The 56,986-nt window shown below is 62.9% G+C and carries 46 protein-coding genes and 2 tRNA genes (1 of these 48 cut by a window edge); 27 read left to right on the forward strand and 21 right to left on the reverse strand.

Features of this window, described 5'->3' with window-relative positions:
- The first annotated feature begins 177 nt into the window (after window positions 1–177).
- The 3 genes from ACW4TB_RS22295 (at window position 178) to ACW4TB_RS22305 (ending at window position 1,533) form a co-directional block, all read left to right on the forward strand.
- Window positions 178–254: transfer RNA gene (locus tag ACW4TB_RS22295), tRNA-Asp, on the forward strand.
- A gap of 138 nt (window positions 255–392) precedes the next feature.
- Window positions 393–469 (forward strand) — tRNA-Asp (locus ACW4TB_RS22300).
- A gap of 188 nt (window positions 470–657) precedes the next feature.
- Entirely contained in the window at window positions 658–1,533 is an 876-nt protein-coding gene (locus ACW4TB_RS22305; protein WP_279930397.1) for a DUF2242 domain-containing protein, read from the forward strand.
- Between the two features lie 220 nt (window positions 1,534–1,753).
- Here the strand turns inward: ACW4TB_RS22305 and ACW4TB_RS22310 are convergent, their stop codons facing one another.
- The 3 genes from ACW4TB_RS22310 to ACW4TB_RS22320 form a co-directional block, all read right to left on the reverse strand.
- On the reverse strand, window positions 1,754–2,839 hold the full coding sequence (locus ACW4TB_RS22310) for an AraC family transcriptional regulator (RefSeq protein ID WP_279930399.1): 1,086 nt from the start codon (window positions 2,837–2,839) through the stop codon (window positions 1,754–1,756).
- Between the two features lie 4 nt (window positions 2,840–2,843).
- The gene (locus tag ACW4TB_RS22315; RefSeq protein WP_279930401.1) at window positions 2,844–3,962 is read right to left on the reverse strand and encodes a nitrilase-related carbon-nitrogen hydrolase; all 1,119 of its coding nucleotides are present in this window, start codon (window positions 3,960–3,962) and stop codon (window positions 2,844–2,846) included.
- A 313-nt stretch (window positions 3,963–4,275) separates the two neighbouring features.
- Window positions 4,276–5,730 (reverse strand): TrkH family potassium uptake protein, encoded by a 1,455-nt coding sequence (locus ACW4TB_RS22320; protein WP_012313475.1) that lies wholly within the window; start codon window positions 5,728–5,730, stop codon window positions 4,276–4,278.
- A 247-nt stretch (window positions 5,731–5,977) separates the two neighbouring features.
- On the opposite strand from ACW4TB_RS22320, the gene ACW4TB_RS22325 reads away from it, so the two are divergent.
- Together ACW4TB_RS22325 and ACW4TB_RS22330 are read left to right on the forward strand one after the other, a co-directional pair.
- Window positions 5,978–8,014: an NADPH-dependent 2,4-dienoyl-CoA reductase gene (locus tag ACW4TB_RS22325; RefSeq protein ID WP_279930406.1), complete on the forward strand. Its 2,037-nt coding sequence runs from the start codon at window positions 5,978–5,980 to the stop codon at window positions 8,012–8,014.
- A 71-nt stretch (window positions 8,015–8,085) separates the two neighbouring features.
- The gene (locus ACW4TB_RS22330) at window positions 8,086–8,985 is read left to right on the forward strand and encodes a 1-aminocyclopropane-1-carboxylate deaminase/D-cysteine desulfhydrase (RefSeq protein ID WP_279930407.1); all 900 of its coding nucleotides are present in this window, start codon (window positions 8,086–8,088) and stop codon (window positions 8,983–8,985) included.
- Here the strand turns inward: ACW4TB_RS22330 and ACW4TB_RS22335 are convergent.
- Entirely contained in the window at window positions 8,976–9,521 is a 546-nt protein-coding gene (locus tag ACW4TB_RS22335; RefSeq protein ID WP_012313478.1) for a cytochrome b, read from the reverse strand. The genes ACW4TB_RS22330 and ACW4TB_RS22335 overlap by 10 nt on opposite strands.
- Before the next feature lie 138 nt (window positions 9,522–9,659).
- Window positions 9,660–10,688, reverse strand: a complete 1,029-nt coding sequence (locus tag ACW4TB_RS22340; RefSeq protein ID WP_279930410.1) for a DUF1853 family protein — start codon at window positions 10,686–10,688, stop codon at window positions 9,660–9,662.
- Between ACW4TB_RS22340 and ACW4TB_RS22345 the strand changes: the two genes are divergently transcribed.
- From ACW4TB_RS22345 to ACW4TB_RS22395, 11 genes are all read left to right on the forward strand, one after another.
- The gene (locus ACW4TB_RS22345) at window positions 10,687–11,577 is read left to right on the forward strand and encodes an NAD(+) kinase (RefSeq protein WP_012313480.1); all 891 of its coding nucleotides are present in this window, start codon (window positions 10,687–10,689) and stop codon (window positions 11,575–11,577) included. The two genes, ACW4TB_RS22340 and ACW4TB_RS22345, sit on opposite strands and share 2 nt — an antisense overlap.
- Entirely contained in the window at window positions 11,577–12,548 is a 972-nt protein-coding gene (locus ACW4TB_RS22350) for a metallophosphoesterase (RefSeq protein ID WP_012313481.1), read from the forward strand. Before ACW4TB_RS22345 ends, ACW4TB_RS22350 begins: the two co-directional genes overlap by 1 nt.
- A complete protein-coding gene (locus ACW4TB_RS22355) occupies window positions 12,545–13,423 on the forward strand; it encodes a rhomboid family intramembrane serine protease (protein ID WP_279930413.1) in 879 nt (292 codons plus the stop codon). Before ACW4TB_RS22350 ends, ACW4TB_RS22355 begins: the two co-directional genes overlap by 4 nt.
- Window positions 13,424–13,436: 13 nt before the next feature.
- Window positions 13,437–13,697 carry a YeaC family protein gene (locus ACW4TB_RS22360; RefSeq protein WP_012313483.1) on the forward strand — a complete coding sequence of 87 codons (261 nt, stop codon included), beginning with the start codon at window positions 13,437–13,439 and terminating at the stop codon, window positions 13,695–13,697.
- A complete protein-coding gene (locus tag ACW4TB_RS22365; protein WP_042111277.1) occupies window positions 13,694–14,524 on the forward strand; it encodes a DUF2797 domain-containing protein in 831 nt (276 codons plus the stop codon). The genes ACW4TB_RS22360 and ACW4TB_RS22365 overlap by 4 nt, the downstream gene beginning before the upstream one ends.
- Before the next feature lie 13 nt (window positions 14,525–14,537).
- Window positions 14,538–17,195, forward strand: coding sequence for an aminopeptidase N (gene pepN, locus ACW4TB_RS22370; RefSeq protein ID WP_279930415.1), 2,658 nt, complete (start codon window positions 14,538–14,540; stop codon window positions 17,193–17,195).
- 264 nt (window positions 17,196–17,459) lie between these two features.
- On the forward strand, window positions 17,460–18,485 hold the full coding sequence (locus ACW4TB_RS22375) for a WD40/YVTN/BNR-like repeat-containing protein (protein WP_455843081.1): 1,026 nt from the start codon (window positions 17,460–17,462) through the stop codon (window positions 18,483–18,485).
- Entirely contained in the window at window positions 18,482–20,878 is a 2,397-nt protein-coding gene (locus ACW4TB_RS22380) for an MMPL family transporter (protein ID WP_437440757.1), read from the forward strand. The genes ACW4TB_RS22375 and ACW4TB_RS22380 overlap by 4 nt, the downstream gene beginning before the upstream one ends.
- A gap of 157 nt (window positions 20,879–21,035) precedes the next feature.
- Complete coding sequence (locus ACW4TB_RS22385) at window positions 21,036–21,326, forward strand: DUF5629 family protein (protein WP_012313488.1); 291 nt, start codon at window positions 21,036–21,038, stop codon at window positions 21,324–21,326.
- Window positions 21,327–21,330: 4 nt separating this feature from the next.
- A complete protein-coding gene (locus tag ACW4TB_RS22390; RefSeq protein WP_455843082.1) occupies window positions 21,331–22,422 on the forward strand; it encodes a lactonase family protein in 1,092 nt (363 codons plus the stop codon).
- Window positions 22,423–22,545: 123 nt separating this feature from the next.
- Window positions 22,546–22,725, forward strand: a complete 180-nt coding sequence (locus tag ACW4TB_RS22395) for a hypothetical protein (RefSeq protein ID WP_012313490.1) — start codon at window positions 22,546–22,548, stop codon at window positions 22,723–22,725.
- 15 nt (window positions 22,726–22,740) lie between these two features.
- Here ACW4TB_RS22395 and ACW4TB_RS22400 read toward each other — a convergent pair whose 3' ends face one another.
- The 3 genes from ACW4TB_RS22400 to ACW4TB_RS22410 are packed head-to-tail and all read right to left on the reverse strand — an operon-like array spanning window position 22,741 to window position 28,228.
- Window positions 22,741–23,352 (reverse strand): glutathione S-transferase, encoded by a 612-nt coding sequence (locus tag ACW4TB_RS22400; protein WP_279930422.1) that lies wholly within the window; start codon window positions 23,350–23,352, stop codon window positions 22,741–22,743.
- Entirely contained in the window at window positions 23,349–26,993 is a 3,645-nt protein-coding gene (locus ACW4TB_RS22405) for an AAA family ATPase (protein WP_279930424.1), read from the reverse strand. Before ACW4TB_RS22405 ends, ACW4TB_RS22400 begins: the two co-directional genes overlap by 4 nt.
- Window positions 26,990–28,228: an exonuclease SbcCD subunit D C-terminal domain-containing protein gene (locus tag ACW4TB_RS22410; RefSeq protein WP_279930426.1), complete on the reverse strand. Its 1,239-nt coding sequence runs from the start codon at window positions 28,226–28,228 to the stop codon at window positions 26,990–26,992. The genes ACW4TB_RS22405 and ACW4TB_RS22410 overlap by 4 nt, the downstream gene beginning before the upstream one ends.
- A 306-nt stretch (window positions 28,229–28,534) precedes the next feature.
- Between ACW4TB_RS22410 and ACW4TB_RS22415 the strand changes: the two genes are divergently transcribed.
- Window positions 28,535–28,966: a DUF2628 domain-containing protein gene (locus ACW4TB_RS22415; protein WP_012313494.1), complete on the forward strand. Its 432-nt coding sequence runs from the start codon at window positions 28,535–28,537 to the stop codon at window positions 28,964–28,966.
- An 85-nt stretch (window positions 28,967–29,051) separates the two neighbouring features.
- On the opposite strand, the gene ACW4TB_RS22420 is transcribed toward ACW4TB_RS22415, so the two are convergent.
- Genes ACW4TB_RS22420 through ACW4TB_RS22445 form a run of 6 tightly spaced genes read right to left on the reverse strand, consistent with a single transcriptional unit; the run spans window position 29,052 to window position 35,874 of the window.
- Window positions 29,052–30,677, reverse strand: coding sequence for a BatD family protein (locus ACW4TB_RS22420; RefSeq protein WP_279930428.1), 1,626 nt, complete (start codon window positions 30,675–30,677; stop codon window positions 29,052–29,054).
- Window positions 30,674–32,392, reverse strand: coding sequence for a tetratricopeptide repeat protein (locus ACW4TB_RS22425; protein ID WP_012313496.1), 1,719 nt, complete (start codon window positions 32,390–32,392; stop codon window positions 30,674–30,676). The genes ACW4TB_RS22420 and ACW4TB_RS22425 overlap by 4 nt, the downstream gene beginning before the upstream one ends.
- Entirely contained in the window at window positions 32,389–33,465 is a 1,077-nt protein-coding gene (locus ACW4TB_RS22430; protein ID WP_012313497.1) for a vWA domain-containing protein, read from the reverse strand. Before ACW4TB_RS22430 ends, ACW4TB_RS22425 begins: the two co-directional genes overlap by 4 nt.
- A complete protein-coding gene (locus ACW4TB_RS22435; RefSeq protein ID WP_012313498.1) occupies window positions 33,458–33,952 on the reverse strand; it encodes a DUF4381 domain-containing protein in 495 nt (164 codons plus the stop codon). The genes ACW4TB_RS22430 and ACW4TB_RS22435 overlap by 8 nt, the downstream gene beginning before the upstream one ends.
- A gap of 13 nt (window positions 33,953–33,965) precedes the next feature.
- Window positions 33,966–34,910, reverse strand: coding sequence for a DUF58 domain-containing protein (locus ACW4TB_RS22440; RefSeq protein WP_012313499.1), 945 nt, complete (start codon window positions 34,908–34,910; stop codon window positions 33,966–33,968).
- Between the two features lie 4 nt (window positions 34,911–34,914).
- Entirely contained in the window at window positions 34,915–35,874 is a 960-nt protein-coding gene (locus ACW4TB_RS22445) for an AAA family ATPase (RefSeq protein ID WP_012313500.1), read from the reverse strand.
- A gap of 222 nt (window positions 35,875–36,096) precedes the next feature.
- Here ACW4TB_RS22445 and ACW4TB_RS22450 point away from each other — a divergent pair, with 222 nt between their 5' ends.
- Complete coding sequence (locus tag ACW4TB_RS22450) at window positions 36,097–37,401, forward strand: hypothetical protein (protein ID WP_455843083.1); 1,305 nt, start codon at window positions 36,097–36,099, stop codon at window positions 37,399–37,401.
- A gap of 48 nt (window positions 37,402–37,449) precedes the next feature.
- Here ACW4TB_RS22450 and ACW4TB_RS22455 read toward each other — a convergent pair whose 3' ends face one another.
- The 4 genes from ACW4TB_RS22455 to ACW4TB_RS22470 form a co-directional block, all read right to left on the reverse strand.
- Window positions 37,450–38,778: an MFS transporter gene (locus ACW4TB_RS22455; RefSeq protein WP_012313502.1), complete on the reverse strand. Its 1,329-nt coding sequence runs from the start codon at window positions 38,776–38,778 to the stop codon at window positions 37,450–37,452.
- 44 nt (window positions 38,779–38,822) lie between these two features.
- A complete protein-coding gene (gene lhgO / locus ACW4TB_RS22460; protein ID WP_279930436.1) occupies window positions 38,823–40,016 on the reverse strand; it encodes an L-2-hydroxyglutarate oxidase in 1,194 nt (397 codons plus the stop codon).
- A 102-nt stretch (window positions 40,017–40,118) separates the two neighbouring features.
- Window positions 40,119–40,829 carry a FadR/GntR family transcriptional regulator gene (locus ACW4TB_RS22465; RefSeq protein WP_279930438.1) on the reverse strand — a complete coding sequence of 237 codons (711 nt, stop codon included), beginning with the start codon at window positions 40,827–40,829 and terminating at the stop codon, window positions 40,119–40,121.
- 167 nt (window positions 40,830–40,996) lie between these two features.
- Complete coding sequence (locus ACW4TB_RS22470; RefSeq protein WP_279930440.1) at window positions 40,997–41,350, reverse strand: hypothetical protein; 354 nt, start codon at window positions 41,348–41,350, stop codon at window positions 40,997–40,999.
- A gap of 249 nt (window positions 41,351–41,599) precedes the next feature.
- Here ACW4TB_RS22470 and ACW4TB_RS22475 point away from each other — a divergent pair, with 249 nt between their 5' ends.
- Window positions 41,600–46,465 (forward strand): NAD-glutamate dehydrogenase, encoded by a 4,866-nt coding sequence (locus ACW4TB_RS22475; protein ID WP_279930442.1) that lies wholly within the window; start codon window positions 41,600–41,602, stop codon window positions 46,463–46,465.
- A gap of 214 nt (window positions 46,466–46,679) precedes the next feature.
- Here ACW4TB_RS22475 and ppsR read toward each other — a convergent pair whose 3' ends face one another.
- On the reverse strand, window positions 46,680–47,498 hold the full coding sequence (ppsR, locus tag ACW4TB_RS22480) for a posphoenolpyruvate synthetase regulatory kinase/phosphorylase PpsR (protein WP_012313507.1): 819 nt from the start codon (window positions 47,496–47,498) through the stop codon (window positions 46,680–46,682).
- A 175-nt stretch (window positions 47,499–47,673) separates the two neighbouring features.
- On the opposite strand from ppsR, the gene ppsA reads away from it, so the two are divergent.
- The 8 genes from ppsA (at window position 47,674) to ACW4TB_RS22520 (ending at window position 55,828) form a co-directional block, all read left to right on the forward strand.
- A complete protein-coding gene (gene ppsA / locus ACW4TB_RS22485; protein ID WP_012313508.1) occupies window positions 47,674–50,049 on the forward strand; it encodes a phosphoenolpyruvate synthase in 2,376 nt (791 codons plus the stop codon).
- Between the two features lie 101 nt (window positions 50,050–50,150).
- Window positions 50,151–51,143 carry an alpha/beta fold hydrolase gene (locus tag ACW4TB_RS22490; protein WP_279930445.1) on the forward strand — a complete coding sequence of 331 codons (993 nt, stop codon included), beginning with the start codon at window positions 50,151–50,153 and terminating at the stop codon, window positions 51,141–51,143.
- A 139-nt stretch (window positions 51,144–51,282) separates the two neighbouring features.
- Entirely contained in the window at window positions 51,283–51,774 is a 492-nt protein-coding gene (rraA, locus tag ACW4TB_RS22495; protein ID WP_012313510.1) for a ribonuclease E activity regulator RraA, read from the forward strand.
- Window positions 51,775–51,801: 27 nt separating this feature from the next.
- Window positions 51,802–52,797: a zinc transporter ZntB gene (locus tag ACW4TB_RS22500; RefSeq protein ID WP_012313511.1), complete on the forward strand. Its 996-nt coding sequence runs from the start codon at window positions 51,802–51,804 to the stop codon at window positions 52,795–52,797.
- Window positions 52,798–52,909: 112 nt separating this feature from the next.
- Complete coding sequence (locus ACW4TB_RS22505) at window positions 52,910–53,173, forward strand: hypothetical protein (RefSeq protein ID WP_012313512.1); 264 nt, start codon at window positions 52,910–52,912, stop codon at window positions 53,171–53,173.
- A gap of 2 nt (window positions 53,174–53,175) precedes the next feature.
- Window positions 53,176–54,000, forward strand: a complete 825-nt coding sequence (locus tag ACW4TB_RS22510) for a mechanosensitive ion channel family protein (protein WP_012313513.1) — start codon at window positions 53,176–53,178, stop codon at window positions 53,998–54,000.
- Window positions 54,001–54,113: 113 nt separating this feature from the next.
- Window positions 54,114–54,680, forward strand: coding sequence for an RNA polymerase sigma factor SigX (gene sigX / locus ACW4TB_RS22515; RefSeq protein ID WP_039603739.1), 567 nt, complete (start codon window positions 54,114–54,116; stop codon window positions 54,678–54,680).
- A 110-nt stretch (window positions 54,681–54,790) separates the two neighbouring features.
- Entirely contained in the window at window positions 54,791–55,828 is a 1,038-nt protein-coding gene (locus tag ACW4TB_RS22520; protein WP_279930450.1) for an OmpA family protein, read from the forward strand.
- Between the two features lie 98 nt (window positions 55,829–55,926).
- Here the strand turns inward: ACW4TB_RS22520 and cobA are convergent, their stop codons facing one another.
- Window positions 55,927–56,667 carry a uroporphyrinogen-III C-methyltransferase gene (gene cobA, locus ACW4TB_RS22525; protein ID WP_012313516.1) on the reverse strand — a complete coding sequence of 247 codons (741 nt, stop codon included), beginning with the start codon at window positions 56,665–56,667 and terminating at the stop codon, window positions 55,927–55,929.
- A gap of 27 nt (window positions 56,668–56,694) precedes the next feature.
- A protein-coding gene (locus ACW4TB_RS22530; protein WP_012313517.1) for a bifunctional protein-serine/threonine kinase/phosphatase crosses the window boundary here: on the reverse strand, window positions 56,695–56,986 show its end. Its footprint extends 1,376 nt past the window's final position; the window shows 292 of its 1,668 coding nt (coding positions 1,377–1,668); its start codon lies off the right edge, out of view; its stop codon occupies window positions 56,695–56,697.

Consider the following 56,986-nt stretch of genomic DNA (forward strand, 5'->3'; position numbering starts at 1 on the left):
CAGCGGTAGTTCAGTCGGTTAGAATACCGGCCTGTCACGCCGGGGGTCGCGGGTTCGAGTCCCGTCCGCTGCGCCATTTTTCAGTAACAGATGGGTGCCTGGCACCGGTCTGAAGCCTAAAGGCAAAATTGCCTAAGGCTGATCCCAGTTTCAATCAGGCGCAAGCCTGAACGATACGCAGCGGTAGTTCAGTCGGTTAGAATACCGGCCTGTCACGCCGGGGGTCGCGGGTTCGAGTCCCGTCCGCTGCGCCATCTTCGTTTCGAAGCCCCTTGAACGCTTCGAAGCAGCAAAAAGAGCGATCTTAATGTCGCTTTTTTTGTGCCTGCCCTGAGGCTTTTTGGCCGCATGGGTGGATCACAGTTTCAACCGGGCGAAAGCCCGAGCGATACGCAGCGGTAGTTCAGTCGGTTAGAATACCGGCCTGTCACGCCGGGGGTCGCGGGTTCGAGTCCCGTCCGCTGCGCCATCTTCGCCTCGAAGCCCCTTGAACGCTTCGAAGCAAACGAGAAAGCGACCTTAGGGTCGCTTTTTTCATTTGCGCGCCTGCAAAGTCAACATTTACACGATGCTGACAGACTCTTCACCGTCGAACGGTTTCAGTGCAAGGGTGCTGTGATGCACAATAGGCACCTCTCGACTTACCCGGAATTCGCAATGACCAGATCATCCGTCTTTGGTGCGCTCGGGCTGGCCCTTGTGCTGGCGGGCGTGACCGGTTGCTCCTCGAAAAAAACCGCTATCTATGAGCATGAGAACTTCGATGACTCGGGCACCTTCTCGCGCAGCTTCCCGGTCAGTGAAGCCGGCTCGTGCGAGGCTGCCCGGCGTGCGCTGCTGAGCCAGGGTTACATCATCACCAGCAGCGGCGCCAACCAGATTGCCGGTAACAAAAGCTTCCAGCAGAACAGCGAGAACCACCTGCAGATCAGCTTCAGCGTGACCTGTGCGCCCGACAGCAGTGACGAGCAGTGCTCGACCATGTTCGCCAACGCTTTGCAGGACCGCTACGCCCTCAAGAAGTCCAATACGTCCGCCAGCCTCGGCGTGGGTGTACTGGGTTCTGTTTCGATGCCCATCGGCTCCAGTGACGATTCGATGGTCAAGGTCGCCAGCGAGACCGTGACCGCGCCGCAGTTCTACGAGCGTTACTTTGCTCTGGTCGAAAGCTACTTGCCCAAGCCCAAGCCGAAGAAGGTCAGCAAGGCCAAGGTTGAAGCGCCTGTGCCCAAGGCCGAGAACACAGCGCCTGCCTTGGGGTTGCCTGAGCAAGTTTCGCCAGCACCTGTGAGCGCTCCTTTGGCAGAGGCGGCACCTGCTCCTGCTCCTGAACCAGCAGCACCGGCACCGGCACCGGCGCCAGCAGAACCAGCACCAGCATCTGAGGTGGTAGCCCCGGCAAGCGAGGCCCCAGCTTCGCCGGTAGTTGATGACAGCCAGGGTTCGCAACCGGTCGCACCGCCGGCGGCGCCTGCGCCAATTCAGGTGCAGCAAGATGCACAGCCTGCCGAGGCTGAAGCGCCCTCACTCTGAATTATCTTCCCTGAACAGGCGTCGACACGGCCAATCATTCGCTGTTACAGATCACCGGACGATAACTTTCTGAACACCTGCTACGTTTACCACTCATAGGCTTGTCATCATTTCTTCATCCAGCCTGCTTAGGTTGGAAGGCATGACCAACGAAGATAAAAGAGTGAAGAGGGCGCAGGGTAATGGATGAATATCAGGAAGAGCTGCTCGAGTACCAAGCCTACGAGCTGGACACCCCGGAACCGGCCGACGACGCCACCGAGCTTTGACCGACCTGCCGCTGACTGCGGCGGACCCCCCCCGGTGTGAGGCCCGTCCAGCGCTTGAATGCGCGCTGGAAGGCCTCAGCCGATGCAAAACCCAGCAGATAGGCAATCTCTCCGAAGCTCAATTCCGTATCGCGGATATAGGCCTCGGCAAGGTCGCGCCGGGTATCGTTGAGCAAGTCTCGAAAGCGCGTGCCTTCCTCTGCCAGTTTGCGCCGCAAGGTCCAGGCGGGCAGTTGCAGGCGCAGTGCCACTTCTTCCAGGCCGGGCTCACGGCCACCGTTGAGCAGGGGGCCGAGCAGGTGGGTGATGCGCTCGCCCAGGCTGCGTACGCGGGTGCGCTGCAGCATGTGTGTTTCACACAGTTGCAGCAGGTGCTGCCAAGTGCTCGGACAATGCTGGGGGTTGGCCAGCTCCAGCGTGGCCCGGCCCAGGCGCAGTCGGTTGCCACTGGCGCCAAACTGCACGGCGGTGCTGCACAATGGCTGGTACTGGGCGGCGTAGCCAGGTGCTTCGAATTCGATCTCCAGGCGCTCGGCCTGTATGGGCGTGTCGGTCAGGGCCGCAAGCTGGGCCAGCCAGCCGGTCAGCAGCGAGTCAACCACGAAACGGTTGTAGGCGTTGTAGGGGCTGATTGAATAAAAGCGCAGCCATGCCCCCTGGGCATCTTCCTGAAAACTCGAATGCCCACGGTAGTTGGCGGCATACAGCGGCTCGAAACGCAGCAGTGTACGGGCGGCTTCGCCCAACGTAGGCGCCTGCGCGGCTGTGACGCCCGCCAGGCCGGCCTGGGCCAGCCGGCTCAGGCGTCCCATGTGCAGGCCCAAGGCAGGCTCCCCGCACAGCGCGATCGCAGCATGCCCCAGGTGCATGTAACGGGGGATCGACAGCCGTGCGCCGGCTTCGGCCAGGCGTGTCTCATCCAGCCCGTAACGGCGCAGCAGCGGCAGAGGATCGTGACCGAGGCCCTGAATGGCCTCAGCAAGTGGCTGGACGAACCCTACCGAGAGGTCGCCCAGGCGAACGCGGGGACGGGACATACCCCTACAGCCACACGTTCAGCAGGCGTGCGCCCTGGCTGGGAGGGCCTGTAAGCAATTCGCCACTCTGGTGGGCGAAGCCTTGACCGTCGCTGCCCTGGTCCCAGAACTGCCCACGCATGAATACACTCATGCTGTTGACCCCTTCGCCGGCAGCCTCGGTCAGGCGTTGCCAGGCGGTCTTCTCGCTCACTTCACCGCGCTGCAGGGCAAGCTCGGCCGCCGCATCCTGGTGCCGGTTGCCACGCCATGGCGCTTGCCAGCTGTCTTTGCCGCTCAGGAAAACCGGGTTGGCGATCAGTTGTACCTGCTGGTTGTCCAACTGCTGGTGGTTCTCCGGGTACCAGCTATCGCTGCCGATCAGCACGCCAAGACGCCCGGCTGGGGTTTGCACGACTTGTAGGGGTTGCTTGCGGCCATCATGGATGTAACGGCGTACCTGGCTGTCGGGGAATTGCTGGCGTTGTGGCTGGCCCAGCGGTGAACCATCGCTGGCGAACACCAGGCTGCTGTTGAATAGCGGGCCGCCGCCGGCATGCAGCACGCCCTGTTCCACATAGGGGTCAGGCAGCACGATCGAGCCGGCCACCAAGGTTACGCCAAACTCCTTGGCCAGGCTGCCGAACAGCTGCTGGTAGTCGCGGGCCATCTGCTGAGCCTTCATGCGCAAGTGCGCGTCGGCCCGGCGGTCATCACCGCTGGCCCGCAAGATCGCCAGGCCATAGCGCAGCGGGTTGCTCAACTCCAGCCATTGCTCTGCCTCGCGGCTGCGGGTGACCTGGTACAGCTCGTTCTTTTCGCCGCGGGCCCACAGCCAGGTGCCAATGTGCTCCGGCAGCACCACCACTGTGCGCGGGTTTATCAGGCCCTGGGCACGGGCTTGTTGCAGGTAGGCCGAGAGCTTGCGGTGCAGGCGTTGCAGGTTTTGATAGTCGCTTGGGTAAAGCAGGGGCTCGACGCCCAGCAGGTTGCCCTGCTCGCCGGGCACGCCGTGGTTCAGCGCCAGTTCGATGCGCAGGTCGGAGAGGTAGTGGCCTTCCGGGCGCTGTTGGGTCCAGAAGCCATAGCCGCACAGGGCGGCGATCATTACCAGCGCCAAGGCGCTTGCCAGTAGTTTTCGCATGCCTTTGATTTCGCTGATACTCGCAATGACGAGGCGGTGAACCAAGAAGTCGCTGAGCATTGTGTCACAGTCGTCTTGAACGTGCCTCGCGCAGCCGTTGATTTCAACTGGATTTGACCGGCAGTGTCCCGACAATGTTTCTCCGGTAATCAGGCGGAAAATGTCGCGGTGCCCGGGAGCGCTGTGCTCATCGGGGATCAGCCTCATGTTCTTTGGCGTGGCCGAACCGGTGAAGCATTTCACCACGCCGCCTGTGGGCGACCCTGGCACAGTGGCATGGGCAGCGTCCTGGATACCCATGCCGGCGCCGTGATCAGAACCTCCAGAAGGCAGGCGCTATGAGCACCAGCACGGTGAGGATCTCAAGCCGGCCTAGCAGCATACCGATGGTCAGTAGCCACTTCGCAGCGTCGGGCAGTGAGCTGAAGTTGCCAGCAGGTCCGATCACACTGCCCAATCCTGGCCCGACGTTGCACACGGCGGTCGCCGCGCCACTGAGGGCAGTGGTCCAGTCAAGCCCTATCAGGGTCAGCGCCAATGCGATCACTGCAATGGTGACGGAGAAGAAGAAGGAGAACGTCAGCAATGAGCGCACAATTTCTTCATCAATGGGGTGGCCATTATACTTTTTCGAGATCATCGCCCGCGGATGAATCAATTGTTTCAAGCTGCTGACCAGCAGCGACGCGGCGACTTGAAAACGGAAAATTTTAAGGCCGCCGGCCGTAGACCCTGAGCATCCACCGACAAAGGTCAGGTAGAAGAACAACAGAACAGCGAAGCTGCCCCACAGTGTGTAATCCCCTACTGCAATGCCTGTGGTGGTAACCACTGAGGTCACATTCACCGCCACGATACGAAAGGCATCCCACCAGGCCAGGTCACTATGCCAGCACAACCAGCTGCCTACTGTGACCCAGACGAATACGAGAAAGCCGAGAAAGCCACGCACCTGATGGTCCTTGAACAGGATGCGCCGGTGGCCACGCAAGGTCGCTACATACAGGGCGAAGGGCAGGCTTCCCAGGATCATGATCACTACCGCCACCCAATGCACAGCGGGCTGAGTCCAGTGGCCAAGCGATGCATCGGACGTCGAAAACCCACCCGTGGAGATCAGCGACATCGAATGATTGATGGCGTCGAACGGGGTCATGCCGGCGGCCCACAGGGCCAATGTACCGAGTGCTGTCAGCCCCAGGTATATCACCAGGATCATTTTTGCCGCGACGTGTGAACGGGGCGTCACTTTGTCCGACCAGTCCGAGGACTCGGTCTGGAACAGGCGCATGCCACCGACGCGCAGCAGCGGCAAGATTGCGACGGCCATGCCGATGAAGCCTATGCCCCCCAGCCAGTGCAACAGCGATCGCCAGATCAGCAGGCCGGGCGATGCGCTGTCCAATCCGGTAAGTACCGTCGAGCCCGTGGTGGTGATGCCCGACATGGTCTCAAAGAATGCATCCGTGTAGCTGATATGCCGGATGAACACCATGGGCAGGGCTGCGAACGCGCAGACGATGACCCAGCTGGCTGTGGTCAGGAAGTACATGTCTCGCGCCCTTAACTGCGGCGCATCGGGTATGCCACGAGCCACCAGAACCAGGCCTGCGCACAGGGCTATGAGGCTGGACCAGAGGAAGGCACCGAGGTCATCGCTAAGGCCATACAGCAGCAGCGTGGCCATGGGGATGACCATGCTGACCGCCAGGGTAATCAGGAATACGCCGATGATGAACGCGATGAAGCGCAAAGCGGGGAGAGGCATCGAGCAGGCTCACAGGGGCAATGACCGGCAGTATCGACTGCCATTGCAGGATGTCGAGTAAAAAAGGCGTAAAAGTGTGGGTCATCTCAGCGCGGTTACTGCAGTTCGCCTGTGCAGAATGATCAATAAGTTGTCAGTTTTGATCATTGAGCGCATTCAAACGGCTGTTTAATGTCGTTGGCAGATAAACGACGGGGCCCGCCGAGGCACCCGCATTCCGTGATCACGCCACATGGGGAACCGTTCCATGGCTGCCGACCGCTATCCGCACTTGCTGGCCCCGCTTGACCTGGGCTTCACCACCTTGGCTAACCGCACCCTGATGGGGTCGATGCACACAGGTCTTGAGGAGCGTCCCGGTGGCTTCGAACGCATGGCTGCGTATTTTGCAGAGCGTGCCCGTGGCGGCGTTGGGCTGATGGTCACTGGCGGTATCGCGCCCAACGATGAAGGGGGCGTGTATTCCGGCGCAGCCAAGTTGAGCACCGAGGAGGAGGCTGACAAGCACCGCATCGTCACCGAGGCCGTGCATGCCGCTGGCGGCAAGATTTGCCTGCAGATCCTGCATGCCGGGCGCTATGCCTACAGCCCCCGGCAGGTGGCGCCGAGTGCGATCCAGGCGCCGATCAACCCGTTCAAGCCTAAAGAGCTGGACGAGGCCGGGATCGAGAAGCAGATCGCCGACTTCGTCAATTGTGCCGTCCTGGCCCAGCGCGCCGGCTACGATGGCGTCGAAATCATGGGTTCGGAAGGCTACTTCATCAATCAGTTCCTGGTTGCCCATACCAACCACCGTACTGACCGCTGGGGCGGCAGCTATGAAAACCGCATGCGCCTGGCGGTCGAGATCGTCAGCCGGGTGCGCGACGCCGTGGGTCCGAATTTCATCATCATCTTCCGCCTGTCGATGCTCGACCTGGTCGAGGGCGGCAGCACCTGGGACGAGATCGAGTTGCTGGCCAAAGCCGTCGAACGGGCTGGCGCGACCCTCATCAACACGGGTATCGGCTGGCACGAGGCGCGCATCCCGACCATCGCCACCAAGGTCCCGCGCGCGGCGTTCAGCAAAGTCACCGCCAAGCTGCGCGGGGCGGTGAAGATTCCGTTGATCACCACCAACCGCATCAATACCCCCGAAGTGGCTGAAGCCGTGCTGGCCGAGGGCGATGCCGACATGGTCTCGATGGCCAGGCCGTTCCTGGCCGACCCGGAGTTCGTCAACAAGGCTGCGCAGGGGCGCGGCGATGAAATCAATACCTGCATCGGCTGTAACCAGGCGTGCCTGGATCATACGTTCGGCGGCAAGCTGACCAGTTGCCTGGTCAACCCGCGGGCCTGCCACGAAACCGAACTCAATTACCTGCCGGTGCACACGGTCAAACGCATTGCCGTGGTGGGTGCCGGCCCGGCTGGCCTGGCGGCTGCCACCGTGGCCGCAGAGCGTGGTCACCAGGTGACGCTGTTCGATGCAGCCAGCGAAATTGGCGGGCAGTTCAACGTGGCCAAACGGGTGCCGGGCAAGGAGGAGTTCTTCGAGACCCTGCGCTATTTCGGCAACAAGTTGAAAAGCACGGGTGTCGACCTGCGGTTGAACACTCGGGTCGATGTGCCGGCCCTGCTGGAAGGCGCTTTCGACGAGATCATCCTGGCCACTGGCATTGCGCCGCGTACGCCGGCCATTCCCGGTGTCGAGCACGCCAAAGTGCTCAGCTACCTGGACGTACTGCTCCAGCGCAAGCCGGTGGGTGAGTCGGTTGCGGTGATCGGTGCTGGCGGCATCGGTTTTGACGTCAGCGAGTACCTGGTGCACCAGGGCGTGGCCAGCAGTCAGGATCGGGAAGTGTTCTGGAAGGAGTGGGGCATCGATCGCGACCTGCAGGCGCGAGGCGGCGTGGCAGGCATCAAGCCCGAACCGCATGCACCGGCGCGACAGGTTTATCTGCTGCAGCGCAAGAAGTCCAAGGTGGGTGACGGTCTGGGCAAGACCACCGGCTGGATCCACCGCACGGGCCTGAAAAACAAGCAGGTACAGATGCTCAACGGCGTCGAGTACCTGAGGATCGACGATGCGGGCCTGCACATCCGCGTAGCTGAAGGTGAGCCGCAGGTACTGGCGGTGGACAACGTGGTCATCTGCGCCGGGCAGGAGCCGCTGCGGGAGCTGCACGAAGGGCTGCTGGCTGCGGGGCAGTCGGTGCACTTGATCGGCGGCGCGGATGTGGCGGCCGAGTTGGATGCCAAACGGGCGATCAACCAGGGCTCGCGTCTGGCTGCGGAGCTTTGAGATGGCCGGGGCCGCAAAGCGGCCCCAGGTTTTCACTGGTAGACTGACGGCCTCGCATCAGGCGCTGAAACATGTTTACCCGCTTTCATGACCTTCCCCAGGCACCTTTACAGCCCCTCGAGCTTGCTTGGCTGAAAAGTGCCAACGTTGAAGCCGCCATCCTGCGCCTGGACCTGATCGACCCCCTGATCAGCGGCAACAAATGGTTCAAGCTGCGCCACCACCTGCTGCACGGCCACGCCTCGGGCGCCGCCGGGCTGATCAGCCTCGGCGGCAATCACTCCAACCACCTCCATGCCCTGGCCGCCGCCGGCAAGCGCTTCGGCTTCGCCACCGTTGGTCTGTTGCGCGGCCATGCCCAGGACACCCCCACGGTGCGTGATCTGCAGGCGCTGGGGATGCAATTGCACTGGCTTGGTTACGCAGGCTACCGTGCCCGTCATGACCCCGGCTTCTGGGCACCTTGGCAAGCGCTGTATCCCGGCTGGCACTGCATCCCCGAAGGCGGTGGCGGGCAGGCTGGTGCCCAGGGGTGTGCATTGATCGTCGAGCAGGCCAAGGCCCAGTTGGGCACATTGGGTTGGCCGGACTATGACGCCTGGTGGCTGGCCGCTGGCACCGGGACCACGCTGGCTGGCCTGGTGCTGGCCGAGGCCGGCGCGCACAGGGTGCATGGCGCCCTGGCAGTGCCGCTGGACCATGGTGTACCCGAGACCATAACGGCGCTGGCCGGTACGGCCGGGTACCAGTTGCACGAGGCCTGCCGAGAGGGTTTTGCCAGGCTCGATGATGAGCTGCAGGCTTTCATCGAACAGGCTGAGGCCAGCACGGGTGTCCCTTTAGAGGCGCTTTACACCGGCAAGGCACTGATGGCCCTGCGTGGGCAGGTCGAGGCCGGGCTGTTCAAGCCTGGCACTCGCCTGATCTTTTTGCACACCGGTGGCCTGCAGGGCCGACGCGGCTACTTGTAAGGCAGCATGCGCAGCAGCGTGTTGTCGCGCACTACGTAGTGGTGATAAAGCCCGGCCAGCGCGTGCAGGCCGATCAGCCAGTACCCCCAACTGCCCACGCGTTCATGCCAGCCTTTGATGAACTTGGCCAAGTCCGGATCCGCAGCGATCAGGTGCGGCAACTCCAGGCCATAGAAGGGCACCGGTTTGTCGGCGGCACTGAGGATCAGCCAGCCGGCCAGCGGCAAGCCGATCATCAACAGGTACAGCGCCAGGTGCATCACGTGGGCAAGCCCGGTCTGCCAGGCGGGAGGCTTGGGCACAATGGGCGGCGCAGGGCGGACCAGGCGCACGGCCAGGCGCAGCCAAACCAGCACGAACACCGTCAGGCCGAGCATGAAGTGCAGGTCCTTCATCAGGTTGCGCTCGGCGCTGTCCTTGGGGAACAGGCCACGCAACTCGATGCAGGCGTAGACAGCGGCCAGCAGCACCAGCATCAGCCAATGCAGGGCGATGGACAGGCGTGCGTAGTGGGGCGCGGGGCTGGATGAAACCATGGGTGGTCCTCGTCATCAGGTCTAAAGTGGCGCTCTTGGCGGCGCTCAGAGGTAACTGTAACCGCTGCTGGGTTTAAATCTTTGCGCTGGATCGGTGAAATGGTGTTTGCGGCCTGCTGCTCTCAATGCCGGGGTGGTTTACCCGCTAAGGTGCAAGTGCGGCCAGCTGTCAGCCACCAGAAACACGCGGCCCACCTCATGCCATTCGCCTTCCGGGCCTGGTTCAAGCCTGACCAGCATCTGCGCCGGTGCTTGCGGGTCAAGCCCCTCAAGCCATTGAGCGAACTGCCGCGCGGTCCACCCTTGATCGGCCTCGAACCTTGCCGGTGCCAGCCAGGCATGGCGGGGCAGGGGCTGCCAGCGTCCCACCTCGGCCATTGCCCAATCCCGCCGCCGCAACCACCGCCCGCGCAGGTGCAGCGGGTTGGCCCCTGCGGGCGATTCGGCGTGCCCAAACCACGGATAGAACAGATACCCCGCCAGCCACAGGTGTGCCTGTACCTGGCCGATGCCAAGCCCGGCGAGCGCCTCACGGCTCTGCGTGCCACCCGACATGGGCAATTGGTGCCCGGCCAGGTGCGCCAGTTTGGTACCCAGCCGGTCATGGCAACCCGGCCCTAGCCACTGCGCCGGGTCATGGCCTTGGCCGTCCGTTGGCCCCAGGTAAAGCTTTATGGCCAGCTCCAGATGGTGGGTACCGTCGGCGTCGCGCAGCACAATGTCCAACTCGCCCAGCGTGCGCCCACCGGTGCGGATCGCCAGGTTGGCCGCCAGCAGCTCGACACCGGGCGCCTGGGCCAGGGCGAACTGCCACAGGCCTTCGTAGTACAGGCCCAGGCGCCGGCTGGTGCTGTTTGCCAGCCATTCACGCAGGGGCTGATCGTCGGCGTCCAGCGCCTGTAACCAGTCTTTCAGCCGCTGGGGATCCGCCGCCCAGGTGCTGCCTGCCAGCGGATGGCGCTGGGGGCAGGGCGGTGTGCTCAGCAGCGGTGGCGACAGCAGCGTCCAGGCCAGGTCGCGCACGGCGGCGCGGCGCAATTGGCGAGGCAGGTCGTGGAGTTCGGCGAAAGGCATCATGCTGCGAGCATAGCCGGTTTGCCGCTGCCCGGTCGTTTCGCCCATAATCGCGGCATAGTCACCCGCCGCAGAGCCTTGCAGGAGCCCCATGGAGCAATTTCGCAATATCGGTATCATCGGCCGCCTTGGCAGCTCGCAGGTGCTCGACACCATTCGCCGACTGAAAAAATTCCTCCTCGAGCGCCACCTGCACGTGATCCTCGAGGACACCATTGCCGAAGTGCTGCCTGGCCACGGCCTGCAGACCTCCACGCGCAAGTTGCTGGGCGAAGTATGCGACCTGGTCATCGTCGTCGGCGGTGACGGCAGCCTGCTTGGCGCCGCGCGTGCTTTGGCACGGCACAACATCCCTGTCCTGGGGATCAACCGCGGCAACCTGGGCTTCCTCACCGATATTCGCCCGGACGAGCTGGAAGAAAAGGTCGCCGCAGTGCTTGACGGCCACTACCTGGTGGAAAACCGCTTCCTGCTGCAGGCCGAGGTGCGCCGCCACCACGAGGCCATCGGCCAGGGCGATGCGCTCAACGATGTGGTCCTGCACCCGGGCAAGTCGACGCGGATGATCGAGTTCGAGATCTACATCGACGGCCAGTTCGTCTGCAGCCAAAAGGCCGACGGCCTGATCGTCGCCACCCCCACCGGCTCGACCGCCTACGCGCTGTCGGCCGGCGGCCCGATCATGCACCCCAAGCTCGACGCCATTGTCATCGTGCCCATGTACCCGCACACCCTGTCGGGCCGCCCGATCGTGGTCGACGGCAACAGCGAGCTGAAGATCGTGGTGTCCAAGGACCTGCAGATCTACCCGCAGGTATCCTGTGACGGTCAGAACCACTTCACCTGCGCCCCCGGCGATACCATCACCGTGAGCAAGAAGCCGCAGAAACTGCGCCTGATCCACCCGCTGGGCCACAATTACTACGAGGTTTGCCGCACCAAGCTCGGTTGGGGCAGCCGCCTGGGGGGCAGGGACGACTGATGTTCGATCCGGCGCGAAGTTTCGACATCATCGGTGACGTGCATGGCTGTGCGCTGACCCTCGAACGCCTGCTCGACACCCTCGGCTACAAGCGTGTCGGTGGTGTCTGGTGCCACCCGCGGCGTCAGGCGCTGTTCCTCGGCGACATTGTCGACCGCGGCCCGCGTATCCGTGAGGCGCTGCACATCGTCCACGACATGGTCGAGGCCGGCCAGGCCTTCTGTATCATGGGCAACCACGAATACAACGCCCTGGGCTGGGTAACCCCGGCGCTGCCCGGCAGCGGTAAGGCCTACGTGCGCGAGCACACGCCGCGCCATGCCCGCCTGATCGACGAGACCCTGACCCAGTTCGCCCACCACCCCGGTGACTGGCACGATTTTCTGCAGTGGTTCTACGACATGCCGCTGTTCGTCGACGCCGGGCGGTTCCGCCTGGTGCATGCCTGCTGGGACCCGCGGCTGATCGAGCCGCTGCGCCAGCAATACCCCGACGGGCGCATTGACGAGCACTTCATCCAGGCATCGGCGGTGCCCGGCAGCTTCGCTTCCACGGTCTGCAACCGTCTGTTGCGCGGCACCGACATGCGCCTGCCGGACGGCCTGACGCTGACCGGCGGCGATGGCCTGACCCGCGCCTTCTTCCGTACCAAGTTCTGGGAAGAAGACCCGAAGACCTATGGCGACATCGTCTTCCAGCCTGACGCGCTGCCCGATGATGTGGCCCGCACGCCGCTCAGCCACACCGAGAAAAATGCCTTGCTACGCTATGCCGAAGAGGAGCCGCTGCTGTTCGTCGGCCATTACTGGCGCAGCGGCCGCCCGGCGCCGATCCGCCCCAACCTTGCCTGCCTGGACTACAGTGCAGTGCTGTACGGCAAGCTGGCGGCCTATCGGCTGGATGATGAAACCCGGATCGACCCGCACAAGTTCGTCTGGGTCGACGTCGATCGACCGCAGGCCAATCAATGAATATCGTCGAAGTGATGCGCCTGCCGCTGTCGGTCGACCTCAGCGGCTTCGTGCACCTGCTGCAACGCCTGCAGGTGCCGCACCGGGTCAGCGAAGAGGGCGAAGCCCAGGTGCTCTGGGCGCCGGAAACCATGGCCGCCGATGTCCTTCAACTCTACCAGCGCTACCCAGACGGCAACGCTGATGTCGAGCTTGCGCAGGCCCCTGCGCAAGGCGACTTGCCGGCGAAAGGGCTGACACTGGCCGAGCAGGCAAAAGCCTGCAAGGTCACCGCCGCCGTCCTCTTCCTGTGCCTGATCGTCGCCGGCCTTACCCGCCTGGGCGACAACCTCACCACCATCAGCTGGTTCACCTTCCTCGACTACCGCGTCCAGGGTGAATACCTGCATTTCACGCCGCTGGCTCAGGGCCTCGCCGAAGGCCAATGGTGGCGCCTGGTGTCGCCGATGCTGCTGCACTTTGGCGTACTGCACCTGGCCATGAACGGCATGTGGTACTGGGAACTGGGCAAGCGCATCGAACTGCGCCAGGGCCCTTGGTTGCTGGCTGGCCTGACCTTGCTGTTCAGCCTGGTGTCCAACCTGGCCCAGCACTACACCAGTGGCCCGAGCCTGTTCGGCGGCCTGTCGGGGGTGCTGTACGGCTTGCTCGGCCATGTCTGGCTGTACCAGTGGCTGGCGCCCAACCCACACTTCAGCCTGCCCAAGGGTGTGCTGGTGATGATGCTCATCTGGCTGGTCATCTGCCTGACCGGTGTGGTCGGCCAACTCGGTTTTGGCCAGATCGCCAACGCCGCGCACGTCGGCGGGCTGCTCATCGGATGCCTGACGGGCCTCTTGGGTGGTGCGCTGGCGCGGCGTAAACTGTCCGCTTGATTTAGGAGACGCTATGTCCACGTTCGCGCAAATGATCGAAAACATCACGCCGCAGATCTACGAAAGCCTGAAAACGGCCGTGGAAATCGGCAAATGGTCCGATGGCCGCAAGCTCACCCCCGAGCAGAAGGAGCTGTCGCTGCAGGCGGTGATCGCCTGGGAGATGAAGAACCTGCCAGAAGACCAGCGTACCGGCTACATGGGGCCCCAAGAGTGCGCATCGAAGTCTGCGCCGATCCCTAACATTCTGTTCAAGTCGGACTCGGTACATTGATCGAACTCGCTCGTGGCTCTTTGAGCAAGATGGCGGTAAGCCTGGAAGCACCCGTGGTGCAGTACAGCTTTCGCCTGGATGACACGCAGGTGCCGGTCAACCCGCTGATCGGCCAGACCCTGCGCCTGCAATACCTCGGCGCCATTCACTGCAGCCATTGCGGCAAACGCACCAAGACCAGTTTCAGCCAGGGTTACTGCTACCCGTGCATGACCAAGCTGGCCCAGTGCGACGTGTGCATCATGGCGCCGGAACGCTGCCACTACGACGCCGGCACCTGCCGCGAGCCGTCCTGGGGCGAGCAGTTCTGCATGACCGACCACGTGGTCTACCTGGCCAACTCGTCCGGGGTCAAGGTTGGCATCACCCGCGCTACGCAGTTGCCCACCCGCTGGCTTGACCAGGGTGCGAGCCAGGCGTTGCCGATCATGCGCGTGGCGACCCGCCAGCAATCGGGCCTGGTCGAAGACGTATTGCGCAGTCAGGTGCCGGACCGTACCAACTGGCGCGCGCTGCTCAAGGGCGACGCCGAGGTACTCGACCTGGTGGCCATTCGCGAGCAGATCTTCGATGCATGCGCCGATGGCCTGCGCGATCTGCAGGCGCGCTTCGGCCTGCAGGCGATCCAGCCGCTGCCCGATGCCGAAGTGGTGCAGATGAAATACCCGGTCCAGGCCTACCCGAAGAAGATCGTCAGCTTCAACCTCGACAAGGACCCGGTGGTGGAAGGCACGCTGCTGGGTATCAAGGGCCAGTACCTGATCTTCGACACCGGCGTGATCAATATTCGCAAGTACACGGCCTACCAGTTGGCCGTGCTCCAGTAAAAAGGACCTGCACATGCGTACCGAACAACCGCAAGTGATCTACCTCAAGGACTACCAGGCGCCCGAGTACCTGATCGACGAGACGCACCTGACCTTCGAGCTGTTCGAGGACCACACGCTGGTCCATGCGCAACTGGTCATGCGCCGCAATCCGGCACGCGGTGCCGGCCTGCCGCCACTGGTGCTCGACGGCCAGCAGCTTGAGCTGCTGCGCGCCTCGCTGGACGATCAGCAACTGCAGGCGAGCGACTACCAGCTCGAAGCCGACAGCCTAACGCTGCACCCCAAAGCCGAGCGTTTCACCCTCGACACCAGCGTGAAGATCCACCCCGAGAGCAACACTGCGCTGGAAGGCCTGTACAAGTCCGGCAAGATGTTCTGCACCCAGTGCGAGGCCGAGGGTTTTCGCAAGATCACTTACTACCTCGACCGCCCGGACGTGATGAGCACATTCACCACCACGGTGATCGCCGAACAGCATCGTTACCCGGTGCTGCTGTCCAACGGCAACCCGGTCGGCAGCGGGCCGGCTGAAGATGGCCGCCATTGGGCGACCTGGGAAGACCCGTTCATGAAACCGGCCTACCTGTTCGCGCTGGTGGCCGGTGACCTGTGGTGCGTCGAGGACACGTTCGTGCGCCAGTCCGGCCGCGACGTGACCCTGCGCATCTATGTCGAACCCGAGAACATCGACAAGTGCGACCACGCCATGGTCAGCCTGAAGAAGTCCATGCGCTGGGATGAGGAAGTCTATGGCCGTGAGTACGACCTGGACATCTTCATGATCGTCGCGGTCAACGATTTCAACATGGGCGCCATGGAAAACAAGGGCCTGAACATCTTCAACTCCAGCTGCGTGCTGGCCCGCGCCGAAACCGCCACCGATGCTGCCCACCAGCGTGTCGAAGGCGTGGTCGCCCACGAGTATTTCCACAACTGGTCGGGCAACCGCGTGACCTGCCGCGACTGGTTCCAGCTGTCGCTCAAGGAAGGTTTCACGGTGTTCCGCGACGCCGAATTCAGCGCCGACATGAACTCGCGCACGGTCAAGCGCATCGAGGACGTCGCCTACCTGCGGACCCACCAGTTCGCCGAAGATGCAGGGCCCATGGCTCACCCTGTGCGCCCGGACAGTTTCATCGAGATTTCCAACTTCTACACCCTGACCGTGTACGAGAAGGGCGCCGAAGTGGTGCGCATGGTCCGTACCCTGCTGGGCGCCGAGGGTTTCCGCAAGGGCAGCGACCTGTACTTCGAACGCCATGATGGCCAGGCGGTGACCACCGATGACTTCATCAAGGCCATGGAAGACGCCAACGGCGTCGACCTCACCCAGTTCAAGCGCTGGTACAGCCAGGCGGGCACGCCGCGCCTGGATGTCAGCGAGGTCTACGACGCCACAGCACAAACCTACAGCCTGACCTTCCGCCAGAGCTGCCCGCAGACGCCGGACAAGGCCGAGAAACTGCCGTTCGTGATCCCGGTGGAGCTGGGCCTGCTGGATGCCGAGGGCAACGACCTGCCACTGCGCCTGGCCGGTGAGGCCTCCGCTGTTGGTACTGGCCGCGTGCTGTCGGTGACCGAGGCCGAGCAGACGTTCACTTTCGAAGGTATCCAGGCCAAGCCGCTGCCATCGCTACTGCGCGGCTTCAGCGCGCCGGTGAAGCTGAGCTTCCCGTATGACCGGGACCAGCTTATGTTCCTGATGCAGCACGACAGCGATGGCTTCAACCGCTGGGAGGCGGGCCAGCAGTTATCGGTACAGGTACTGCAGGAACTGATCGGCCAGCATCAGCGTGGTGAAGCACTGAAACTCGATCAGCGCCTGATCACTGCCCTGGGCACTGTTCTGGCCAACGAGTCGCTGGACGCCGCGATGGTTGCCGAGATGCTGTCACTGCCGGGCGAAGCCTACCTGACCGAGATCAGCCAGGTGGCTGATGTCGACGCCATCCACGCGGCACGCGAGTTTGCACGCCGGCAGATTGCCGAGCAGTTGTTCGATGGCCTGTGGGCGCGCTACCAGGCGCACCGCGAGGTTTCGCGCAACACCGCCTATGTCGCCGCAGCCGAGCACTTCGCCCGTCGCAGCCTGCAGAACATTGCCCTGTCGTACCTGATGCTCAGCGCTAAACCGCAGGTGCTGGAAGCGACCCTTGAGCAGTTCGACAACTGCGACAACATGACTGAACGGCTGACGGCGCTGGCCGTGCTGGTCAATTCGCCGTTCGAGGCCGAGCGTGGCAAGGCCCTGGAGACGTTCGCCGAGCACTTCAAGGATAACCCGCTGGTCATGGATCAGTGGTTCAGCGTGCAGGCAGCCAGTGCCTTGCCGGGCGGGCTGGCGCGGGTCAAGGCGCTGATGCAGCACCCGGCGTTCACCCTGAAAAACCCGAACAAGGTGCGTGCGCTGGTCGGTGCGTTTGCCGGACAGAACCTGGTCAACTTCCATGCGGCCGATGGCTCCGGCTATCGCTTCCTTGCGGACCTGGTGATCGAGCTGAATGCGCTGAACCCGCAAATCGCTTCGCGTCAACTGGCACCGCTGACCCGCTGGCGCAAGTATGACGAAGCGCGCCAGGCGCTGATGAAGGGCGAGCTGGAGCGGATTCTCGCTTCCGGGGCGCTGTCCAGCGATGTCTATGAAGTGGTGAGCAAAAGCCTGGCATAAAGCCTGGGATCTCCCACAGGTAATGCACAAGCCTTCAGGGCGGTGCAGTACCTGTGGGAGTCGGCTTGCCGGCGATTGGGCTGTGCAACAGCCCCTTGTTTCTGGTTAACAAAACATAACGTCCCGCTCGTTGTGTTCCCGCAAACATCCCCGCTACGATGGCCCGAAGCTATTGCAGGCCTCTATCACAAGGTTTTCGCAGTACCTGCAAGGCACAGACCCACCAAGAACAACAAACAGGGGACGGTCATGAGGGAGCGGGTAATGACGCGCGCCAGGCGTGGTGCCTGGCCGCTGGCAGCCGGCGCAATGCTGGCGCTGGCACTGGGGATGTGGGCGGGCAGCGCGCAAGCCGCCGCCGCACAGGAGTACTCCACCGAATCGGCAAAGGCCAGCCAGAGCCTGCTGATCGATGCCGCCCATGCCGGCAAGCGCCTGGTAGTGGTGGGCGATCGCGGCCACATTCTGTTCTCCGATGACCAAGGCAATACCTGGACCCAGGCCCGGGTGCCTACCCGGCAATTGCTCACCGCAGTGTTCTTCGTCGACGACAAGCGTGGCTGGGCAGTCGGGCACGACGCGCAGATTCTCGCCAGCAACGATGGCGGTGCGACCTGGAGCAAGCAGTTCGAAGACCTTGCCCGTGAAGCCCCGTTGCTCGATGTCACTTTCCTCGATGCCCAGCACGGCTTTGCCGTGGGCGCTTACGGCGCACTGCTGGAAACCCGCGACGGCGGCCAGCACTGGCAGGACGCCGCCGAGCGCCTGGACAACCCCGACCAGATGCACCTCAACGGTATTGCCCAGATCAAGGATGCCGGCCTGTTCATCGTCGGCGAGCAGGGCAGCATGTTTCGCTCAAGCGACAGCGGCCAGAGCTGGAGCAAGCTCAACGGCCCCTACGAGGGCTCGCTGTTCGGCGTGATCGGCACCGCCCAGCCGCAGACGCTGTTGGCCTATGGCCTGCGCGGCAATCTGTTCCGCTCCACGGACTTTGGCGACAGCTGGCAGCCGATCGAACTCAAGGCCGCGCGCGGCAACCTCGAATTCGGCTTGGCAAGCGCTACGCTTCTGGATGATGGCAGCCTGGTATTGGTCGGCAATGGCGGCAGCGTGCTGCGCAGCATTGATGACGGGCAGAGCTTCACTGTCTATAACCGCGCCGACCGTATTGCCCTGGCTGGCGTCAGTGGCCTGGCCAATGGCGGCTTGCTGCTGGTAGGGCAGGGTGGTTTACATCTGGCCACCGGCGAAGGTGCCGACCAGGCAACCGAGGAGCCTCGCCCATGACCAGCCGAGAGAGCATCATGCACCCCCACCACCAGGACAAACCCACGCTGCTGGAACGCCTGATCTTCAACAACCGCCCGGTGGTCATCGCCCTGTGCGTGCTGGTGAGCATCTTCCTGTTCTGGCAGGCCGCGCAGATCCGCCCCTCGACCAGTTTCGAGAAGATGATTCCGCTCGAGCATCCGTTCATCGAGCAGATGATGGAGCACCGCAACGACCTGGCCAACCTCGGCAACACCGTGCGCATTTCGGTCGAGGCGGTCAATGGCGACATTTTCGACAAGGATTACATGGAGACCCTGCGCCAGATCCATGACGAGGTGTTCTACATCCCCGGCGTCGACCGCGCGGGCCTGAAGTCGTTGTGGAGCCCCAGCGTGCGCTGGAGTGAAGTCACCGAGGAGGGGTTCTCCGGCGGCGAGGTAATCCCCAATACGTACAACGGTTCGCAAGACAGCCTCGACTCACTGCGCGACAACGTGCTCAAGTCCGGCCAGGTAGGACGCCTGGTGGGCAACAACTTCAAGTCCAGCATCGTCGATGTACCCTTGCTGGAAAGCTACCCCGATCCGCAGGACCCCGGGAAACAGGTCAAGCTGGACTACCAGCAGTTTTCGCACTTGCTCGAGGAGAAAATTCGCGACAAGTTCCAGGCGCAGAACCCCAATGTGAAGGTGCACATCGTCGGCTTCGCCAAAAAGGTCGGTGACCTGATCGACGGCCTGGTGATGGTAGCGATGTTCTTTGGGGTCGCGCTGGTCATCACCTGGGTGCTGCTCTACTGGTTCACCTGGTGCATCCGCAGCACCATCGCCGTGCTGATCACCACCCTGGTGGCAGTGGTCTGGCAATTGGGCCTGATGCATGTGGTGGGCTTTGGCCTGGACCCTTACTCGATGCTGGTGCCGTTCCTGATCTTTGCTATCGGCATTTCCCATGGGGTGCAGAAGATCAACGGCATCGCCTTGCAGTCCAGTGACGCCGAGAATGCCCTGACCGCTGCCCGGCGCACCTTCCGTCAGCTGTTCCTGCCCGGGATGATCGCGATTCTCGCCGACGCGGTGGGCTTCATTACCCTGCTGATCATCGACATCGGCGTGATCCGCGAACTGGCCATCGGTGCGTCGATCGGCGTGGCGGTGATCGTCTTCACCAACCTTATCCTGCTGCCGGTAGCGATCTCCTACATCGGCATCAGCAAAAAGGCCATCGAGCGCAGCAAGAAGGACGCCACCCGTGAGCATCCGTTCTGGCGCCTGCTGTCGAATTTCGCCAGCGCCAAGGTGGCGCCGGTGTCCATTGCACTGGCCCTGGTCGCCTTCGCTGGTGGCCTGTGGTACAGCCAGAACCTGAAAATCGGCGACCTCGACCAGGGCGCGCCGGAGCTGCGCCCGGACTCGCGCTACAACCAGGACAACAACTTCATCATCAGCAACTACTCGACCAGCTCCGATGTGCTGGTGGTGATGGTGAAGACGCCGGCGGAGAGCTGCTCGATCCACTCGACCATGGCACCGATCGACGAGCTGATGTGGACCATGGAGAACACCCCCGGCGTGCAGTCGGCGATCTCCCTGGTGACGGTATCCAAGCAGGTGATCAAGGGCATGAACGAGGGCAGCCTGAAATGGGAAACCCTGTCGCGCAACCCGGACATCCTCAACAACTCCATCGCTCGCGCCGACGGCCTGTACAACGCCGACTGCTCGCTGGCACCGGTGCTGGTGTTCCTCAACGACCACAAGGCCGAAACCCTGGAGCGTGTCACCAGCGCTGCCAAGGCGTTTGCTGAAAGTCATGACAAGGACGGCTTGCAGTTCCTGCTGGCGGCGGGCAACGCCGGGATCGAGGCTGCGACCAACGAGGTGATCAAGTCGGCCGAGCTGACCATCCTGATCCTGGTGTACATCTGCGTGGCGGTGATGTGCCTGATCACCTTCCGCTCCTTTGCTGCCACCCTGTGCATCGTGCTGCCGCTGGTGCTGACCTCGGTACTGGGCAATGCGCTGATGGCATTCATGGGGATCGGCGTGAAGGTCGCCACCTTGCCGGTGGTGGCGTTGGGCGTGGGTATCGGTGTTGACTACGGCATCTACATCTACAGCCGTCTGGAAAGCTTCCTGCGTGCCGGCCTACCGCTGCAGGAAGCCTATTACCAGACCCTGCGTTCGACCGGCAAGGCGGTGCTGTTCACCGGTCTTTGCCTGGCTATCGGCGTGTGCACCTGGATCTTCTCGGCCATCAAGTTCCAGGCCGACATGGGCCTGATGCTGACCTTCATGCTGCTGTGGAACATGTTCGGTGCGCTGTGGCTGCTGCCGGCGCTGGCGCGGTTCCTGATCAAGCCCGAGAAGATGGCAGGCAAGCAGGGCGGTTCGATCTTCGCCCATTGATTGCAAGGGGCCGCTTTGCGGCCCATCGCCGGCAAGCCAGCTTCCACAAGGCCTGTGGGAGTCGGCTTGCCGGCGATCACCGGTGAAGCCGGTGCCATGCATCGCTGCAACGCAGCGCCAAGGCTATAATGCCGGCTCCTTTCCAATTGGTACCCCCATGTCCCCCCTCGCCACCGCCCTCGCATCCTGCGACATGCTACTGATCGATGGCCTGCACGCCTTCGACTTCAATCTCGATGAAACAGGCCTGACGGTCGAATGCATGGACGGCCGCCAACATCGGCGCTGGACCTTCACTGCCGAACAGGTCGCCGCCGCCATCGGTGCCGGTGACGAGTGGCAACTGCACGATGCCCAGGGCGAGCATCGTCTAGTCTGTATGAGTGCCTTTCGCGCCCCGGATGAAGACGACGATGAACCCGACCTGGACGAGCCTGCTGACCGCTAGTCTCATGAGCCTGACTTTGAATGCCCAGGCCGTCACGCTGCTGGTGGGCAGTTATACCGATGGTGCGAGCCAAGGTATCTACCGTTACCAGTTCGACAGCAAAACTGGCCTCATCGGCCCTACGCCGCAGCAGGTGGTCAAGAGCGTCAGCCCTTCCTGGCTGGTGCTTTCGGCGGATCAGCGGCAACTGTTCGCGGTTAATGAGGCGCCAAAGGGACACGCCAGCAGTTTCAGCGTGGGTAGCAAGGGTGAGATCAAGCCGCTGAACCAGGTTGCCACCCGCGGCGATGAACCTACGCATGCCAGCCTCAGCCGCGACCAGCGTTACCTGTTCGTTGCCAACTACGCCGTTGCTCCAGACCCGGGCGGCAGCCTGGTGGTGATACCGGTGGCCAAAGACGGCAAACTCAAGGATGTGGTGCAGCAGGCCGGACACGCGCCCAGTGGGGTGAACCCCGAGCGCCAGGCCGGTGCCCATGTGCATTCAGTGGTGCTGTCGCCGGACGGTAGTCACCTGTATGCCAGTGACCTGGGAGCCGATAGGGTATTCATCTACCGCTACGACGGCGCCAGCACCGACCGCCCGCTAAGCCCGGCCATCCCCGCATCGGTCGAACTGCCAGCTGGCAGCGGCCCGCGTCACCTGTTGTTCGATGCCAAGGGGCGGCATGCCTATCTGACGCTGGAAATGAGCGCCGAAGTGGTCATGTTCGATGTCGATGATGCTGCCCTGCGCGAACGCCAGCGCCTGCCGCTGACCGAGCAGCAGGACGCGGCGGCAAAGGCGGCAGGCGGCCTGCACCTCTCGGCGGACGGGCGTTTTCTTTATGTGAGCAATCGCGGCACGGCCAATGAGATCGTTGCATTCAGTGTGGGCAAGGATGATGGGCAGCTTGCCTTCCTGCAGCGTCGATCGGTGGAGGGCGACCATCCTCGGGAGTTTGCCCTGGACCCGAGTGACAACTTCCTGCTGGTGGCCAACCAGAAGAGCAACCAGATTGTGGTCATGCGCCGCGATCCGCGTACGGGCAAGCTGGGTGAGACTGTGCAGACCCTGGCGCAGGACGCACCTTCGGATCTGAAGTTTATCGAGTGACTATCGATACGCGTGATAATCCCTACCAGCGCAATGAATTTCTGTAGCTGATCCTGGCGGCGTAAGTTTGACCCAAGGCCCAGACAGGCCAACGTCAAACCACCGAAGTCGAGGTCAGCCCAGATGAACTTCAATCTTTTCCCGGTAATCGCCGCATCCGCCGTTTCCGCCTCTGTCGTACTGCCGGCGCATGCCCATGCTGACACCAGCAACAAGGTGTCCGCCACCCACAGCTATACCGAGCAGTACCTGCGCCAGAGTGCCCATTTTCATGCGGCTTTGAGTGCTAAACACAACCACTGAGCCCTACGCGAACCTCTATAGGCTCGGCTCAACTCCCTTGGCCATCACCGCCTTGAACAGCTCAGACGCCAACCACCCCTCCAGCCAGCTCCGCACACGCGGATAAGCCGCCTCGGCGAACCACTGCGGTTCGACCCCGGCAAACTGGCGCATCAGGGGCAACAGCGCGGCGTCGACCAGGCTTGGATGGTTGGCCAGCAGGTAGGGCCGGCCCTCTAGCAGGTGTTCAAGCTCCGCCAGCCAGGCCTCGGCCTTCTGGCGGTAATGCTCGCGTGTGTGCTCGGGGTATCGCTCGGCATATTTGTACAGGTTGACCTGCGCCTTGAACTCGCTGTCGTTGCGGGCAATAAGCCGGTCAGCCTGTTGTGCGGCTGCGGGGTCAGCCTGCAGCCGCCAGTCCTGCGGGTCATTGCGCTCAAGCGCCCAGCGCATGATGTCCAGGCTTTCCTCCAGCACGCCTTCGCCGGTGTCGAGCACCGGGACCGTCCCCTTGGGTGATAAAGCCAGCAACTCGGCCGGCTTGTTCTTCATCGCAACTTCGCGGACGTGTACCTCGCACCCGGCATAGTGCAGGGCCAGGCGCGCACGCATGGCCCAAGGGCAACGGCGAAACGAGAAAAGGATCACCCGCACACCTCGACATCACTCAGGCCGTTGCCCTGGCGACGCACCTGGATCTGCACCGGAATGCGCTCGTGCATCTCTTGCACGTGGGAGATCACCGCCACCTTGCGGCCCTGCGCCTGCAGACCGTCGAGGGCGTCCATGGCCAACTGAAGCGACTCAGGGTCGAGGCTGCCGAACCCCTCGTCGATGAACAGCGACTCGATACGCAGGGTGCTCGACGCCATCGAGGCCAGGCCCAGGGCCAGGGCCAGCGACACCAGGAAGGTTTCACCGCCGGACAGCGAGTGCACCGAGCGCAGTTCGTCGCCCATTTCGGTGTCCAGCACCAGCAGCCCCAGGGCGCTGCCGCCACGTTTGAGGCGATAGCGCCGCGCCAGTTGGCGCAATTGGGCGTTTGCATGGTGCAGCAGCAGGTCAAGGTTGTAGCCCTGGGCGATCTTGCGGAACACATCGCCAGAGGCCGAACCGATCAGCGCGTTCAGGCGTGCCCAGCGCTGCCACTGTTGGTAGGCCTGTTCGATTTCGCAGGCAAGGGCCTGGTATGCCTGCTGGCGACGCTGGTCGTCAGCCTGCTGCGCGCGCAACTCAGCGCACTGCTGCTCCTGAACGTTCAGTTGCTCGGCAAGGCCGGCCAGTGATTGCTCAAGGTCTTCGCCGTTCACGTCACCCTGTGCTTGAGCGGCGTGCTGTTGCCGGCGCTGTTCACGCTCCTGGAGCAGCACGCGGCCTTGCTCGATGGCATTTTCTGCTGCCTGCAGGTGCTGGCGCAGCGTACTCAGCTGGGAGTCGTCCATGGCCAGCAAGCGATCGAGCCCGCTGTCATCCAGTTCGGGATGTTCGCTGCGCCATTGGGCAATTTCGCCCTGAAGCTGCTGGCACTCGTGCTCCAGTGCCTGCTGGCGCTGGGTATTGGCCTTGAGCTCTGCGGCCAGTTGCACGCCCTGGTTGCGCAGCGCCTGCAGGCGCTCAGCAGTCTGGGCATCAAGGGCGCGGGCCTGCTCCAGATGCACCTCCAGGTGGTGTTGCCAGGCTTCGGCGCTGGTGTGTTCGCCGAGTAGCGCGGCCAGCTGCGCCTGAGCCTGCAGACGCTGCTCGTCGAGGGCTGCGAGAGTATGCTGCAGCTGTTGCTGAGCCTGCAGGCGCGTCTGCTGCTGATCGCGCAGCTTGTCCAGTTGCAGTTGGCGCGCGTGCTGTTCGTCCTGCTCGTCCTTGCGCTGTTCCAGCTGCTGCAGGCGCTGCGCGATCTGCTGGTCGAGGCTCAGGAAGGCATTGGCCGGATCATCACTCAAGGCCTTCAGTACATCGGCCGGCAACACACTGGCCAAGTCATCAAGGCCTTGTTGCAGATGCTGTTCATCGTTGGCCAGGGCTTGGTGCTGGTGGTCCAGGTGGCGCTGGGCCTTTTGCCGCGCCTCCTGTGCGGCTTGTAATTGCTGTGTGAGGCGGGCAGCGTCTTTTTGCAGGGCAAGCAGGGCGCTTTGGCGCTTCTCGTCCTGTTTGATCTCATTGTCCAGGCGCTTCAGCTGGCTTTCCAACCACACTGTACGGGCCTTGTCGTCCTGTGGCGCCAAGGCAGGCCAGAGGGGGTGCGACTGTACGTGTGCGACCAGCGGCTGCAACTGTTCGCCCAGCTGCGCCTGTTGCTGCTGATGGTCCTTGAGCTGGGCGTTGACCACGCCAAGCTGAGTGCGTAGCTCGACCAGTTTGCCGTTGAGAGTATCGACGTGCTTTTGCGCAGCATCTACTTCGACCTGATCATGTCGGCCCAGACTCTGCAGCAAAGCCTCAGGCTGGTGGAACGGGTGTTCGGCGCTGCCACAGACCGGGCACGGTTCGCCGTCACGCAGTTGGCCGCGCAGCTCTTCGACGCTGGTATTGCGCGCCAGGCGCTGACGCTCCAGCAACTGGCGGGTGAGGTTGAGCGCCTGCTCGGCCGCTTCCAGCTCCGCCTTGGCTGCGGTGCCTTCACCAATCAGCTGTTGGCGTTGCTGCATGGCGTGCTGCTGACGTTCACGCAGACCATCGAGTTGACTGCGCAGCTCCTGCTCGCGGCCATGCAGGCGCGCCAGTTCTTCGACCGCCCGCTGCTGCTTGCGATTGTCCTGCAGCATGTTGCCGAGCAGGTCGATCTGCTCAGCCAGCGCCTGCGGCTCTGCTTTGGCTTCGCGGAACAACAGCTCGAACGCGTCATGCTGGGCCTGCCACTGCGCATTGGCTTCGCTGGCGCTGGCCTGCAGGCCGGGCAGTTCCTCACGGCCCTTGCTCAGGCGCCCGCCAATCAGCATCACTTGCTTGAGTTGGGGCAGGTAGGCCTGCCAGGCATTGGCCAGCCCGGCCAGGTGCTGGCTGTCTGCCAAGGCCGCGTCGATCTGCGCCAGCTGTTGCAGGCTGCGCTGCTGTTGTTCGTCCAGTTGCTGCAACTGCTGTTGGCCTTCGGCGACGTGCAGGTCGGCCTGCTGCCTGGCCGTGCGTTGCGCCTCCAGCTCAGCGTCTAGGCGCGTTAGGCTGTCCTGGCCGGCAAACGCCTGGCGCAAGCGCGGGGCACTTTCGCTGTGTTTCGTCTGGCTGTCGGCCAGTGTCTGGCGCGCTGCAACCAGCGCAAGCTCCAGCTCCTGGGTGCGCTCCAGCAGATCAGCTTGCAGCTGTTGTTGCTCGGCGATCTGCGCCGCCAACGGCGTCAGTTGCGCGGTCAGTGCTTGCTGGCGATGGAACTGGTGCCGTTGCGGGGCCAGGCGTTCCAGGCGCTGCAGGTCGAGGCGTTGCTCGGCCATTGCTTGCCAGTTTTGCTCGGCAGTGTGCAGGGCGGCACCGGCTTCGCTGAGTTGGGTCTGCAACTGGCGTTGCTCGTTGAGCCAGGTGCGCTGTTGCTCCAGCTGACGCTGGCGGGCTTGCTCGGCCTTGAGATGTTGTTGCGCCTGCTCCAGGCGCTTGTCCAGCTCGGCTCGGGCTTCGGCGGCCATCGGCAGCAGGTGGCTGGCGCGGTCTTTCAGCGCGTTGTGCGCTTCGCCGGCTTCGCGGGCCTTGCTGAAGGCACGCTGGCCCAGGCGCGTGTAGATCGCGGTGTTGGTGAGCTTTTCCAGCAGTTCGCTGCGTTCTTTGTCGTCGGCCTTGAGGAAGGCGCCGAATTCACTCTGGGCCAGCATCACGGCGCGGGTGAACTGCTCGAAGTTGAGCCCCAGACGGGCTTCGATCTGTTGTTTGTATTCGTTCTTGCCACTGCCCAGCACCTGCTCACTGTCCAGGTCATAGAGGCTCTGACGGCTCAGTTGCAGCTTGCCATTGGCCTTGTCGCGGGCACGGTTGGCTTCCCAGCGCGCGCGGTAGCGGTGGCCGTCGACGCCGACGAAGTCGACCTCGGCAAAGCCGCTGCCGGTGCCGCGGCGCAGCAGGTTGCGCGGGTCCGAGGTGGGGATTTCGCCATCGGCATCTGGCACCTTGGCTTCGCGGCCGATGTCATTGAGCCGCGGCACAGTGCCGAACAGCGCCAGGCACAGTGCATCGAGCAAGGTGCTCTTGCCGGCGCCGGTAGGCCCGGTGATGGCGAACAGGCCTGCGCTGGCCAGGGGTTCGGCGGTGAAGTCGATGTCGACCGGGCCGGCCAGGGATGCCAGGTTCTTCAGGCGGATGGCGAGAATCTTCATGGCTGTTCCTCTTCCAGCTGGACGTCCTGCAGCAGCAGGGCGAAGTCGGCCAGGGCCTGCTCGTCGACGGGGTTGCCGTAGGCCTGTTCCCAAGCGCGGCTGAACAGGTCCTGCGGGGTCATCTGTGCCAGTTCCACGAATGCCTGGTCGTCGTCCTGCTCGTTGCCCTGGCCGGCATATTCGGTACTGATACGAATCAGCCGCACCGCCTTGCCTTGCAGGGCGTTTTCGATCTGCTGGCGCAGGTCCGGCTGAGGCTCGTCCAAGCGCACGCGTACCTCCAGCCAGGGCTGGCGGTTGGGGTCTTCGAGCAAGTCGATCTCAGGTAGCTCGGCGAGCTGTTCGAGCAATTCGCCCAGCGGCACCGGGCCGATGCGTTGCAGGGCTACGGCACGGGGCACCGGGCGCGCTTCGACGCTGACCAGTTCAGTGCCCTCGAGCTCGACTTCCAGCACCTGGTGCGGATAGTTGATTTCAGCGAACGACAATGGGATCGGCGAGCCGCTATAACGTATGCGGCTTTCGCGGTTGACCTTCTGCGGCTTGTGCAGGTGGCCCAGGGCAACGTAGCTGATGGCCTTGTCGAACAGTTTGGCCGGAAGGGCCTCGGCGTTACCGATGATCAGGCTGCGCTCGGAGTCTTCGGACACAGCACCGCCGGCCATGTGCGCGTGGCTGATGGCGACCAGCGCCTGGTCCTTCTTGCGTTTTTTCTGCGCGGCCGCGATCAGTTGCTGGTGCACCTGGTTGATGCCCTGCAGGTAGTCGTCGCCCAACTGCGGGCCGGTGACCTCGGCCGGGCGCAGGAAGGGCAGGGCCAGGCACCAGGCGGCCACCTTGCCGCGGCCGTTGGTCAGTGGGATCAGCAGGCGTTCGGCATCCAGCTGGCCTTCGTCGAGCCAGTGCACACGGCCCAGCGCGTGGGTGCGCAGGCGGCGCATGAGCGCGGCAGGCAGCTCGATGCGCGAGCCGGAGTCATGGTTGCCGGCGATCATCACGATGTCCAGCTTCGGCTGTTGCTCGTGGGCCTGGACGATGAAGTCGTAAAGCCGCTCCTGGGCTTTGACCGGTGGGTTGACCGTGTCGAAGATATCACCGGCGATCAGCAGCGCGTCGGGCTGGCGCAGGTGCAGCTGGCCGAGCAGCCATTCGAGGAAGCAGGCGTGTTCGAAGTCGCGTTCCTGGCCGTGCAGGCTTTGGCCCAGGTGCCAGTCGGAGGTGTGAAACAGACGCATGGATGACCTGTTGGATTGGGACATGAAGGCTTCGGCACTTGGCGTCATGACAGCGCCAAGGCGGCCCTCGAAGGAGGGCGGTATGGTAACTCAAGTGGCTTGCTGATTGTCTGGAGCCTGGCCGTATTCGAGGCGTTGAAAGGAGGGGCGCGTGCTACACGGACATTCAATTATGCGAACAGGTCGGCATAGTGGCCATCTGCTTGCTTGTTGCCGGCCATCGCCGATGTTCTAATCTTTGCCCCGGCGCGGCGCTTGCGATGCTGCTGGGGTGGGCTACCGGAACCAATCTAAAAAGGAATTTTTATGCAAAGCACGCCACAAATCCAAGCCGACTACGGCAACCTGAAGCCGAAATGGCAGGAGCGTTTCGCCTTCTTCGATCAGCACGGCGGGCCACGTGAAGCGACCTACAAAGCAGCGTTCCGCGCCTTGCCGTTTCGCAAGAAACTGTTGATCAACAACAATTTCCTCGGATTCTTCTTTGGCCCGATCTACTGGTTTGTCCTGGGCATGTGGAAGAAGAATCTGGTCATGCTGGCCATCATCATGGGCATCGGGCTGCTTGAAGGCGTTTACGAGGCTGCCACGGGTAATGCGGTACCTCGGGCGCTGGATCAGGGCATCAGTGTGGCCTTTGCCGTGCTGTATGGCATGTTGACCAATTATGCCTATTACCTGAAACAGACCAAAGGGGAGCAGGGCTGGAACCCGTTTCAGGGGCATCGGTTCATCTGATCGCTGCCGGTGAGCAGCGGGGGAAGGGTCAGGATTGCATCCGGGCTGAGAAGGGCCTGTCTTTAGTACTGCGCCCCTCTCCCAATCACTTCGGATAAAGCGGCGGCAAGCTCCCCGGCTCACCCGAAGGCAACAACACCTGTTCCGCCGGTGGAATCGTGCCAATCGCCCGCCACAGATCCTCCCCCTGCCAATACTGCCCACTCTCGCTGTAAAGCGCCCCGTTCAGTCCATCCAGCGCATCCGACAGCGGCACGAACCGCGCCGCCATCTCCGCCAGGGTCTCCGGCTGTTGCCGGGCCCAGGCATCGAGCGCCTGGCGCGTAGCCTGCGGATCGTTGGCCTGGCAGGCGCGCTTGAGGTCGTCCAGCAGGGTGCGCGGGCTTGGGCCGGTCTGCGCGGCGCGCAGTACCGCTGGTTGCGAGCGGGCGCGCCACCACAGGGTAAAACCGAGCGCCGTGGTGAGGGCGAAAATCACGGTGGAGAGTTGCCAAGGCCAGAGCAGATGGCTGGCGCTGCCGGCATCGCCTACCGGCGTGTCGCCGCTCAGGGCAGGGTTGTCCTGCACGTTCAGGTTACGCGCCGGCAGGCTGCTGTGCTCCAGATGGTCCTCGCGGGTATTCCACCAGGTGACTTCCAGCGCCGGCAGGGCGAGTTCGCCGCTGTGAGTCGGCACCAGCGCTTCGCGTTCCTCGCGGTTGGCGGTCATGCCGCGCTCGCTGATTTCGTTGCGCAGCAGCGGTTGGTCCGGGTAGCGGCGCAGGCCGACGATTTCGGTGGCCGGCAGTTGCGGCAGCTGGGTGCTGGACAGCCCTTCGGCGCGCAGCGTAATACTGCGGGTCAGCGAATCGCCTATCTGGGGTTGCTGCCTGCCAGGGTCGGGGTTCCAGTGCTCCTCAAGGGTCAGGCTGCGGGCTGGCAACCACGGTTCGGCCGTGGGCCAGGCGGCGGGGATTGGGTGAACGGTCAGGCGTAGCGGCAGGGAACTGACCTGTACCTGACGACCTGTACGTGCAGTGCCCGCAGGCTGCTGAGCAGTATCGGCAGCGGTGGCGGTGAACGTCAGGGGCGCAATTTCCAGGCTACCGCTCTGCTGCGGATAGAGTGCGTAGCGTGTCTCGATCACCCCATGGCGTACGCCGTTGATTTCCTTCTCATAGGTGCGTGAGTCACCCAGCGGCTCGACTTTTGCGTTTTCCAGCCGCAGCGGGCTGAGGCTGCTGTCGTCGTACAGCGACACCGAATGGTAGATGCGCAAGGTCAGCACGGCCTGCGCCTGGACGTATACATCATTGCTGTCCAGGGTAGCCTCGACGAACACCTGGGATGCGCTGTCCGGGCGGTTGGCATCAGCTTGCACCACCTGCAGGTCGATGGCCTGGCTGTGCGATTTGCCCAGTTGCAGCTCAGGAATACGCAGGCTGCCACTGCGCCGCGGCAGCAGGGTAATGATCCAGCGAGTGCTGGCCCGAGTCTCGCCGTCGAGGGTGTGCAGGCTGTTCAACTGGCGCGTGCCGCGCACTTCGAAGTCGCCGTCCAGGGCGCGCAGGTCGGGCTTGCCGAACTGGGTCACATCCTGGCTTTCGAGCGTCAGTTCCAGGGTTTCGCCGGCGCCCAGGCGAGTGCGATCGACGCTGGCCTGCAGGGTCGGCTCGGCCTGGGCCAAAAGGGCCCAGAAGAGGCTGAAGAGAAAGACGCCGAGGCGACTCATCGTGGGGTTTCCTGATGCAATTGCTGTTCATACCAGAATTTGCGGCGTAGCAGCTGCGCCGGGTTGTCGGGGATTTCCCGCAGCCATTGTTCCAGGGCCTGGCGTTGCTCGGCGTCGAGGCTGGTCGAAACCGGTCGCTTGGGCGGCTGGGTGATGCTGTCATCGTCGCCACCCTGGTTTCCGGGAGTGGCCTGGCTGTTGTTGCTGTCTTGGCCGGGCTGTTCGGCGTTGGCCTGTTCATCGTTGCCGGGCGTGCCCTGCGCCGGGCTGCTGGCCGAGCTGCTGTTGCCCTCGGTCTCGCTGCCGGGCGTGCCTTGGGCATCGTCTTTGGCCGGTTGTTCCTCGGCCTGTGCTTCGCGTTGCTGCAACAGCTGCTGGATCAGTGCCTGGTTATCCAGCGCCGGCTTGAAATCAGGCTGGCGCTCGAGGGCTTGCTCATAGGCATCCAGAGCGGCCTCCAGCTCGCCGCTGCGGGCCAGGGCATTGCCTCGATTGTAGTGGGCGGCTGTCGTATTGCCTTGGGCAAAGGCCTTGGCGGCGGCGGCGTAGTCGCCGGCCTGGTACAGCGCCATGCCGCGCCATTGCGGGTCCTGGAAGTGCCGGGCAGCCTCCACCGGGCGGTTCTGTTCAAGCAGGCGCTGGCCCTGCTGGTCGGGACGCAACCACAGGTCATTGAACTCGAACGCCTGGCTCGGCTGCGGCAGAGCCAGCAGCAGCGGAAGGCAGAACAGCCAGCCGCGCCGACCCGCGCAGGCGGCCAGCAGTAACAGGGGTATCAACAGCCAGTAGCCTTGATCGGCCCAGCTGTCGAGTTGCAGGTTCTGGCCGTCATTGCGCAGGATGCGCGGGTTGTCGTACAGGCCGAGGCCCCGCAGGTCGAGGTCGTCGATGCGGGCATGACGGTAGCGGCCACCGGTGCCGTTGATGAACGTCCTGAGCCCGCTGCTGTCCAGGCGCGGTACCAGAATGCCGCCTTGCTCGTCCTTGAGGAACTCGCCGTTGGCCTGGCGCACCGGAGCCCCCTCGCTGGTACCGATTCCGAGCATCAACAGGCTCGGGCCCTGGCGGCCAAGGGCCTGGACGATGCCCTGGCGTTCCGGGGCGCTCAATGCCGAACCGATCAGCAGCAGGCGGCCTTGGCCCAGGCCGCTCTGCGCCAGCAGGGCCAAGCCTTTTTGCACGGCCAGGTCGGCGCGCTGGCCGGGCTGCGGCATGATCGAAGGGTCGACGGCCTCGAGCAGGTTGCGCGTGGTGCTCAGGTCGTCGGACAGCGGTACCAAGGTATGTGCGCTGCCTGCATAGACGATCAAGGCGGTCTGGCTGTTGCGGCGATGTTCGAGCAGGTCCAGGACCTTGCGCCGAGCCTGCTGCAGCCGGTTGGGCGGCGTGTCCTCGGCAAGCATCTGCGGCGTCAGTTCGAGCAGGATCACCAGCGGGTCGGCCGGGCGTTGGCGGGTTTCTTCCAGGCGCTCCCAGCTAGGCCCGAGCAGCGCCAGTACCACCAGTAACCAGGCCAGGCCCAGTGCGACCCAAGGTAGTTTGCTGTGGCTGCCGCTGCCGCCACCGAGCAGCACCGGGTGGAAAGCCGGCGGCAGGATCATCTGCCAGCGCCCGGCGCGCCTGCGCCGGTGCCAGAGCTTGAACAACAGCCAGGCGAGCAGCGGTACCACCAGCAGCCAGAGTGGGCGCAACCAGTGCGGCCAGAGGTCGATCATCGCCGCCTCCTCAGGCGCAGCCTCTTGAGGCGTTCGCGCCATTGCGGGTGGGGCTGCAGGAAGCGTGGCCGGCGCAGCGCACGTTGCAGCAAGTTGTCTGGCCATTGCACCGCCACTACCAGCAGCACACTGAGCAGCAAGGCCAGGGCCAGTGGCCAGGCATACAAAGCTGTTGCCGTGCGGGCTTGGGTTGGCTGCTGCGCGACGGGTTCCAGCTGGTCGAGGGTATCGCCGATCGCATCCAGTTCTGCGCCGTCGTGGGCGCGGAAGTAGGCGCCATGGGTCAGGTCAGCGATTTCCTTCAGTGAGGCCTCGTCCAGATCCAGGCTCGGGTTGAGGCCGAGCAGGCCCGGCGTACCGCTGGCCTCGGGGTTGGCGCCGATGCCGATGGTGTAGATGCGGACGTCTTCCTGCGCAGCCAGGCGGGCAGCGGTCAACGGATGGATCCGCCCGCCGTTGTTGGCACCGTCGGTGATCAGTACCAGCACCCGGCTCTGCGCCGGACGCTGGCGCAAGCGCTTGACCGCCAGGCCAATGGCGTCGCCGATGGCGGTGTTCTTGCCGGCGATGCCAATCTGCGCTTCGTCGAGGAAGGTGCGTACGGTACGCCGGTCGAAGGTCAGTGGTGCCTGCAGGTATGCCTGGCTGCCGAACAGGATCAGGCCGACGCGATCGCCCTCGCGGTCTTGCAGAAAGTCGCCCAGCAGCGCCTTGACCAAGTCGAGGCGGCTGACCTCTTCATCCTTCCACTGCATGTCGGGAAAGTCCATGGAACCGGACACATCCACTGCAACCAGCAGGTCACGGCCACTGGCGGCCACCGGTACCGGATCGCCCAGCCATTGCGGGCGGGCGGCGGCGAGCAGCAGCAACAGCCAGATCAGCGCGAACGGTGCCTGCTGGCGCAAGGTCGGCAGGTTCAGCCGTGCCCGACGCCCGGCGAGGCCTTCGAGTTCGTGGAGAAAGCCTACCTTGAGCACCGGCTCGCCGCTGTCGGCGGCAGGCAGCAATAGGCGGGCCAGCCACGGCAGCGGCAGCAGCAGGAAAATCCACGGCCAGGCCAGTTCAAACATGTTTGCGGATCCAGGTTTCGACAGCCTGACTGAGCCCGGCGATGGCCTTGTCGTCAAGCTTGCATTCAGGCTTGTACGCGCCTTCGACCAGCACCATCCAGCGGGTCAGGCCGGCGGCGGGGCAGCGGTTGTCGAGGAAAGCCAGCCACTGGCGGCCATTGAGGGTATGGCTGTTGGCCCCAGGGTAGTGGTTGCGGCACAGGCGCTTGAGCAAGGCGTTGATCTGTTGCAGCCAGGCCCCGGCCGGCGCGCCGTCGTATGGGCGCGGCAGCAGGGCCAGCTCGGCCAGGGCTTCCAGGCGTACCGGGTCGAGCGGTTGCTCGGCGCGCACTACCCGACGCTTGCCTGGGCGCCAGCGGCGCAGCCGCCACAGGCCCCAGCCAAGCAGGGGGAGGACGACAAGCAGCAGCCACCAGCCAGGTGCCGGTGGCCACAGGCCGATCGCTGAAGGGGGGATCAGCGGTTGCAATTGGTCCAGAGGGTTCATTGGGCGCTGCTCTTCATGAACCGCTCCGTGGGCGCTGCGCATTGAGGTATTCGCGCAACTGCTCGATCATTTCGCTCTGGGTACTCAAGGGCATCAGCAGCACGCGCAGCTTCTGGGCCATCAGCTCCCAACGTTCTATACGTGCTTCGGCCTGCTGACGGTAAGCCTGGCGCAGGTTGGTGTCCAGGGTGTCGAGCTCCAGGTGCGCGCCGCGCTGGGAGAAACGCAGCAGGCCTGCTGCAGGCAAGGCATGGTCGAGCGGGTCGGAAACCGGCATCAGCAGCAGGTCGCAATGGCGCGAGAGCATCGCCAGGTGCTGTTCAGCCTGGGCGCTGAGTGAGCGCTCGTCGCAAATGACGATGGCCAGGCTGCCCGGGCGCAGTACTTCACGCGCGCGGCGTAGAGCCAGGCCCAGGCTGTCAGCGTGGGGCGTGGCTTCGGTGTGCAGCGCCTGGTTGACCTTGGCCAGGCGGTTGAGCAGCTGCAGCAGGCTCTGCTTGCTGCGCCGCGGCTTGATTTCGTGGTGCTCATCATCGCCGAACACCAGCCCGCCGATGCGGTCGTTGTGGCCTAGCGCAGCCCAGCCGAACAGCGCCGCAGCCTGGGCCGCGAGCACTGACTTGAACATCAGCCCCGAGCCGAAGAACAGGCGTTGGCTTTGCTCGACGAGGATGAAGATCGGCCGCTCGCGTTCTTCATGGAACAGCTTGGTATGCGGCTCTTGGGTGCGTGCGGTGACCCGCCAGTCGATGTTGCGTACGTCGTCACCGGCCTGGTAGACGCGCACCTGGTCGAAGTCCACGCCGCGCCCGCGCAGCTTGGAGTGGTGCAGGCCGACCAGCGGGCTGCGCTGGCCAGGCCGGGAGAACAACTGGATCTCGCGCACGCGGTGACGCATGTCGATCAGCTCGGCGAGGCCGATGCGGATGCCGGGTTCGGCCTGCTGAGCGGTGGGCATGGGCTCAGGCAACGGCGACGACGTCAAGGATGCGCTGGACCACGCGGTCCTGGTCGATCCCGGCCGCTTCGGCTTCAAAGGACAGGATGATGCGGTGGCGCAGCACGTCGAACAGCACGGCCTGGATATCCTCGGGGCTGACGAAGTCGCGCCCGGCCAGCCAGGCATGCGCCCGCGCACAACGATCCAGGGCGATGGAACCGCGCGGGCTGGCGCCGTAGGCGATCCAGTCGGCCAGCTCGGTATCGAACTTGGCCGGCGTGCGCGTAGCCATGACCAGTTGCACGAGGTATTCCTCCACCGCGTCGGCCATGTACAGGCCAAGGATTTCCTTGCGTGCAGCAAAGATGGCCTGCTGGCTGACACGCCGTTCAGGTTTGACTTCGCCACCCAGCGCTTCACCGCGGGCTTGGGCCAGAATGCGTCGCTCAACCGCCGCATCGGGGAAGCCGATCTTCACGTGCATCAGGAAACGGTCGAGCTGGGCCTCCGGCAGGGGGTAGGTTCCTTCCTGCTCGATCGGGTTTTGCGTGGCCATGACCAGAAACAGCGGCGACAGGTCATAGGTACTGCGCCCGACACTGACCTGGCGTTCGGCCATTGCCTCGAGCAACGCCGACTGCACCTTGGCCGGTGCCCGGTTGATTTCGTCGGCCAGCACCAGGTTGTGGAAGATCGGCCCCTGCTGGAACACGAAGCTGCCGGTTTCCGGGCGGTAGATTTCTGTGCCGGTAATGTCGGCCGGGAGCAGATCAGGGGTGAACTGGATGCGATGGAACTGCGCTTCGACACCTTCGGCCAGCTCTTTGATGGCCTTGGTCTTGGCCAGGCCCGGGGCGCCCTCGACCAGCATGTGGCCGTCGGCCAGCAGCACGATCAACAGCCGCTCGACCAGTTTTTCCTGGCCTAGGATCTGGGAGGAAAGAAAGGTGCGTAGCGCGATCAGCGCTTCACGGTGTTCCATCGGCGGCGGTTCCTGGGATTGGGCCAGGGCGGGCGCGGAGCGCGACGGACCTGGCAGGGGTGGATACTTTAATCTATCCGGGGGGTGGCGACCAATTACGGCCCGGTTTTTTATGCGCATTGAAGCGGTGGAATATCCGCGTGCGTTTCAGGTGTTCTCCGATTCCCGGTGGCGGTGATCTGTCGCTTGCTTGTGCTCTTCGAATCATGAAGGAGCATGATGATGAGCAAGCAGTACGGTATACCTGCCCCGGTCACCCTGCGGGTGGGCGTTTTTTTCGATGGCACCGGCAACAATCAGGGCAACGCTGCACCCTTGGCTTCCACCGGCCGCGGTTGCGCAGGGGGTAGTTACGCCAATGCCCGCAGTAACATTGCCCTGCTGCACGCGCTTTATCCCTCCGGGCCTGTGCTAGGTCAGGTCCATTTCAGCGTTTATGTGCAAGGTATCGGTACAACACACGGTGCGCCTGACTCGTCCTTCGCCCAGGCGACGGGGCGCGGAAGCGCGGGGGTGGCGGCCCGGGTAGATCAGGCGCTGGTGGAGGTTGGCAGGCAGCTGCGCGATTATCGGGCTGAGCATCCGCAGGTTGTACCCAAGTGCATCGAATTCGACCTGTTCGGTTTCAGTCGAGGTGCTGCGGCGGCCAGGCATCTGGCCAATCGGCTGGGCAAGGAGGAGGCGGGCTTGCCGGCTGAGCTGCACGGGCCCCGGGCGATCAATTTCATTGGTCTGTTCGATACGGTGGCGGCAATCGTTGCACCTTTGCAAGGCAGCTTCGACCCTGCCAGCGATCAATACGGCGGTTTGCGTCTCGGGCTGGACACACTTGTCGCCCGGCAGGTGGTGCAACTGGTGGCCGGCGATGAGCAGCGCCACAACTTCCCGCTGGTGCGCAGCGACAACGACATAGTCGTGCCGGGTGTGCACTCGAATATCGGTGGCGGTTATCGGGAGCACATGCGTGAGCAGGTTCTTTTGTGCAAACCGCAGTCGAGCCGGGTCGCGCGGACGACGCCGGCTGAATGCACAAGCGCCCATGCGGCGGTCAATGCGCTGCTGACCTCAACTTTTGCAGGCCTGGTCGATCCGCGGCCAAGGCTGCTCAGCTGGGAGGTGCCGATCGAAGGCAGCCGAGCCAAGCGCGATGACCCGGAAAAGCAGGTGTACGCCGCTGTGTACCGAGAACGTGAAGTCAGTGGCCATCTGTCACGTGTCTACCTCAGCATCATGCGTGAACTGGCCGTGCGCGGTGGCGTACCGCTCGCTCCCTTGGGCTGTGACGATGCGCATCACCTGCCGGCAGAGTTGCTGCCTGTCAGCCGCAAGCTGCATGAGTTTGCCCTCGGGCAATGTGCGCAACTGCGCCTGACGACCCAGGAACGAGCGTTGCTGCAGGCAAAGTATGTACACACATCGGCGCACTGGAACGCCGTGAAAGGGCTGGATAACAGTGCGCTGGATTCGTTTTACATCGACCGGCCGGGCAAGGCGGGCAGGGTGCTGCACAAGAACCCGGTTGGCTGATGCGGGTGCCGGCCTGCCCACCATTATCGATGTGCAGGCCGGCCCGGGTCAGTTTTTCGAACTGGAGTGCTTGCGGCCTTGGTCACACAAGGCAAACACCACCACCAGCACACCGGAAACCGCCAGGATCAAAGCCACGCCGTCGGTGGAGTGGGTCGCCGAGTTCGCCACCAAGGCAAGGCCGCCCAGGGGCGCCAGGCCGCCGGCCACTGCAGTGCCAATCTCGCGCCCGGTGCCGAAACCGGAAGAGCGCGTCTGGGTCGGGAACTGCCGGCTAAGGAACGAGCCCTGGGGGGCGAACATCATTGGCGCGAGGAGGCCGGTGCCGATGGCAATGGCCACATAGATCAGTGTTGGCTCACCGCTGCTCAGCAACTGCAAGAATGGATAAGCAAACAGCGCCGACAGCACGCCGCCGAGCATCAACACGGTCTTGCTGCTCCAGCGGTCGCACAGCCAGCCGAAGAACGGTACGGCAAAGATCGCCACCAGGCTGGCGATGGTCACCGACAGGGAGGTGACATGTGCCTCGACACCTTTGAACTGAGTCAGGTATGCCAGCGAGAACGTCTTGAATATGTAGCTCAGAGCGTTGTAGCCGATGGCCACGAAAAACACCACGGCCAAGCCTTTGAGATCGTTCCTGAACAGCAGTTTCAGCGGTGACTCCTGCGGTTTGGCATCGGCCTTGTCGAGTTCTTTGAAGTCCGGTGTCTCAGGAATGCTCTTACGCACCCAAAGGCCGATCGCCACCAGGGCGATGCTGGCGATGAACGGAATGCGCCAGCCACCGGCGAGGAGAAACTCGTTGCCGTTCATGGTCAGCAGGTAAACGGTCAGCGACGACAGCAGCAAGCCCAGGTTGAGCCCCAGTGCTGGCCAAGCGCCCTGGCTGCCGCGCTTGCCTTCGCTGGCATGTTCGTAGGAGGTGACGGCCGCCCCGGACAGCTCTGCACCGGCGCCCAGGCCCTGGATGATGCGGATCACTACCAGCAGAATCGGTGCCCAGATACCGATCGAGGCGTAGCTGGGGATCAGACCGATCAGCGCGGTGCACACACCCATCATGCAGAACGTGATAACCAGTACATGCTTGCGGCCGAAGCGGTCGCCCAGGTAGCCAAACAGAACCCCGCCGAATGGGCGCGCGACAAAACCGATGGCAAACGTGGAGAACGCCAGCAGTGAAGCCACTGCCGGGTTGCTGGCATCGAAGAAAATCTTCGAGAACACGATCGCCGCCATGGTCGCGTAGAGGTAGAAGTCATACCACTCCAGCATCGAACCGAAGATGGTTGCCGCCGCCACCTTGCGCAGGCGCTTGCGTTTCTGTGCTGGTGTCTCGCTCGCGGCCGGGGCCGCCTCGTGTACCGACATCTGATGTTCCTTATTGTCTTTGTAGTTGGGGTGTGCAGCAGGGTTCAGCTGGCCTTGAGGATCTTTTCAGCGATCATCTGGCCGATGGGGATCGCCGAGGTGGCAGCCGGTGACGGTGCATTGCAGACATGCACCATGCGCGGGGTCTCGGCGAACAGAAAATCGTGGACCAAGGTGCCGTCGCGCATCACGGCCTGGGCACGGATGCCTGCCTCGAAGGGCAGCAGGTCGCCGGCCTGCAGCGACGGGCAGTACTTGCGGCACTGCTCCAGGTAGCCGTGCTTGAACAGCGAGTTCTTCATCTCGGTGGTGCCGGAGCCGAGGTTGTTCCAGATCGTTTTCCAGAACCCAGGGAAGCGCACGTACTCGGCCACATCGCGCCAGTTCACCGCGAACTTGCGGTAGTTTTCCCGGCCAAAACCCAGCACGGCGTTGGGGCCGACGGTGACACTGCCGTCGATCATGCGCGTCAGGTGTACACCGAGGAACGGTAGCTGTGGGTCAGGAATCGGGTAGATAAGGTGGTTGACGATCTGGTTCTTGCTGGCTGGCAGGCGATAGTACTCACCGCGGAATGGGATTATCTGGTGGTCGATCTTTACCCCGGCCAGGCGCGCCAGGCGGTCGGATTGCAGGCCGGCGCAGGCGACCAGCTGGCGGGCATGCCAGGTCTGGCTGTGATCGCACACTTCGACATGATCGCCAAACTCGCGGATGGCCTGCACGGTGGTGGCCAGGCGCACTTCGCCGCCGGCCTGCTCGATGACCTTGGCCATGGCATCGCACACCTGCTTGTAGTCGACGATGCCGGTGGCATCGACGAACAGCGCACCAAGGCCTGCAATATGGGGTTCGCGGCGCCTGAGTTCACTAGCGTCCAACCGCTCGACCTTCAGCCCGTTGAGCTGTGAACGCTCGTACAGCGCCTGCATGCGCTGCATTTCCAGCGGGTTGGACGCCACCAGCAGTTTGCCGCAGACATCGAAGGCAATGCCGTGCTCGCGGCAAAAATCCTTGGTCGCCAGGGCGCCACGCTTGCACAACTCGGCCTTGAGGCTACCCGGGGCATAGTAAATGCCCGCATGGATCACCCCACTGTTGTGGCCAGTCTGGTGGCGGCCGAGGCTGGACTCCTTTTCCAGTATCAGCAATGACGCCCCGGGGCGTTGTTGGAGCAGGGCCATCGCGGTGGCCAGGCCGACGATGCCGCCGCCGATGATGCAGTAGTCGTATGTCATGCAGGAGTACCTTGGTATTCTTGTCGGTGGATCTGCTTATCAGGTTGTCAGACTAATGGGTGCGTAAAAAAGAGCTTGCCGGGTCGCAGCAAGCTCTGGGTATCAGTCGAGTGCAGGTAGTTCTATTTTCAGGCGTTTGGCAGAGGCGCGCAGATGCGCTTCGGCACAAGCCGCAGCCCTTTGGCGGTCACCGTCGGCGATGGCCTGATAAAGCGCTTGGTGTTCGCGACTGGCTTCGGCCGAGCCGCCCACCGAATGGGCTGCGGAGTTTTCCCAGGCGGTGCGCCGTGCATTGGCCAACTGGCCGCCGAGAAAGTCATGGAAGGCCACGAAGTAATCGTTCTTGCTGGCTTCGGCGATGGCCCTGTGGAAGGCCACATCAGCTGCCGAGGCAGTGGCGAAGTCGCTGCGTTTGTCGAGCATCTCCTGCAGGGCCTGGGCCATGTTCGCCAGATCGTGTTCGTCACGTCGGCGCGCGGCGATGGCCGCTGCCTGGGTTTCGATCCACAGGCGCATTTCGAACATCTGCACCAGGTCGGGTTTGCGACCGGTACTGCCGGGGAAGCGGAACACCGTGCCCCCGGGGGTTTTCGAGATATAGGAGCCAAGCCCGCGGCGGGCGATCAGCACGCCATCGGCCTTGAGCTGCGCTACCGCTTCGCGCACTACCGAGCGGCTGACGTTCAGTTGTTCAGCCAGTTGCTGTTCAGTGGGCAGGCGCGCTTCGGCGGCCAGGCGACCGGAATCGATTTCTGCACGGATGGCGCTGACAACCCGTTCGACCAGAGTGTCGGGGCGCTGGAGTTCTAGCATGGAAGCGATTGCCTAGTGGTCAGGTTGTCAGACAATGCCTGTGGCGGATATGGGATGTCAATCGTTTCGATCAGGGGTGCGTTGCCAGGCATGGCCCTCGCACCGGTGAGCCGTCTCGCGCAGAGAAGCCACCGGTCCGCGGTTGGACGGCCGCGTCAGGCAGGCTTTCAGAGCTCGCTGACGAAGGTCCCTGTCCCATCCAGAATATTGCGCAAGGTCAGTTCGACCTCTTCCAGGTCAGTCCCCGCCGACGTCAGCACGATCTCCAGCGTTTCGTCACCCTTCAACGCATCCCGATCCCCGGCCGCTACTTCGATCAGCAGGCGCTTTGCGCTCAGGGTCACCTTCAGGCCATCGAGCGTCGACGGTTCATCGTCCAGGGTCAGGTCCACGGTGTCCTCATCCGGGTAGCGGGTGAGCAGGAACATCTGCCCCTTGTCGCTGTGGCAGCACAAGGTCGCCATGTTGTCTTCCTCGTCATCGCAAGGGGTGGCGAACAGCAGGGCGGTGTTGATTTGCATGAAGGCGGCTCGGGTCAATGGAAACGAAAGTGAATTCTGACAGCCTTGGGGGCATCGATAAACGTAAAGTTTCCCCCCCTTGACCGAAATTGTCGCAGCGCTGCAAGCGGTGATGACCGATCAGTCGTTAAGCTTCCGCGAGCCCTGAACATTACCGTCCGGCTTGCCACGGGTTGGCTATCGTTGATCCGTGATCGTCGGACGTACGCGACGCTTCAATTATTACAAAGCCCAAGCGGAGTACCACAGATGGCGTTCTTCACCGCAGCCAGCAAAGCCGACTTCCAGCATCAACTGCAAGCGGCCCTGGCGCAGCACATCAGCGAACAGTCACTGCCACAAGTGGCGCTGTTCGCCGAGCAGTTCTTCGGCATCATTTCCATGGACGAACTCACCCAGCGCAGGCTGTCGGACCTGGCCGGCTGTACCCTTTCCGCCTGGCGCATCATCGAGCGCTTCGACCCCGAGCACCCGCAGGTGCGGGTGTACAACCCCGATTACGAGCGCAATGGCTGGCAGTCGACCCACACCGTGGTCGAGGTGCTGCACCATGACCTGCCGTTTTTGGTGGATTCTGTACGTACCGAGCTCAACCGCCGCGGCTACAGCATTCACACCCTGCAAACCACCGTGCTGAGCGTGCGTCGTGACGCCAAGGGCAATCTGCTCGAACTGCTGCCCAAGGGTACCCAGGGCGAGGGTGTGCGCCATGAATCGCTGATGTACCTGGAGATCGACCGCTGCGCCAATGCTGCCGAATTGACGGTGCTCACCCGTGAAATCGAGCAGGTGCTGGCCGAGGTGCGGGTGGCGGTGGCCGATTTCGAACCGATGAAAGCCAAGCTGCGGGAAGTCATGGCGCAGGTGGAGCAAACCGCGTTTGCGCCGGCGCACCATGAAAAGGGTGAGGTCAAGGCCTTCCTGGAGTGGCTGCTGGACAATCATTTCACCTTCCTAGGTTATGAAGAATTTACCGTGCAGGCCGACAACGCCGGCGGCCAGATGGTCTACGACGAGCAGTCGTTCCTGGGTTTGCCGCGCCGCCTGCGTGTGGGCCTGACGGCTGAAGAGCTGCGTATCGAAGACTACGCCGTGGCTTACCTGGCAGAACCGCTGCTGTTGTCGTTCGCCAAGGCTGCACTGCCCAGCCGGGTCCACCGCCCGGCCTACCCGGATTACGTCTCGATCCGCCAGCTGGACGCCGATGGCAAGGTGCTCAAGGAGCACCGCTTCATGGGCCTTTACACCTCGTCGGTGTACGGCGAGAGCGTGCATGCCATTCCTTATATCCGGGTCAAGGTCGCCGAGGTCGAGCGCCGCTCCGGCTTCGACGCCAAGGCACACCTGGGCAAGGAACTGGCCCAGGTACTCGAAGTGCTGCCACGCGACGACCTGTTCCAGACCCCGATCGACGAGCTGTTCAGCACGGTGATGTCGATCGTGCAGATCCAGGAGCGCAACAAGATCCGTGTGTTCCTGCGCAAGGACCCGTACGGGCGCTTCTGCTATTGCCTGGCCTACGTGCCACGGGAAATCTATTCCACCGAAGTGCGGCAGAAGATCCAGCAGGTGCTGATGGAGCGCCTGAAGGCCAGCGACTGCGAGTTCTGGACGTTCTTCTCCGAATCGGTGCTGGCCCGCGTGCAGCTGATTTTGCGCGTCGATCCGAAGAACCGTATCGCCATCGACCCGCAGCAACTGGAAAACGAAGTGATCCAGGCCTGTCGCTCGTGGCATGACGACTACGCCGCGCTGGTGGTGGAGAACTTCGGTGAAGCCCAGGGCACCAACATTCTCGCCGATTTCCCCAAAGGTTTCCCGGCCGGCTACCGTGAGCGCTTTGCCGCCCATTCGGCGGTGGTCGACCTGCAACATGTGCTAGCCCTGTCCGAAAGCAAGCCGCTGGCGATGAGCTTCTACCAGCCGCTGACGCGCCTGGGCGAACGCTTGCTGCACTGCAAGCTGTACCACGCCGACACGCCATTGGCGTTGTCGGACGTGCTGCCGATCCTGGAAAATCTTGGCCTGCGCGTGCTGGGCGAGTTCCCCTATCGCTTGCGCCACGCCAGTGGTCGTGAATACTGGATCCACGATTTCGCCTTCACCTACAGCGAAGGCTTGAGCCTGGACATCCAGCAACTCAACGACGTGCTCCAGGATGCGTTCATCCATATCGTCCAGGGCGATGCCGAGAATGACGCGTTCAACCGCCTGGTGCTCACTGCCGGCCTGCCATGGCGCGACGTGGCGCTGCTGCGCGCCTATGCCCGCTACCTCAAGCAGATCCGCCTGGGCTTCGACCTTGGCTACATCGCTAGCACCCTGAACAACCACACCGACATCGCCCGTGAGCTGACCCGGTTGTTCAAGACCCGCTTCTATCTGGCGCGCAAGCTCACTGCCGATGACCTGGACGACAAGCAGCAACGCCTGGAACAAGCCATCCTCAGCGCCCTGGACGATGTTCAGGTGCTCAACGAGGACCGCATCCTGCGCCGCTACCTGGACCTGATCAAGGCCACCCTGCGCACCAACTTCTACCAGCCTGATGCCAACGGCCAGAGCAAGTCGTACTTCAGCTTCAAGTTCAACCCTAAACTGATCCCCGAGCTGCCCAAGCCGGTACCCAAGTTCGAGATCTTTGTCTATTCGCCGCGGGTCGAGGGTGTGCACCTGCGCTTCGGCAATGTGGCACGCGGTGGCCTGCGCTGGTCGGACCGTGAAGAGGACTTCCGTACCGAGGTGCTTGGGCTGGTCAAAGCCCAGCAAGTGAAGAACTCGGTAATCGTGCCGGTCGGTGCCAAGGGCGGCTTCCTGCCGCGGCGTTTGCCGCTAGGCGGCACGCGTGACGAAATCGCCGCCGAAGGCGTGGCCTGCTACCGCATTTTCATCTCGGGCCTGCTCGACATCACCGACAACCTCAAGGACGGCGGCGTGGTGCCACCGGCCAACGTGGTGCGTCACGATGACGATGACCCGTACCTGGTGGTGGCGGCCGACAAGGGCACCGCGACCTTCTCTGACATCGCCAACGGCATCGCCATCGATTACGGCTTCTGGCTGGGCGATGCCTTCGCCTCGGGTGGCTCTGCCGGCTACGACCACAAGAAGATGGGCATTACCGCCCGTGGTGCCTGGGTGGGCGTGCAGCGCCACTTCCGCGAGCGCGGCATCAATGTGCAGCAGGACCCGATCACCGTCATCGGCGTCGGTGACATGGCCGGTGACGTGTTCGGCAACGGCCTGCTGATGTCCGACAAGCTGCAGCTGGTAGCGGCGTTCAACCATCTGCACATCTTCATCGACCCGAACCCGGACCCGGCCAGCAGCTTCGCCGAGCGCCAGCGCCTTTTCGATTTGCCGCGTTCGGCCTGGAGCGATTACGACACCAGCATCATGTCCGAAGGCGGCGGGATCTTCCCGCGCAGTGCCAAGAGCATCGCCATCACCCCGCAAATGAAGGAACGCTTCGCCATCGAGGCCGACCGGCTGACGCCGACTGAGCTGCTGCATGCATTGCTCAAGGCGCCGGTAGACCTGCTGTGGAATGGGGGTATCGGTACCTACGTCAAGGCCAGCAGCGAAAGCCACGCCGATGTCGGCGACAAGGCCAATGACGCGCTGCGGGTCAACGGCAACGAACTGCGCTGCAAGGTGGTGGGCGAGGGCGGCAACCTCGGCATGACCCAGCTCGGCCGTGTCGAGTTCGGCCTCAACGGCGGTGCCACCAATACCGACTTCATCGACAACGCCGGTGGGGTGGACTGCTCCGACCACGAGGTCAACATCAAGATCCTGCTCAACGAAGTGGTGCAGGGTGGCGACATGACCGAGAAGCAGCGCAACCAGCTGCTTGGCAGCATGACCGATGAAGTGGGCGGGCTGGTGCTGGGCAACAACTACAAGCAGACCCAGGCGCTTTCGTTGGCGGCGCGTCGCGCCCGCGAGCGGATCGCCGAGTACAAGCGGCTGATGGCCGACCTCGAGAGCCGTGGCAAGCTGGACCGTGCCATCGAGTTCTTGCCGACCGAAGAGCAATTGGCCGAGCGCCTGGCGGCAGGCCAGGGCCTGACCCGTGCCGAGCTGTCCGTGTTGATTTCCTACAGCAAGATCGACCTCAAAGAGCAGTTGCTCAAGTCGCTGGTGCCTGACGACGACTACCTGACCCGCGACATGGAAACCGCTTTCCCGCCGTCGCTGGTCAGCAAGTTTGCCGAAGCCATGCGTCGCCATCGCCTCAAGCGCGAGATCGTCAGCACCCAGATCGCCAACGACCTGGTCAACAACATGGGCATCACCTTCGTCCAGCGGCTCAAAGAGTCGACCGGCATGAGCCCGGCCAACGTGGCCGGTGCCTATGTGATCGTGCGCGACATTTTTCATCTGCCGCACTGGTTCCGTCAGATCGAGGCGCTGGATTACCAGGTGCCGGCGGAAATCCAGCTGGCCCTGATGGACGAGCTGATGCGCCTGGGCCGTCGCGCCACCCGTTGGTTCCTGCGCAGCCGGCGCAACGAGCAGGACGCCGGGCGCGATACTGCCCACTTCGGGCCGAAAATCGCCCAGCTGGGGCTCAAACTCGACGAACTGCTGGAGGGCCCGACCCGCGAACGCTGGATGGTCCGTTACCAGAGCTTCGTCGATGCCGGCGTACCGGAGTTGCTCGCACGCATGGTGGCAGGTACCAGCCACCTGTACACGTTGTTGCCGATCATCGAAGCGGCGGACGTGACCGGGCATGAGCCGGCCCAGGTTGCCAAGGCGTTCTTCGCCGTGGGCAGTGCGCTGGACTTGACCTGGTACTTGCAGGAAATCAGCAACCTGCCGGTCGAGAACAACTGGCAGGCCCTGGCCCGTGAGGCGTTCCGCGACGATATCGACCTGCAGCAACGGGCCATCACCATCTCGGTGCTGCAGATGGTTGATGCCCCGCAAGACATGGATGCCCGTGTGGCGCTGTGGGCCGAGCAGCATCGGGTCATGGTCGAGCGCTGGCGCGCCATGCTCGACGACCTGCGCAATGCGACTGGTACCGACTATGCGATGTATGCGGTGGCCAACCGCGAGCTGGTCGACCTGGCGATGAGCGGGCAGGCGGTGGCAGTGCCGTCCTGATCGGTCAACTGAAATGAAAAAGCCCCGGCAGTGATGTCGGGGCTTTTTTCATACTGGTGTGCCGTCCTGACGGATGATCGGCCCCCAGGTAGGAGCGGCCTTGTGTCGCGAAAGGGTCGCGTAGCGGCCCCGGCAATATCAGCCTGATGCATGAATTGTGGGGGGCGCTGCGCACCCCTTTCGCGACACAAGGCCGCTCCTACAGGGCCGCGTGTTATTTGAATCGCCGCTCCACGCCTTTTTCCACCAGGATCTTCGCCGAAATCTCCTCCACCGAAAAATGCGTGGAGTTGATGTTGGGAATGTTCTCCCGCCGGAACAGGCTCTCGACCTCACGTACCTCGAACTCGCACTGGGCAAAGCTCGAATACCGGCTGTTGGGCTTGCGCTCGTGGCGGATGGCGGTCAGGCGGTCGGGGTCGATGGTCAGGCCGAACAGCTTGTTGTGATGCTTCTTGAGCACCGCCGGCAGCTGCAGGCGCTCCATGTCGTCTTCGGTTAGCGGGTAGTTGGCCGCGCGAATGCCGAACTGCATCGCCATGTACAGGCAGGTTGGGGTCTTGCCGCAACGCGACACGCCGACCAGGATCAGGTCGGCCTTGTCGTAGTAATGGGTGCGGGCGCCGTCGTCGTTATCGAGCGCGAAATTCACCGCCTCGATGCGCTCCATATAGTTGGAATTACCGCCAATCGAGTGCGATTTACCTACGGAATACGACGAATGGGCAGTCAATTCCTGCTCGAGCGGGGATAAAAACGTCGAAAAAATGTCGATCATGAAACCGTTCGACGTCGCCAGGATCTCACGAATGTCCTGATTGACGATGGTGTCGAAGATGATCGGGCGCATGCCGTCGCGCTCGGCGGCGGCATTGATTTGCTGCACCATCGTGCGTGCCTTGTCCGGCGTGTCGATGTACGGACGCGTAAATTTGTTGAACGGAATGCTATCGAATTGCGCGAGCAGGCTTTGGCCCAGGGTTTCGGCAGTGATGCCGGTGCCATCGGAGATGAAGAACGCGGTTCGTTTCATTTGCGATCTGGGCCTTAAGCTGATGACGTTTCTTGGATATGATAAGTTCGGTTTGCCGAATGCGGCTGTCGGCATTCTCACTTATTTTCCAGGTACAGGCCACAAGCGTCCGGCCCAGTCTAAAGGCAGGCGGGCGCCCTTGAGCTTTTCCAATACAGTTAGTGGAGAGATCACCTTGGTAGAGTACGTAGTTTCCCTCGATAAGCTCGGCGTCCATGATGTGGAGCATGTGGGGGGCAAGAACGCATCCCTGGGCGAGATGATCAGTAACCTTGCCGGTGCCGGCGTGTCGGTGCCGGGCGGCTTTGCCACTACGGCTCAGGCGTACCGTGATTTTCTCGAGCAAAGCGGGCTGAACGACCGCATTCACGCCGCGCTCGACGCGCTGGATGTCGATGACATCAATGCCCTGACCAAGACCGGCGCGCAGATTCGCCAGTGGGTCATGGAGGCCGAGTTCCCGGCTCGACTGGATTCGGAAATCCGTACGGCCTTTGCCGAGATGGCCGCTGGCAACGACAACATGGCCGTCGCCGTGCGTTCCTCGGCCACCGCCGAAGACCTGCCGGATGCCTCTTTTGCCGGCCAGCAGGAAACCTTCCTCAACATCCGTGGCGTCGATAACGTGATCCGCGCGGCCAAGGAAGTGTTCGCCTCGCTGTTCAACGACCGCGCCATCGCCTACCGCGTGCACCAGGGCTTCGACCATAAGCTGGTGGCCCTGTCGGCCGGCGTACAGCGCATGGTCCGCTCCGAAACCGGCACCGCCGGCGTGATGTTCACCCTCGACACCGAGTCGGGTTTCCGCGATGTGGTGTTCATTACCGGTGCGTACGGCCTCGGCGAGACCGTGGTGCAGGGTGCGGTCAACCCTGACGAGTTCTACGTACACAAGAACACCCTGCAGGCCGGCCGCCCGGCCATCCTGCGCCGCAACCTGGGAAGCAAGGCGATCAAGATGATCTACGGCGACGAGGCCAAGGCCGGTCGTTCGGTCAAGACCGTCGAAGTCGACCGCGCCGAGCGTGCGCGCTTCTGCCTGACCGACGCCGAGGTCAGCGAGCTGGCCAAGCAGGCCATGATCATCGAGCAGCACTACCAGCGCCCGATGGACATCGAATGGGCCAAGGACGGTGACGACGGCAAGCTCTACATCGTGCAGGCCCGCCCGGAAACCGTGAAGAGCCGCGCCAGCGCCAACGTCATGGAGCGTTACCTGCTCAAGGAGAAGGGCACCGTACTGGTCGAAGGCCGCGCCATCGGCCAGCGCATCGGCGCCGGCAAGGTCCGCGTGATCAAGGACGTGTCCGAGATGGACAAGGTGCAGCCGGGCGACGTGCTGGTCTCGGACATGACCGACCCGGACTGGGAGCCGGTGATGAAGCGCGCCAGCGCCATCGTCACCAACCGCGGCGGGCGTACCTGCCACGCGGCGATCATCGCCCGCGAGCTGGGTATTCCGGCAGTGGTCGGTTGTGGCAACGCCACCCAACTGCTCAAGGATGGCCAGGGCGTGACCGTGTCCTGCGCCGAAGGCGATACCGGCTTCATTTTTGAAGGTGAGCTGGGCTTCGACGTCAAGCAGAACTCGGTCGATGCCATGCCCGACCTGCCGTTCAAGATCATGATGAACGTCGGTAACCCGGACCGCGCCTTCGATTTCGCCCAGTTGCCCAACGCCGGTGTCGGCCTGGCGCGCCTGGAGTTCATCATCAACCGCATGATCGGCGTGCACCCCAAGGCGCTGCTGAACTACGCCGGCCTGCCGCCGGAGCTCAAAGAAAGCGTCGACAAGCGCATCGCCGGCTACAACGACCCGGTCGGCTTCTATGTCGAGAAGCTGGTCGAGGGTATCAGCACCCTGGCTGCGGCCTTCTACCCGAAAAAAGTCATCGTGCGCCTGTCGGACTTCAAGTCCAACGAGTACGCCAACCTGATCGGCGGCAAATTGTACGAGCCGGAAGAAGAAAACCCGATGCTGGGTTTCCGCGGTGCTTCGCGCTATATCAGCGAGTCGTTCCGTGACTGCTTCGAGCTCGAATGCCGTGCACTGAAGCGCGTGCGTAACGAGATGGGCCTGACCAACGTCGAGATCATGGTGCCATTCGTGCGCACCTTGGGCGAAGCCAGCCAAGTGGTCGACCTGCTGGCCGAAAACGGCCTGGCCCGTGGCGACAATGGCCTGCGCGTGATCATGATGTGCGAGCTGCCGTCCAACGCCATCCTGGCTGAAGAGTTCCTTGAGTACTTCGACGGCTTCTCCATCGGATCCAACGACCTGACCCAGCTGACGCTGGGCCTGGACCGCGACTCGGGGATCATCGCCCACCTGTTCGACGAGCGTAACCCGGCGGTGAAGAAGCTGTTGGCCAATGCCATTCAGGCATGCAACAAGGCTGGCAAGTACATCGGCATCTGCGGCCAGGGCCCGTCGGACCACCCAGACCTTGCCAAGTGGCTGATGGAGCAAGGCATCGAAAGCGTGTCGCTCAACCCGGACTCGGTACTCGAGACCTGGTTCTTCCTGGCCGAGGGCCAGGGCGCGGTCTGATAGATGAAATGCGGGGGCGCGTCTGGCGTGCCCTCGCCTGGTTTTTTCCAGGGCGAGTTCCAGTGATGGATCCCGCCCTTTTTTGTGCACCAAGCAACCTTATGCAAAGCAGCAGTGTTTTATTTCCCGTGGCCTTGCTCAGTGCCGAGCGCCGCGGCGACCTCAGCGAAGACGTCTACCGGATCAAGGCCGGCAACAGCCCTGATCCGAGCGTGGAGCTGGCCTTGACCCGTCTGGGGCTAGCTGACCAGGACGGCGCCCAAGGCGTGCCGGTTATTCTCCTGCATGGCAGTTTCTCCAATCGACGTTTCTGGTATTCGCCCAAAGGCATTGGCCTGGGAGCTTACCTGGCACGGGCGGGCTTCGATGTATGGATCCCGGAAATGCGTGGCCACGGGTTGTCGCCGCGCAACCTTGACTGGCGGCACAACCGGGTCGCTGACTATGCCCGCTATGACTTGCCACTGATCGCGGCCTTCGTTGAAGAACAGTCCGGCACAGCACCCCACTGGATAGGCCATTCGCTTGGCGGTACCACCTTGGCGGCAGCGCTTGGCGGTGGTTTTCTGCATTCCGGGCAGGTCGCCAGTGCCGCGTTTTTCGGTACGCAGATCAGCCGGGTGTACTGGCCGTTGAAGGTACCGCCCGTAACCTGGGGCGCAAAGCTGCTACTCAAGCGTTGGGGGCAGATTTCCGGGTCGCGTCTCAAGCGCGGGCCTGAGGACGAACCGATAGGGCTGGCGCTGGAAAGCATGCGTTGGCACGGCCTGTTTGGCCGTTTTGGGGACAAGGACAGTGACTGGTGGGCGGGGCTTGCTGAGGTAGATGTGCCGGTGCTGGCAGTGGCTGGCGCGGGAGACTTCCAGGACCCGGTGTGGGCCTGTCGCAAGCTGTTCGATCAGATGGGTGGCGAGCGCAAGCAGTTCATCAGGTTGGGTCGCGAGGAAGGCTTCGAGGCGTTCGGGCATGTCGATATGCTGGTGAGCAAGGCGGCGCAGGCGCAGGTGTGGCCGTTGGTGCAACGCTGGTTGCGCCAGCCGTTGCTGCCGGTGCATGGGGCGGCCGTGGTTGCGGAGCCTGTCCCGGTCAGCTGATTTTCTGCCGGGTGTCGTGGCCCGCTTGGGCCACGACAGGCGAAATGCAGATGACCGAGCAGTCCCGGATGACTGCGACAGCCTCGCCGGTGTAGCCTTGGCAGACACCCGCTTTCGTTGTGACTGACAGGAGCTTCCCATGCAGCATTACGTAACGCCCGACCTGTGCGACGCCTACCCCGACCTGGTCCAGGTGCTGGAACCGATGTTCAGCAACTTCGGTGGCCGCGATTCATTTGGTGGCCAGATCGTTACCATCAAGTGCTTCGAGGACAACTCGCGGGTCAAAGAGCAGGTTGAGCTCGACGGCAAGGGCAAGGTTCTGGTGGTCGATGGCGGTGGTTCGCTGCGCTGTGCATTGCTCGGTGACATGCTTGCCGAAAAGGCTGCCAAAAACGGCTGGGAAGGCCTGGTGATCTATGGCTGCGTGCGTGACGTCGATGTGCTGATCCAGACCAGCGTCGGTGTGCAGGCATTGGCCAGCCATCCGATGAAGACCGACAAGCGCGGTATCGGCGACCTCAATGTGGCTGTGACCTTCGCCGGTGTGACGTTCCGCCCGGGCGAGTATGTGTATGCCGACAACAACGGTGTGATCGTCTCGCCAAGCCCGCTGGAAATGCCGCAGTGATGCGCCGCACGCGCTGATGGAGCTTTGATGTTCGAGGAAGACAACGCGCAGTGGGGGCTGGTGCACGCCCTGGTGCTCGATGGTAAAGGCGGCGCGCGCTCGATCCCCCGGACCGAGCTGGACGATCTGCAGTTGCAGCCACAGCAAAGCCTGTGGCTGCACTGGGATCGCAGTCATCCCCAAACCCGTACCTGGCTGCAGCAAGAGAGCGGTCTGAGTGAATTCGCCTGCGACTTGCTGCTGGAGGAAAACACCCGTCCGCGCCTGTTGCCGCTGGCCGATGAACAGCTGCTGCTGTTCTTGCGAGGGGTGAATCTCAACCCGGGCGCCGAGCCTGAAGACATGGTATCGGTACGTATTTTTGCCCAGGCGCGGCGGGTCATCTCGCTGCGCTTGCGGCCTTTGCGCGCCAGTGACGAAATTCTCCGTCTGCTGGACGAGGGCAGGGGGCCAAGATCGGCGTCCGAGCTGCTACTGCTGATGGGCGAATTACTCACCGAAAAAGTTCAGGGTTTGGTCAACGATCTGTCGGAATTGGTCGACCTGGAGGAAGAAAAGGTTGAATCCGACGAACGGTACAGCCCTGAGCACGGCATCTTGCAACAGATTCGGCGCCGAGCCGCTGGCTTGCGGCGTTTTCTCGCCCCGCAGCGGGAAATCTATGCCCAGCTGTCCCGCAGCCGGTGGAGCTGGTTCGCCGATGCGGACGCTGACTACTGGAACGAGCTGAACAACAGCCTGATCCGCTACCTGGAGGAGCTGGAGCTGGCCCGTGAGCGGGCCGCGCTGGTACTGGAAAGCGAGGACCGGCGGCGCAGCGAGCGGATGAACCGGACCATGTACCGCTTTGGCATCATCACCTGCATTTTCCTGCCCATGAGCTTCGTCACCGGGTTGCTGGGGATCAATGTCGGCGGCATTCCGGGGGCGGAAAACCCATATGGCTTCCTGTTTGCCTGTATCGTCGTGCTCGGGCTGGCGGTGGGGCAGTGGTGGCTGTTTCGACGGTTGCGGTGGATTTGAATGCTTATTGGAATGTACCGGCGTTATCGCCGACAAGCCGGCCCCAACATGAGCCGATGTGTGACCCACCGCCCGCCGCTCTCGTCTCTGAGTGACATTGCGCGAGGTGCACATGCACGATCCGTTTGAACAATCCCTGCGTGACCTGCTCAACGCGTCGCCATCCGGTGAGGACCGGGACGACGCTGCGTGCTTGGGTCGCGTGCTGAAAACCGCCAACCGCCAGGTTGGTGCCGGTGACCTGTTCAGCCTGCTTGGTCGCTGGAGCCAGGCGCTGCTGATCGCCGTGAACAATGGCTCGGCGCATGTCGCGCCGGTGCGCCGCACTTCTGCCCGTAACGCTGCCGCTGGCAGCAAAGCTGATAAGGCCGATTGAATATGGAACTCGATCTCTGGACCCAGAGCCTGGTCACTGCCATGACCGCCCTATGGACCAAGGTGGCGAACTTCATCCCCAACCTGTTCGGCGCGCTGGTGGTGGTGCTGCTCGGTTTCGTGGTGGCCAAGCTGCTCGATACGTTGTTGTCCAAGCTGCTGGCCAAGTTTGGTCTGGATCGCCTGATGGCCGGTACAGGCTTGACCAAAATGCTTAGCCGTGGCGGCATTCAGGTGCCGATCTCGACCTTGATCGGCAAGATCGTCTACTGGTTCGTACTGCTGATTTTCCTGGTTTCTGCTGCCGAATCGCTTGGCCTCGAACGCGTTTCCGCAACCCTAGACATGCTTGCCCTCTACCTGCCCAAGGTGTTTGGCGCAGCTTTGGTGCTGTTGGTTGGCGTGCTACTGGCGCAAGTGGCCAACGGCCTGGTGCGTGGTGCTGCCGAAGGCATCGGCCTGGAGTACTCCGCAGGTCTTGGGCGCATTACCCAAGGCCTGGTGATCATCATCAGCATTTCGGTGGCGATCAGCCAGCTTGAGGTCAAGACCGACCTGCTCAACCACGTGATCGTGATCGGGCTGATTACCGTTGGTCTGGCCGTTGCGCTTGCGATGGGGCTTGGCAGTCGCGAAATCGCTGGGCAGATTCTGGCTGGTATCTATGTGCGTGAGCTTTACCAGGTCGGCCAGCAGGTGCGGATTGGAGAGGTCGAGGGGCAGATCGAGGAAATCGGCACGGTAAAGACGACGTTGCTGACCGATGATGGCGAACTGGTGTCGTTGTCTAATCGAGTATTGCTCGAGCAACGCGTCAATAGCCGCTAATTGTCCAAAAGCTGTTAATGTATGCCGCCGCAGAAATCCGCCCACGTGGCCGAGCGGCGACATTGACCTGACTGTCGGCCAGATCCGTTTTGAATAAAGTTCATTCGCCGCCCATGCGTTACGACCCGCGCGAGCTCACCGACGAAGAGTTGGTGGCGCGTTCGCATGAGGAGCTGTATCACGTTACCCGCGCCTATGAAGAGCTCATGCGGCGCTACCAGCGGACCCTGTTCAACGTGTGTGCGCGTTATCTGGGGAACGACCGGGATGCTGACGATGTCTGTCAGGAGGTGATGCTCAAGGTGCTTTACGGTCTGAAGAACTTCGAGGGTAAATCCAAGTTCAAGACCTGGCTCTACAGCATTACCTATAACGAGTGCATTACCCAGTACCGCAAGGAGCGCCGCAAACGCCGGTTGATGGATGCCTTGAGTCTTGACCCTGTTGAAGAGGCGTCTGAAGACAAGGCACCCAAACCCGAAGAAAAGGGTGGCCTGGACAAGTGGCTGGTGTATGTGAACCCGATCGACCGGGAAATTCTGGTGCTGCGATTTGTTGCGGAACTGGAATTTCAGGAGATCGCGGATATCATGCACATGGGTCTGAGCGCAACGAAAATGCGCTACAAGCGCGCGCTGGACAAGCTTAGGGAGAAATTTGCAGGTATGGATGAAACTTAGCCCCTTGCGAATATCTCTAACGAATCGGCAAGTTCTGCTAGACTTGCCGTCGAGTTGTCCGCCGGATTTTGGTGGGACTGCTTAACTATCACCAGATGGGGATTTAACGGATGAAATTGAAAAACACCTTGGGCTTGGCCATTGGCTCGCTCGTTGCTGCTACTTCGTTCGGCGTTCTGGCACAAGGCCAAGGCGCTGTCGAAATCGAAGGCAACGTGACCAAGCAGTACTACGACAGCGAGCGTAACTTCCAGAACGACGGCACCAACCCTGGTGTTCGCCTCGGTTACTTCCTGACCGACGACGTCTCCCTGGACCTGGGCTACAACGAGACCCACAACGCTCGTGGCGAAGTCTTCAACAAAGACATCAAAGGTTCCAAAGCCAAGCTCGACGCTACCTACCACTTCGGTACCGTAGGCGACGCGCTGCGTCCGTACGTTTCCGCTGGTTTCGCTCACGAGAGCCTGGGCCAGGCCACTCGTAGCGGCCGTGACCACTCCACCTTCGCCAACGTTGGCGCTGGCGCCAAGTGGTACATCACCGACATGTTCTTCGCCCGTGCCGGCGTTGAAGCCATGTACAACATCGACAACGGCAACACCGAGTGGGGCCCGACCGTTGGTGTGGGTCTGAACTTCGGTGGCAGCGGTGGCAAAGTTGCCCCGGCTCCTGCTCCAGTTGCTGAAGTCTGCTCCGACAGCGACAACGATGGCGTTTGCGACAACGTCGACAAGTGCCCAGACACCCCAGCCAACGTTACCGTTGACGCTGATGGCTGCCCGGCTGTTGCCGAAGTCGTTCGCGTTGAGCTGGACGTCAAGTTCGACTTCGACAAGTCGGTCGTCAAGCCTAACAGCTACGGCGACATCAAGAACCTGGCTGACTTCATGAAGCAGTACCCACAGACCACCACCGTGGTTGAAGGTCACACTGACTCCGTGGGCCCAGACGCTTACAACCAGAAGCTGTCCGAGCGTCGTGCCAACGCCGTGAAGGAAGTGCTGACCCAGCAGTACGGTGTTGAGTCGACTCGTGTTGACTCGGTTGGCTACGGCGAAACCCGTCCGGTTGCCGACAACGCCACCGAAGACGGCCGTGCTGTCAACCGTCGCGTTGAAGCTCAGGTAGAAGCCCAAGCCAAGTAATTGGTTGAAGCTTGACTGAAAAACCCGGCCTCGGCCGGGTTTTTCGTGTCTGGAGCATGTAGTTTCCAGGCAAGGTCTTTAAGCCGATGAACACCGCATCATCCGGCTGCCGCCATCCGCTGATGGGCCTCCAGGTTCCCTGCCACCTCGCCAATCACCAGGATTGCCGGGCTGCGCAAGCCGAACGCCCGCGCATCCTCCAGCATCCCCCGCAAGTCGCTGCGGCACTCGCGCTGCCCAGGCAGTGACGCATTCTCGATCATCGCTACCGGCATCCCCGGCGCCATGCCGCCGTCCAGCAAGCCCTGGCGAATCTGCTCCAGCCTCGCCACCCCCATGTACACCACCAGGGTCGTGCCACCCTGTGCCAGCGCCGTCCAGTTCAGCTCGCTGTCATCCTGGGTGTGCGCGGTCACCAGTGTCACGCCACGGCTGATCCCGCGTGAGGTAAGCGAAATGCCACACTGGGTCGCGCCTGCCAGGCCTGCAGTAATACCGTTTACCACTTCCACCTCGATGCCATGCCCTTGCAGCCACAAGGCCTCCTCGCCGCCACGTCCAAAAATGCACGGGTCGCCGCCTTTGAGCCGCACAACGCAGCGGCCCTGCCGCGCATGGCGCAGCATCAGGCGCTGAATGAACGCCTGGGGCGTGGAGCGGCAGCCACCCCGTTTGCCCACGGCGATCACCCGTGCCTTCGGGCAGTGTTCCAGCACGGCCGGGTTGACCAGGTCGTCGATCATCACTACATGGGCCTGTTGCAGCGCACGTACCGCCTTGAGGGTGAGCAGTTCAGGGTCACCGGGGCCGGCACCGACCAGCCAGACTTTCGCATTCATCAGGGTTTCCTCATCGGCAAGGCGTGCTCAGCCCTTGAACAGGCTGAACAGCAGTATCAGGTTGAGCAGCAGGGACAGCAGGGCCAGGGTGCGCCAGACCTTCAGTGGCTCCCGTTCAAGCAGTGGGCGTGGATGGCTGTTGAGCGCCTGGCGGTCACCACGTTCGAGCAGCAGCAACCAGTGTTCAGCGGTTTCGAAGCGCTGCGCCGGGTCCGTGGCCACGGCTTGCTGCAGGTTGTGCTGCAGCCATTCCGGCAAGTCGGGGCGATAACGCGCGGCATTGACCGGTTGGCCAAAGCGCGGGCGCTGGAAAGCTTCG

The sequence above is a fragment of the Lelliottia jeotgali genome (assembly GCF_977070485.1).

What these genes read in the sequence shown, in the direction of transcription:
- ACW4TB_RS22305 (WP_279930397.1), top strand. Translation starts at nt 658, where the DNA reads ATGACCAGATCATCCGTCTTTGGTGCGCTCGGGCTGGCCCTTGTGCTG.
- ACW4TB_RS22310 (WP_279930399.1), bottom strand. Translation starts at nt 2,839, where the DNA reads ATGTCCCGTCCCCGCGTTCGCCTGGGCGACCTCTCGGTAGGGTTCGTC.
- ACW4TB_RS22315 (WP_279930401.1), bottom strand. Translation starts at nt 3,962, where the DNA reads ATGCGAAAACTACTGGCAAGCGCCTTGGCGCTGGTAATGATCGCCGCC.
- ACW4TB_RS22320 (WP_012313475.1), bottom strand. Translation starts at nt 5,730, where the DNA reads ATGCCTCTCCCCGCTTTGCGCTTCATCGCGTTCATCATCGGCGTATTC.
- ACW4TB_RS22325 (WP_279930406.1), top strand. Translation starts at nt 5,978, where the DNA reads ATGGCTGCCGACCGCTATCCGCACTTGCTGGCCCCGCTTGACCTGGGC.
- ACW4TB_RS22330 (WP_279930407.1), top strand. Translation starts at nt 8,086, where the DNA reads ATGTTTACCCGCTTTCATGACCTTCCCCAGGCACCTTTACAGCCCCTC.
- ACW4TB_RS22335 (WP_012313478.1), bottom strand. Translation starts at nt 9,521, where the DNA reads ATGGTTTCATCCAGCCCCGCGCCCCACTACGCACGCCTGTCCATCGCC.
- ACW4TB_RS22345 (WP_012313480.1), top strand. Translation starts at nt 10,687, where the DNA reads ATGGAGCAATTTCGCAATATCGGTATCATCGGCCGCCTTGGCAGCTCG.
- ACW4TB_RS22340 (WP_279930410.1), bottom strand. Translation starts at nt 10,688, where the DNA reads ATGGGGCTCCTGCAAGGCTCTGCGGCGGGTGACTATGCCGCGATTATG.
- ACW4TB_RS22350 (WP_012313481.1), top strand. Translation starts at nt 11,577, where the DNA reads ATGTTCGATCCGGCGCGAAGTTTCGACATCATCGGTGACGTGCATGGC.
- ACW4TB_RS22355 (WP_279930413.1), top strand. Translation starts at nt 12,545, where the DNA reads ATGAATATCGTCGAAGTGATGCGCCTGCCGCTGTCGGTCGACCTCAGC.
- ACW4TB_RS22360 (WP_012313483.1), top strand. Translation starts at nt 13,437, where the DNA reads ATGTCCACGTTCGCGCAAATGATCGAAAACATCACGCCGCAGATCTAC.
- pepN (WP_279930415.1), top strand. Translation starts at nt 14,538, where the DNA reads ATGCGTACCGAACAACCGCAAGTGATCTACCTCAAGGACTACCAGGCG.
- ACW4TB_RS22375 (WP_455843081.1), top strand. Translation starts at nt 17,460, where the DNA reads ATGACGCGCGCCAGGCGTGGTGCCTGGCCGCTGGCAGCCGGCGCAATG.
- ACW4TB_RS22380 (WP_437440757.1), top strand. Translation starts at nt 18,482, where the DNA reads ATGACCAGCCGAGAGAGCATCATGCACCCCCACCACCAGGACAAACCC.
- ACW4TB_RS22385 (WP_012313488.1), top strand. Translation starts at nt 21,036, where the DNA reads ATGTCCCCCCTCGCCACCGCCCTCGCATCCTGCGACATGCTACTGATC.
- ACW4TB_RS22390 (WP_455843082.1), top strand. Translation starts at nt 21,331, where the DNA reads ATGAGCCTGACTTTGAATGCCCAGGCCGTCACGCTGCTGGTGGGCAGT.
- ACW4TB_RS22395 (WP_012313490.1), top strand. Translation starts at nt 22,546, where the DNA reads ATGAACTTCAATCTTTTCCCGGTAATCGCCGCATCCGCCGTTTCCGCC.
- ACW4TB_RS22405 (WP_279930424.1), bottom strand. Translation starts at nt 26,993, where the DNA reads ATGAAGATTCTCGCCATCCGCCTGAAGAACCTGGCATCCCTGGCCGGC.
- ACW4TB_RS22410 (WP_279930426.1), bottom strand. Translation starts at nt 28,228, where the DNA reads ATGCGTCTGTTTCACACCTCCGACTGGCACCTGGGCCAAAGCCTGCAC.
- ACW4TB_RS22415 (WP_012313494.1), top strand. Translation starts at nt 28,535, where the DNA reads ATGCAAAGCACGCCACAAATCCAAGCCGACTACGGCAACCTGAAGCCG.
- ACW4TB_RS22420 (WP_279930428.1), bottom strand. Translation starts at nt 30,677, where the DNA reads ATGAGTCGCCTCGGCGTCTTTCTCTTCAGCCTCTTCTGGGCCCTTTTG.
- ACW4TB_RS22425 (WP_012313496.1), bottom strand. Translation starts at nt 32,392, where the DNA reads ATGATCGACCTCTGGCCGCACTGGTTGCGCCCACTCTGGCTGCTGGTG.
- ACW4TB_RS22430 (WP_012313497.1), bottom strand. Translation starts at nt 33,465, where the DNA reads ATGTTTGAACTGGCCTGGCCGTGGATTTTCCTGCTGCTGCCGCTGCCG.
- ACW4TB_RS22435 (WP_012313498.1), bottom strand. Translation starts at nt 33,952, where the DNA reads ATGAACCCTCTGGACCAATTGCAACCGCTGATCCCCCCTTCAGCGATC.
- ACW4TB_RS22440 (WP_012313499.1), bottom strand. Translation starts at nt 34,910, where the DNA reads ATGCCCACCGCTCAGCAGGCCGAACCCGGCATCCGCATCGGCCTCGCC.
- ACW4TB_RS22445 (WP_012313500.1), bottom strand. Translation starts at nt 35,874, where the DNA reads ATGGAACACCGTGAAGCGCTGATCGCGCTACGCACCTTTCTTTCCTCC.
- ACW4TB_RS22450 (WP_455843083.1), top strand. Translation starts at nt 36,097, where the DNA reads ATGAGCAAGCAGTACGGTATACCTGCCCCGGTCACCCTGCGGGTGGGC.
- ACW4TB_RS22455 (WP_012313502.1), bottom strand. Translation starts at nt 38,778, where the DNA reads ATGTCGGTACACGAGGCGGCCCCGGCCGCGAGCGAGACACCAGCACAG.
- lhgO (WP_279930436.1), bottom strand. Translation starts at nt 40,016, where the DNA reads ATGACATACGACTACTGCATCATCGGCGGCGGCATCGTCGGCCTGGCC.
- ACW4TB_RS22465 (WP_279930438.1), bottom strand. Translation starts at nt 40,829, where the DNA reads ATGCTAGAACTCCAGCGCCCCGACACTCTGGTCGAACGGGTTGTCAGC.
- ACW4TB_RS22470 (WP_279930440.1), bottom strand. Translation starts at nt 41,350, where the DNA reads ATGCAAATCAACACCGCCCTGCTGTTCGCCACCCCTTGCGATGACGAG.
- ACW4TB_RS22475 (WP_279930442.1), top strand. Translation starts at nt 41,600, where the DNA reads ATGGCGTTCTTCACCGCAGCCAGCAAAGCCGACTTCCAGCATCAACTG.
- ppsR (WP_012313507.1), bottom strand. Translation starts at nt 47,498, where the DNA reads ATGAAACGAACCGCGTTCTTCATCTCCGATGGCACCGGCATCACTGCC.
- ACW4TB_RS22490 (WP_279930445.1), top strand. Translation starts at nt 50,151, where the DNA reads ATGCAAAGCAGCAGTGTTTTATTTCCCGTGGCCTTGCTCAGTGCCGAG.
- rraA (WP_012313510.1), top strand. Translation starts at nt 51,283, where the DNA reads ATGCAGCATTACGTAACGCCCGACCTGTGCGACGCCTACCCCGACCTG.
- ACW4TB_RS22500 (WP_012313511.1), top strand. Translation starts at nt 51,802, where the DNA reads ATGTTCGAGGAAGACAACGCGCAGTGGGGGCTGGTGCACGCCCTGGTG.
- ACW4TB_RS22505 (WP_012313512.1), top strand. Translation starts at nt 52,910, where the DNA reads ATGCACGATCCGTTTGAACAATCCCTGCGTGACCTGCTCAACGCGTCG.
- ACW4TB_RS22510 (WP_012313513.1), top strand. Translation starts at nt 53,176, where the DNA reads ATGGAACTCGATCTCTGGACCCAGAGCCTGGTCACTGCCATGACCGCC.
- sigX (WP_039603739.1), top strand. Translation starts at nt 54,114, where the DNA reads ATGCGTTACGACCCGCGCGAGCTCACCGACGAAGAGTTGGTGGCGCGT.
- ACW4TB_RS22520 (WP_279930450.1), top strand. Translation starts at nt 54,791, where the DNA reads ATGAAATTGAAAAACACCTTGGGCTTGGCCATTGGCTCGCTCGTTGCT.
- cobA (WP_012313516.1), bottom strand. Translation starts at nt 56,667, where the DNA reads ATGAATGCGAAAGTCTGGCTGGTCGGTGCCGGCCCCGGTGACCCTGAA.